The organism is Streptomyces sp. NPDC028308 (genome assembly GCF_055565855.1).
This window is the reverse complement of the sequence record NZ_JBVHTO010000001.1, coordinates 938,488-995,615: the sequence shown is the minus strand read 5'-3', so window position 1 is coordinate 995,615 and position 57,128 is coordinate 938,488. Positions and strand designations below refer to the sequence as shown.

At 73.2% G+C, this 57,128-nt stretch carries 49 protein-coding genes (2 of these 49 only partly in view); 27 read left to right on the top strand and 22 right to left on the bottom strand.

From position 1 onward, the window contains the following. Positions 1–18, bottom strand: the start of a protein-coding gene (gene ctaC, locus ACZ4VA_RS04205; protein ID WP_355794510.1) for an aa3-type cytochrome oxidase subunit II. It extends 942 nt beyond the left edge of the window; only the first 18 of its 960 coding nucleotides appear in the window; its start codon is at positions 16–18; its stop codon lies beyond the left edge, outside the window. Between the two features lie 276 nt (positions 19–294). Here ctaC and ACZ4VA_RS04200 point away from each other — a divergent pair, with 276 nt between their 5' ends. Further along, entirely contained in the window at positions 295–1,677 is a 1,383-nt protein-coding gene (locus ACZ4VA_RS04200; protein WP_452925410.1) for a cysteine desulfurase/sulfurtransferase TusA family protein, read from the top strand. A gap of 99 nt (positions 1,678–1,776) precedes the next feature. Here the strand turns inward: ACZ4VA_RS04200 and ACZ4VA_RS04195 are convergent, their stop codons facing one another. Continuing rightward, entirely contained in the window at positions 1,777–2,751 is a 975-nt protein-coding gene (locus tag ACZ4VA_RS04195; RefSeq protein ID WP_356167271.1) for a carbohydrate kinase family protein, read from the bottom strand. A 132-nt stretch (positions 2,752–2,883) separates the two neighbouring features. Between ACZ4VA_RS04195 and ACZ4VA_RS04190 the strand changes: the two genes are divergently transcribed. Further along, positions 2,884–3,093: a hypothetical protein gene (locus ACZ4VA_RS04190; protein ID WP_356167274.1), complete on the top strand. Its 210-nt coding sequence runs from the start codon at positions 2,884–2,886 to the stop codon at positions 3,091–3,093. A 165-nt stretch (positions 3,094–3,258) separates the two neighbouring features. Next, positions 3,259–4,782 carry a hypothetical protein gene (locus ACZ4VA_RS04185; protein ID WP_468079593.1) on the top strand — a complete coding sequence of 508 codons (1,524 nt, stop codon included), beginning with the start codon at positions 3,259–3,261 and terminating at the stop codon, positions 4,780–4,782. Positions 4,783–4,995: 213 nt separating this feature from the next. On the opposite strand, the gene ACZ4VA_RS04180 is transcribed toward ACZ4VA_RS04185, so the two are convergent. Continuing rightward, on the bottom strand, positions 4,996–5,352 hold the full coding sequence (locus ACZ4VA_RS04180; protein ID WP_161305473.1) for an iron-sulfur cluster assembly accessory protein: 357 nt from the start codon (positions 5,350–5,352) through the stop codon (positions 4,996–4,998). A gap of 311 nt (positions 5,353–5,663) precedes the next feature. Between ACZ4VA_RS04180 and nadA the strand changes: the two genes are divergently transcribed. Next, positions 5,664–6,848, top strand: a complete 1,185-nt coding sequence (gene nadA, locus ACZ4VA_RS04175) for a quinolinate synthase NadA (RefSeq protein WP_355784348.1) — start codon at positions 5,664–5,666, stop codon at positions 6,846–6,848. Positions 6,849–6,928: 80 nt separating this feature from the next. Here the strand turns inward: nadA and ACZ4VA_RS04170 are convergent, their stop codons facing one another. The 5 genes from ACZ4VA_RS04170 to ACZ4VA_RS04150 form a co-directional block, all read right to left on the bottom strand. Further along, positions 6,929–10,063 (bottom strand): efflux RND transporter permease subunit, encoded by a 3,135-nt coding sequence (locus ACZ4VA_RS04170; RefSeq protein WP_452924663.1) that lies wholly within the window; start codon positions 10,061–10,063, stop codon positions 6,929–6,931. Between the two features lie 156 nt (positions 10,064–10,219). Continuing rightward, the gene (locus ACZ4VA_RS04165) at positions 10,220–10,903 is read right to left on the bottom strand and encodes a response regulator transcription factor (RefSeq protein WP_355784342.1); all 684 of its coding nucleotides are present in this window, start codon (positions 10,901–10,903) and stop codon (positions 10,220–10,222) included. Further along, positions 10,900–12,120: a sensor histidine kinase gene (locus tag ACZ4VA_RS04160; protein WP_356167284.1), complete on the bottom strand. Its 1,221-nt coding sequence runs from the start codon at positions 12,118–12,120 to the stop codon at positions 10,900–10,902. The genes ACZ4VA_RS04165 and ACZ4VA_RS04160 overlap by 4 nt, the downstream gene beginning before the upstream one ends. 412 nt (positions 12,121–12,532) lie before the next feature. Next, positions 12,533–12,811, bottom strand: a complete 279-nt coding sequence (gene pspAA / locus ACZ4VA_RS04155; protein WP_355790154.1) for a PspA-associated protein PspAA — start codon at positions 12,809–12,811, stop codon at positions 12,533–12,535. A gap of 44 nt (positions 12,812–12,855) precedes the next feature. Beyond that, on the bottom strand, positions 12,856–13,647 hold the full coding sequence (locus tag ACZ4VA_RS04150; protein WP_355790152.1) for a PspA/IM30 family protein: 792 nt from the start codon (positions 13,645–13,647) through the stop codon (positions 12,856–12,858). Positions 13,648–13,923: 276 nt separating this feature from the next. Between ACZ4VA_RS04150 and ACZ4VA_RS04145 the strand changes: the two genes are divergently transcribed. From ACZ4VA_RS04145 to ACZ4VA_RS04135, 3 genes are all read left to right on the top strand, one after another. After that, positions 13,924–14,550: a DUF3043 domain-containing protein gene (locus ACZ4VA_RS04145; protein ID WP_355790150.1), complete on the top strand. Its 627-nt coding sequence runs from the start codon at positions 13,924–13,926 to the stop codon at positions 14,548–14,550. Between the two features lie 83 nt (positions 14,551–14,633). Beyond that, positions 14,634–15,335: a class I SAM-dependent methyltransferase gene (locus tag ACZ4VA_RS04140; RefSeq protein ID WP_355790147.1), complete on the top strand. Its 702-nt coding sequence runs from the start codon at positions 14,634–14,636 to the stop codon at positions 15,333–15,335. Positions 15,336–15,428: 93 nt separating this feature from the next. Then, on the top strand, positions 15,429–16,496 hold the full coding sequence (locus ACZ4VA_RS04135; RefSeq protein WP_355790144.1) for a S1C family serine protease: 1,068 nt from the start codon (positions 15,429–15,431) through the stop codon (positions 16,494–16,496). 101 nt (positions 16,497–16,597) lie between these two features. On the opposite strand, the gene ACZ4VA_RS04130 is transcribed toward ACZ4VA_RS04135, so the two are convergent. Beyond that, positions 16,598–16,810, bottom strand: coding sequence for a hypothetical protein (locus tag ACZ4VA_RS04130; protein WP_355790142.1), 213 nt, complete (start codon positions 16,808–16,810; stop codon positions 16,598–16,600). A 113-nt stretch (positions 16,811–16,923) separates the two neighbouring features. Here ACZ4VA_RS04130 and ACZ4VA_RS04125 point away from each other — a divergent pair, with 113 nt between their 5' ends. Beyond that, positions 16,924–18,123 carry a bifunctional adenosylcobinamide kinase/adenosylcobinamide-phosphate guanylyltransferase gene (locus ACZ4VA_RS04125; protein ID WP_468079587.1) on the top strand — a complete coding sequence of 400 codons (1,200 nt, stop codon included), beginning with the start codon at positions 16,924–16,926 and terminating at the stop codon, positions 18,121–18,123. Positions 18,124–18,130: 7 nt separating this feature from the next. Here ACZ4VA_RS04125 and ACZ4VA_RS04120 read toward each other — a convergent pair whose 3' ends face one another. After that, on the bottom strand, positions 18,131–19,195 hold the full coding sequence (locus ACZ4VA_RS04120) for a class I SAM-dependent methyltransferase (protein ID WP_355792455.1): 1,065 nt from the start codon (positions 19,193–19,195) through the stop codon (positions 18,131–18,133). Between the two features lie 116 nt (positions 19,196–19,311). Here ACZ4VA_RS04120 and cobT point away from each other — a divergent pair, with 116 nt between their 5' ends. Then, on the top strand, positions 19,312–20,397 hold the full coding sequence (cobT, locus tag ACZ4VA_RS04115; RefSeq protein WP_356167294.1) for a nicotinate-nucleotide--dimethylbenzimidazole phosphoribosyltransferase: 1,086 nt from the start codon (positions 19,312–19,314) through the stop codon (positions 20,395–20,397). Between the two features lie 434 nt (positions 20,398–20,831). Continuing rightward, positions 20,832–22,628: a phosphatidylglycerol lysyltransferase domain-containing protein gene (locus ACZ4VA_RS04110; protein ID WP_468079584.1), complete on the top strand. Its 1,797-nt coding sequence runs from the start codon at positions 20,832–20,834 to the stop codon at positions 22,626–22,628. Between the two features lie 24 nt (positions 22,629–22,652). On the opposite strand, the gene ACZ4VA_RS04105 is transcribed toward ACZ4VA_RS04110, so the two are convergent. Beyond that, positions 22,653–23,420: a hypothetical protein gene (locus ACZ4VA_RS04105; protein WP_356167300.1), complete on the bottom strand. Its 768-nt coding sequence runs from the start codon at positions 23,418–23,420 to the stop codon at positions 22,653–22,655. Between the two features lie 60 nt (positions 23,421–23,480). On the opposite strand from ACZ4VA_RS04105, the gene ACZ4VA_RS04100 reads away from it, so the two are divergent. Further along, a complete protein-coding gene (locus ACZ4VA_RS04100) occupies positions 23,481–24,263 on the top strand; it encodes an adenosylcobinamide-GDP ribazoletransferase (protein WP_468079582.1) in 783 nt (260 codons plus the stop codon). Positions 24,264–24,297: 34 nt separating this feature from the next. Here the strand turns inward: ACZ4VA_RS04100 and ACZ4VA_RS04095 are convergent, their stop codons facing one another. From ACZ4VA_RS04095 to ACZ4VA_RS04080, 4 genes are all read right to left on the bottom strand, one after another. Then, positions 24,298–24,963, bottom strand: coding sequence for a spherulation-specific family 4 protein (locus ACZ4VA_RS04095; protein WP_468079580.1), 666 nt, complete (start codon positions 24,961–24,963; stop codon positions 24,298–24,300). After that, complete coding sequence (locus ACZ4VA_RS04090; RefSeq protein WP_468079578.1) at positions 24,960–26,480, bottom strand: hypothetical protein; 1,521 nt, start codon at positions 26,478–26,480, stop codon at positions 24,960–24,962. The genes ACZ4VA_RS04095 and ACZ4VA_RS04090 overlap by 4 nt, the downstream gene beginning before the upstream one ends. Further along, on the bottom strand, positions 26,477–27,997 hold the full coding sequence (pelF, locus tag ACZ4VA_RS04085; protein WP_356167312.1) for a GT4 family glycosyltransferase PelF: 1,521 nt from the start codon (positions 27,995–27,997) through the stop codon (positions 26,477–26,479). Before pelF ends, ACZ4VA_RS04090 begins: the two co-directional genes overlap by 4 nt. 121 nt (positions 27,998–28,118) lie before the next feature. Further along, positions 28,119–30,158 carry a hypothetical protein gene (locus tag ACZ4VA_RS04080; protein WP_468079576.1) on the bottom strand — a complete coding sequence of 680 codons (2,040 nt, stop codon included), beginning with the start codon at positions 30,156–30,158 and terminating at the stop codon, positions 28,119–28,121. Between the two features lie 330 nt (positions 30,159–30,488). Between ACZ4VA_RS04080 and ACZ4VA_RS04075 the strand changes: the two genes are divergently transcribed. From ACZ4VA_RS04075 to ACZ4VA_RS04045, 7 genes are all read left to right on the top strand, one after another. Continuing rightward, positions 30,489–32,024 (top strand): leucyl aminopeptidase, encoded by a 1,536-nt coding sequence (locus ACZ4VA_RS04075; protein ID WP_356167318.1) that lies wholly within the window; start codon positions 30,489–30,491, stop codon positions 32,022–32,024. A gap of 295 nt (positions 32,025–32,319) precedes the next feature. Beyond that, a complete protein-coding gene (gene lpdA, locus ACZ4VA_RS04070; protein ID WP_355789508.1) occupies positions 32,320–33,708 on the top strand; it encodes a dihydrolipoyl dehydrogenase in 1,389 nt (462 codons plus the stop codon). Positions 33,709–33,796: 88 nt separating this feature from the next. Next, on the top strand, positions 33,797–35,635 hold the full coding sequence (gene sucB / locus ACZ4VA_RS04065) for a 2-oxoglutarate dehydrogenase, E2 component, dihydrolipoamide succinyltransferase (RefSeq protein WP_468079573.1): 1,839 nt from the start codon (positions 33,797–33,799) through the stop codon (positions 35,633–35,635). Between the two features lie 235 nt (positions 35,636–35,870). Then, a complete protein-coding gene (locus ACZ4VA_RS04060; RefSeq protein WP_356167323.1) occupies positions 35,871–36,494 on the top strand; it encodes a GntR family transcriptional regulator in 624 nt (207 codons plus the stop codon). A 268-nt stretch (positions 36,495–36,762) separates the two neighbouring features. Continuing rightward, positions 36,763–39,465, top strand: a complete 2,703-nt coding sequence (gene aceE / locus ACZ4VA_RS04055) for a pyruvate dehydrogenase (acetyl-transferring), homodimeric type (RefSeq protein WP_356167326.1) — start codon at positions 36,763–36,765, stop codon at positions 39,463–39,465. 83 nt (positions 39,466–39,548) lie between these two features. Next, the gene (locus tag ACZ4VA_RS04050) at positions 39,549–40,520 is read left to right on the top strand and encodes a helix-turn-helix transcriptional regulator (protein ID WP_356167329.1); all 972 of its coding nucleotides are present in this window, start codon (positions 39,549–39,551) and stop codon (positions 40,518–40,520) included. A 190-nt stretch (positions 40,521–40,710) separates the two neighbouring features. Beyond that, positions 40,711–41,229, top strand: coding sequence for a DUF4240 domain-containing protein (locus ACZ4VA_RS04045; protein WP_355790361.1), 519 nt, complete (start codon positions 40,711–40,713; stop codon positions 41,227–41,229). 82 nt (positions 41,230–41,311) lie between these two features. Here the strand turns inward: ACZ4VA_RS04045 and ACZ4VA_RS04040 are convergent, their stop codons facing one another. Both ACZ4VA_RS04040 and ACZ4VA_RS04035 read right to left on the bottom strand, forming a co-directional pair. Further along, entirely contained in the window at positions 41,312–41,791 is a 480-nt protein-coding gene (locus ACZ4VA_RS04040; RefSeq protein WP_468079570.1) for a hypothetical protein, read from the bottom strand. Positions 41,792–41,882: 91 nt separating this feature from the next. Beyond that, on the bottom strand, positions 41,883–42,614 hold the full coding sequence (locus ACZ4VA_RS04035) for a peptidoglycan recognition protein family protein (protein WP_355790356.1): 732 nt from the start codon (positions 42,612–42,614) through the stop codon (positions 41,883–41,885). A 721-nt stretch (positions 42,615–43,335) separates the two neighbouring features. On the opposite strand from ACZ4VA_RS04035, the gene ACZ4VA_RS04030 reads away from it, so the two are divergent. Next, entirely contained in the window at positions 43,336–44,520 is a 1,185-nt protein-coding gene (locus tag ACZ4VA_RS04030) for a MarP family serine protease (RefSeq protein WP_468079568.1), read from the top strand. A gap of 49 nt (positions 44,521–44,569) precedes the next feature. Here the strand turns inward: ACZ4VA_RS04030 and ACZ4VA_RS04025 are convergent, their stop codons facing one another. Next, entirely contained in the window at positions 44,570–45,058 is a 489-nt protein-coding gene (locus ACZ4VA_RS04025; protein ID WP_355793581.1) for a GNAT family N-acetyltransferase, read from the bottom strand. 71 nt (positions 45,059–45,129) lie between these two features. Between ACZ4VA_RS04025 and ACZ4VA_RS04020 the strand changes: the two genes are divergently transcribed. Continuing rightward, positions 45,130–46,044 carry a TIGR01777 family oxidoreductase gene (locus ACZ4VA_RS04020; RefSeq protein WP_355793583.1) on the top strand — a complete coding sequence of 305 codons (915 nt, stop codon included), beginning with the start codon at positions 45,130–45,132 and terminating at the stop codon, positions 46,042–46,044. A gap of 218 nt (positions 46,045–46,262) precedes the next feature. Continuing rightward, positions 46,263–47,666, top strand: coding sequence for an NAD(P)/FAD-dependent oxidoreductase (locus ACZ4VA_RS04015; protein WP_468079644.1), 1,404 nt, complete (start codon positions 46,263–46,265; stop codon positions 47,664–47,666). Between the two features lie 7 nt (positions 47,667–47,673). Here ACZ4VA_RS04015 and ACZ4VA_RS04010 read toward each other — a convergent pair whose 3' ends face one another. Beyond that, positions 47,674–49,113 (bottom strand): regulator, encoded by a 1,440-nt coding sequence (locus tag ACZ4VA_RS04010; RefSeq protein WP_356167343.1) that lies wholly within the window; start codon positions 49,111–49,113, stop codon positions 47,674–47,676. Between the two features lie 330 nt (positions 49,114–49,443). Here ACZ4VA_RS04010 and lipB point away from each other — a divergent pair, with 330 nt between their 5' ends. From lipB to ACZ4VA_RS03990, 4 genes are all read left to right on the top strand, one after another. Next, complete coding sequence (gene lipB, locus ACZ4VA_RS04005) at positions 49,444–50,241, top strand: lipoyl(octanoyl) transferase LipB (protein ID WP_468079564.1); 798 nt, start codon at positions 49,444–49,446, stop codon at positions 50,239–50,241. Between the two features lie 120 nt (positions 50,242–50,361). After that, the gene (gene lipA, locus ACZ4VA_RS04000; protein ID WP_355790733.1) at positions 50,362–51,327 is read left to right on the top strand and encodes a lipoyl synthase; all 966 of its coding nucleotides are present in this window, start codon (positions 50,362–50,364) and stop codon (positions 51,325–51,327) included. A 274-nt stretch (positions 51,328–51,601) separates the two neighbouring features. Further along, a complete protein-coding gene (locus ACZ4VA_RS03995) occupies positions 51,602–51,805 on the top strand; it encodes an SCO2195 family GlnR-regulated protein (RefSeq protein WP_121403422.1) in 204 nt (67 codons plus the stop codon). Positions 51,806–51,854: 49 nt separating this feature from the next. Continuing rightward, complete coding sequence (locus ACZ4VA_RS03990) at positions 51,855–52,553, top strand: DUF4191 domain-containing protein (protein WP_355790737.1); 699 nt, start codon at positions 51,855–51,857, stop codon at positions 52,551–52,553. 112 nt (positions 52,554–52,665) lie between these two features. Here ACZ4VA_RS03990 and ACZ4VA_RS03985 read toward each other — a convergent pair whose 3' ends face one another. Beyond that, positions 52,666–53,133 carry an RDD family protein gene (locus tag ACZ4VA_RS03985; protein ID WP_452924199.1) on the bottom strand — a complete coding sequence of 156 codons (468 nt, stop codon included), beginning with the start codon at positions 53,131–53,133 and terminating at the stop codon, positions 52,666–52,668. Between the two features lie 209 nt (positions 53,134–53,342). Here ACZ4VA_RS03985 and glnA point away from each other — a divergent pair, with 209 nt between their 5' ends. Next, positions 53,343–54,752, top strand: a complete 1,410-nt coding sequence (gene glnA / locus ACZ4VA_RS03980) for a type I glutamate--ammonia ligase (protein WP_356167351.1) — start codon at positions 53,343–53,345, stop codon at positions 54,750–54,752. 78 nt (positions 54,753–54,830) lie between these two features. Here glnA and ACZ4VA_RS03975 read toward each other — a convergent pair whose 3' ends face one another. Then, the gene (locus tag ACZ4VA_RS03975; RefSeq protein ID WP_356167354.1) at positions 54,831–55,142 is read right to left on the bottom strand and encodes a hypothetical protein; all 312 of its coding nucleotides are present in this window, start codon (positions 55,140–55,142) and stop codon (positions 54,831–54,833) included. A gap of 386 nt (positions 55,143–55,528) precedes the next feature. Next, positions 55,529–56,869 carry a DUF2252 domain-containing protein gene (locus ACZ4VA_RS03970; protein ID WP_356167357.1) on the bottom strand — a complete coding sequence of 447 codons (1,341 nt, stop codon included), beginning with the start codon at positions 56,867–56,869 and terminating at the stop codon, positions 55,529–55,531. 253 nt (positions 56,870–57,122) lie between these two features. On the opposite strand from ACZ4VA_RS03970, the gene ACZ4VA_RS03965 reads away from it, so the two are divergent. After that, a protein-coding gene (locus tag ACZ4VA_RS03965) for a winged helix DNA-binding domain-containing protein (protein ID WP_468079560.1) crosses the window boundary here: on the top strand, positions 57,123–57,128 show its 5' portion. It continues 1,188 nt past the right edge of the window; only the first 6 of its 1,194 coding nucleotides appear in the window; the start codon lies at positions 57,123–57,125; the stop codon falls past the right edge of the window.

Here is a 57,128-nt window from a genome sequence, read left to right as displayed (position 1 = left end):
GGAGCCGTTGGGACTCACGTAGCGCCTTCCCGAGAGTCTCGCCCGCGCGGTCGGCTGCGGCCTTCTCGCTGGTCGGTCGCCGCCCTGCGTCGGGCAGGGGTTTGGATGTTTATGCGGACCAAACCCTACTGGACGCTATTTGGGGTCGCGCGGGGAGGGTGCCCAACGCGCCGTCGGGCACCCCGAAGGGGTGTCGTTCGCCCCGAAGAGCACTCCGGGAAGCTCCGGAATGCCCCGCTCCGGCCGTTTCTGACGCTCTCTCCGGACGGGTCACGGAAGAGTTAGCGTGTGGGCGTGTCCTACTTCGACGCCGCGTCGTCCGCACCTCTGCACCCCGTCGCCCGCCAGGCCCTGCATGCCTCCCTCGACGAGGGGTGGGCCGACCCGGCCCGGCTGTACCGCGAGGGGCGGCGGGCCAGGTTGCTGCTCGACGCCGCCCGCGAGGCGACCGCGGAAGCGGTGGGCTGCCGCCCCGACGAGCTGTCCTTCACCTCGTCGGGGACGCGGGCCGTGCACACGGCGGTCGCGGGCGCCCTCGGGGGCCGACGGCGCGTCGGACGCCACCTGATCGTGTCAGCGGTCGAACACTCTTCGGTGCTCCATTCGGCCGAGCTCCACGAGTCGGGCGGCGGGACGGTGACCCGAGTCCCGGTACGGCGTTCCGGTGCCGTCTCCGCCGAGGCCTTCGCTGCCGGGCTGCGTCCCGACACCGCGCTCGCGTGTCTGCAGTCGGCCAACCACGAGGTGGGCACCGTGCAGCCGGTGGCCGAGGTCGCACAGGCGTGCGGGGAGTCGGGCGTACCGCTGCTGGTGGACGCGGCGCAGTCGCTGGGCTGGGGTCCCGTGGAGGGCGCCTGGTCCCTGCTCGCGGCGAGTGCCCACAAGTGGGGCGGGCCCGCGGGGGTCGGGGTGCTCGCCGTGCGCAAGGGTGTCCGGTTCGCGCCCCAAGGGCCGGTGGACGAGCGCGAGTCGGGCCGGGCGGCCGGGTTCGAGAACATCCCCGCGATCGTGGCCGCGGCGGCCTCGCTGCGCGCCGTACGGGCCGAGGCGGCCGCGGAGGCGGCCCGGCTGCGGGAACTGACGGAGCGGATCCGGGCCCGGGTCCCCGCGCTGGTCCCCGACGTGGAGGTGGTCGGCGACCCGGTCCACCGGCTGCCGGGCATCGTCACCTTCTCCTGTCTCTATGTCGACGGGGAGACTCTGCTGCACGAGCTGGACCGGGCGGACTTCTCGGTCTCGTCGGGCTCCTCGTGCACGAGCAGCACGCTGACCCCGAGCCACGTCCTGAAGGCGATGGGCGTGCTCAGCGAGGGCAACGTCCGGGTGTCGCTGCCGCCGGGCACCTCAGCGGAGGAGGTCGAGCGCTTCCTGTCGGTGCTGCCGGGCACGGTCTCCGCGGTCCGCGAGAAGCTGGGCGCCCCCGCCGGACCGACGAAGACGCCCGCCGCGTCGGACTCCGTCGTGGTGGACGCGCTGGGCCGGCGCTGCCCCATCCCCGTCATCGAACTGGCCAAGGTCATCGGCGACGTACCGGTCGGCGGCACCGTCCGGGTCCTCGCGGACGACGAGGCCGCCCGGCTCGACATCCCGGCGTGGTGCGAGATGCGCGGGCAGGAGTACGTCGGCGAGGAGCCCGCGGACCGGGGCTCGGCCTACGTGGTGCGCCGCCTGTCGTGACGCCCGGTCGCGCGGGGGTCGCCGGGTGACGGAACAGCAGGACATACGGGAGCCCCGCCGGATGACGGTGTCATCCGGCGGGGCTCCCGTCCGCGGCCGCTAGGCGAGGTGCGCCTGGACGTCGGCGGCGGCCTCGTGGCCGTACGCCTTGGTGAAGCGGTCCATGAAGTGGGCGCGGCGCAGCTGGTACTCCTGGGTGCCGACGGTCTCGATGACCAGGGTGGCGAGCATGCAGCCGACCTGGGCGGCGCGCTCCAGCGAGACGCCCCAGGCCAGGCCGGACAGGAAGCCCGCGCGGAACGCGTCGCCGACGCCCGTGGGGTCGGCCTTGCGCTCCTCCTCGGGGCAGCCGACCTCGATCGGGTCCTCGCCGGCGCGCTCGACGCGCACGCCGCGCGAGCCGAGCGTCGTCACGCGGTGGCCGACCTTGCCGAGGATCTCCTCGTCGCTCCAGCCGGTCTTGGACTCGATGAGGCCCTTCTCGTACTCGTTGGAGAAGAGGTACGTGGCGCCGTCCAGCAGTATCCGGATCTCGTCGCCGTTCATCCGGGCGATCTGCTGCGAGAAGTCGGCCGCGAACGGGATCCCGCGGGAGCGGCACTCCTCGGTGTGGCGCAGCATCCCCTCGGGGTCGTCCGCGCCGATCAGGACGAGGTCGAGACCGCCGACCCGGTCCGCCACCGACTTGAGCTCGATGAGGCGGGCCTCGCTCATCGCACCGGTGTAGAAGGAGCCGATCTGGTTGTGGTCGGCGTCGGTCGTGCAGACGAAGCGGGCGGTGTGCAGCACCTCGGAGATGCGCACGGACGCGGTGTCGACGCCGTGGCGCTCCAGCCAGGCGCGGTACTCGCCGAAGTCGGAGCCGGCGGCGCCGACCAGGACCGGTGACGTACCCAGCTGGCCCATTCCGAAGGCGATGTTCGCGCCCACTCCGCCCCGGCGCACGTCGAGGTTGTCGACCAGGAAGGAGAGGGAGACCGTGTGCAGCTGGTCCGCGACGAGCTGGTCGGCGAAACGGCCGGGGAAGGTCATGAGGTGGTCGGTGGCGATGGAGCCGGTGACTGCGATACGCACGGCGAGGACACGCTCCTGCGGGAGGGAGGGGCTGACAGTTCACGCTACCCGGTGGACCGGCCGCCCTGAAGCGGGCAAAACTACCCGATAGTAGATCTTTCTTCGTGCCGCGCCCGTGCATACGGTGCCCCTATGACGAACCTCAAGGTCCACGGTTCCGCCCCGCTCGACCTCGAAGGCGGTTTGGCGTCGCTGCGCGGCGACTGCGCCCGCATGGCCGGGGACTGGGCGGCACCCGACCAGGCCGCCCCCCTGCCCGTCTCCCCGTCCCTGATCCACGGCGTGACCGTCCCCTCCACCTCCGCCCGGCTGCTGGACGCGATGTCCGACTACGGCGACTGACGGCACCGGCCGGACCGGGCCCGGCGCCCGGGAGGGAACCGTGCGCTCCCCCGCTGCGTCTCATCGCCGTCCCCCGTCGAGGGGACGGGGTATACGACCCCTGAGCATCCGCCTTTGACAGGGCCGGGTCATCAGGGACAGCAGCGGATCCGAAGGAGCGATGCGGTGAGCACCGAGCGACCCGACAACGACGCGACCGAACCCACCGAGGACGCCTCCGGTACGGCCGGGACGCGCCGCCGGCACTCCCCGGTGGCCGTCGTCTCGGTCGCGGCCGCGGTGCTGCTGGTCGGCGGCGGCGGGGCGTACGTCGCCACGACCGCCTCCGACGGCGACGACCGCAGCACGGCCGGCGCGGGCGGCGACGGCACTCCCCCGCCGCTGGTCCTGGACGGCTACACGGAGGGCGGCGCCGGGGACAGCGAGGGCATCGCGCCCGGTGAGCCCGACCCGTACGGCGTGACCTACCGCGCGGACGGCGAGCTGCCCGGCGGCCCGGACTCCGCGCCCGTGTACCGGGCGAAGGGCCAGGTCACCGAGGGCGAGGTAGCCCGGCTGGCGAAGGCTCTCGGTCTCGTGGGCACACCGAGCCTCGCCGGGGAGACCTGGAAGGTGGGACAGGACAAGGACGGCTCGGGACCGGGCCTCCAGGTGAACAGGCGGGCGCCGGGGACCTGGACGTTCAGCCGGTACGCGCCCGGCACCGACGACTGCGGGAGCGCCGTCAAGTGCGGGAGCGCGCGGGGCGCCGGGAACGGGAACCCGGTGGGCGAGGCCGCCGCGAGGAAGGCCGCGGCGCCGGTGCTGAAGGCGGTCGGGCAGGACGACGCGAAGCTCGACGCGCGGCAGCTCATGGGCGCCGTCCGCGTCGTGAACGCCGAGCCGCTGGTCGACGACCTGCCGACGTACGGCTGGACGACCGGTATCCAGGTGGGCACGGACAGCCGGGTGGTGGGCGGCAGCGGCCAGCTGAAGGCGCCGGTGAAGGGCGACACGTATCCCGTGATCGGGGCGCGCCGGACGCTGGACCTGATGAACGGGTCGGCGCCGGAGGGCGGGCGCAAGGGCGTCGGGGGCTGCGCGAGCCCCGTACCGCTGAAGGACCGCGACGAGACTCCCTGCGAGCGGTCGGCGGCGACGCCCGAGCGGCAGTCGGTGACCGTCGAGAAGGCCGTCTTCGGGCTCGCCTCGCACTTCGTGGACGGCCGGCAGGCCCTGGTGCCGTCCTGGCTGTTCGAGGTGCGGACCGAGGGGGCGAAGGACGGGTTCACGGTGACGCATCCGGCCGTCGACCCGCGGTATCTGGCGTCGCCCGATCCGGCCGGGACCCCCACGGAGCAGCCGAGTCCGCGGCCGACCGGACCCGGAGACGAGCCGACCTCGCAGCCGGCCGAGCGGGACGTGCGGGTGCAGGGGTACACCGCGAAGGGCGAGGACCTGACCGTGAGCTTCACGGGCGGGGTCTGCGCCGACTACTCGGCCACCGCGAAGGAGACCTCGGGGACGGTGGAGGTCGCCGTGACCGAGAAGCCGCACCGGGGCAAGGCGTGCATCCTGATCGCGAAGGTCTTCCGGCAGACGGTCCACCTGGACGCGCCGCTCGACGGCCGCGAGGTCGTCGGGACGGACGGCAAGGAGGTCCGGGAGGGCAAGGTGACCACACCGGAGGGCAGCGCGAGCCCCCGGTGACGGCCGGCCGGTCCCGGTGACGCCCGGCGCGGGACGACGGCAGGACCGGGTGACGCGCCAGGGCCGGGTCGCGGCACCGGGAGGTCCCGGTCGTGGCCGGAGACCGGTCCGCGGACACACGAAGGCGGCGTCCCTGTCGGGGACGCCGCCTTCGTCATGTGTCCTGGCGTACGACCGGGCCGCACCACCGGCTGCGCCCAGCCGGGAGGCCGGCTAGCTGAAGGAGTCGCCGCAGGCGCAGGAGCCGGTCGCGTTCGGGTTGTCGATCGTGAAGCCCTGCTTCTCGATGGTGTCCACGAAGTCGATGGAGGCACCGCCCAGGTACGGGGCGCTCATGCGGTCGGTGACGACCTTGACGCCGCCGAAGTCCTTGACGACGTCGCCGTCGAGGGAGCGCTCGTCGAAGAAGAGCTGGTAGCGCAGGCCGGAGCAGCCGCCGGGCTGAACGGCGACGCGCAGCGCCAGGTCCTCACGGCCTTCCTGGTCGAGCAGGGCCTTGACCTTGGCCGCGGCGGCGTCGGACAGGATGATGCCGTCGCTCACGGTGGTGGTCTCGTCCGATACGGACATCTGCTTCTCTCCCGGGTTGTACGGAGACTGCTTGCCGACGGTTCCAACCGGCGGGGCCGCGGATTCATTCCGGGCCGATGCGTGTCTTTTCGCTTCTCTGCTCTTCATGCTCGCACATGCGCGGGGGACGCGGACAGCGCCTGTGGACAACGCCCGCCGGGATTCACGTCACATCGACGCTATGGGCATCGTCAACGTGACGTGAAGCGGTTATCATAGATAGCGTCATTTAGACGAGAAGGCTTGTCCCACATGTCCCGCCGGAACGGTCGAACGATCCGGCGAGCCGCAGAACAGAAAGGGTGCGTGTGGTGACCACCGCCCAGCCCCAGGAGCTCGACGTACAGCCGACGCCTCTCGCCCTGCTGCTGCTCGGCCGCGAGGCCGACCCGCGCAGCGAGCGCGGCGTCGAGTGCCCCGGCGACCTGCCCTCCCCGTCCGACCCGGACCTGGTGGAGCGCGCCCGCGCGGCCAAGGAGAAGCTCGGGGACAAGGTCTTCGTGCTCGGCCACCACTACCAGCGCGACGAGGTCATCCAGTTCGCCGACGTCACAGGTGACTCGTTCAAGCTGGCCCGGGACGCGGCCGCCCGCCCGGAGGCCGAGTACATCGTCTTCTGCGGTGTGCACTTCATGGCCGAGTCCGCGGACATCCTGACCTCCGACGACCAGAAGGTCGTCCTGCCCGACCTCGCCGCCGGCTGCTCGATGGCCGACATGGCGACGGCCGAGCAGGTCGCCGAGTGCTGGGACGTGCTGACCGAGGCCGGCGTCGCCGAGCAGGTCGTGCCCGTGTCGTACATGAACTCGTCGGCGGACATCAAGGCCTTCACCGGCAAGCACGGGGGCACGATCTGCACCTCGTCGAACGCCAAGAAGGCGCTGGAGTGGGCCTTCGAGCAGGGCGAGAAGGTGCTGTTCCTGCCCGACCAGCACCTCGGCCGCAACACCGCCGTCCGCGACATGGGGATGTCCCTGGAGGACTGCGTCCTCTACAACCCGCACAAGCCGAACGGCGGTCTGACCGCCGAGCAGCTGCGCGACGCCAAGATGATCCTGTGGCGCGGCCACTGCTCCGTCCACGGCCGCTTCTCGCTGGAGTCGGTGGAGGACGTACGGGCCCGGATCCCCGGCGTGAACGTCCTGGTCCACCCGGAGTGCAAGCACGAGGTCGTGGCCGCCGCGGACTACGTGGGCTCCACGGAGTACATCATCAAGGCGCTGGAGGCGGCCCCGGCCGGCTCGAAGTGGGCGATCGGTACGGAGCTGAACCTGGTCCGCCGCCTGGCGAACCGTTTCGCCCCCGAGGGCAAGGAGATCGTCTTCCTCGACAAGACGGTCTGCTTCTGCTCGACCATGAACCGCATCGACCTCCCGCACCTGGTCTGGACCCTGGAGTCCCTGGCCGAGGGCAACCTCGTCAACCGCATCGAGGTGGACAAGGAGACGGAGGCGTTCGCCAAGCTGGCGCTGGAGCGGATGCTGGCCCTGCCGTAGCCCTCGCACTGCGCGTACACGCCGAACGGGGCGCCCTTCCTTGTGGAGGGGCGCCCCGTTCGTGTGCGGTGACTGACGGGTCAGACCTGGGCGGGTTCCGGGTCCTCGGCGTCGGACCGCGCGGAGGACTGCGGCGGGACGCCGGCCTTGTCCGCGCGCTTCGCCGCCCTCTTCTTCGCCCGGCGCTCCTTGCGGAGCTCGATCATCGCGTAGAGCGTCGGGACGAGGAGCAGGGTGAGCAGGGTCGACGTGATCAGGCCGCCGATGACGACCACGGCCAGCGGCTGGGCGATGAAGCCGCCCTCGCCGGTCACGCCGAGCGCCATCGGGAGCAGGGCGAAGATCGTCGCCAGCGCCGTCATCAGGATCGGGCGCAGCCGGTGCCGGCCGCCTTCCAGCACGGCCTCGACGACGCCGTACCCCTGCCGCCGGTACTGGTTGATCAGGTCGATCAGCACGATCGCGTTGGTGACCACGATGCCGATGAGCATCAGCATGCCGATCATCGCCGGCACGCCCATCGGGGTGCCGGTGACGACCAGCAGGCCGATCGCGCCGGTCGCCGCGAACGGGATGGACACGAGCAGGATCAGCGGCTGGACCAGTGAACGGAACGTCGCGACCAGCAGCATGAAGACGATCGCGATCGCCGCGAGCATCGCGAGGCCGAGGGACGCGAACGCGTCGTCCTGGTCCTGCGAGACCCCGCCGATCTCCGCCGTCGCGCCGGCCGGCAGCTTCAGCTTGTCAAGCTTCGCCGTCAGGTCCGCGCTGACCGCGCCGGTGTTGTCCCCCGTCGGCTTCGCCGTGACGGTGGCCGCCCGCTGACCGTCGATCCGGGTCATCGAGACCGGGCCGTCGACCAGCTTCACGGTGGCGATGTCGCCGAGCTTCACGGCGCCGAGCCGCAGGCCCTTCAGCTCGGCGAGGGTGTCGGCGGGCTTCGCCGACCTGATGACGACGTCCCGCTCGGTGTCGTCCAGGATCGCCTTGCCGCTGGTGGTGCCCCGGACCGCCTGGGCGACGGCGGCACCGAGGGTGCTGTCGTCGAACCCGGCCGCGGCCGCCTTGGAGTTGGCCTTCACCGAGATCCGCGGCACGCTCTGCGACAGGTCGCTGGTGACGTCCGTGACGTGGTCCAGCTCCGCCACCTCGGCGCGGACCTGCTCGGCCGCCTCGCGCAGGACGTCGCCGTCGGCCGCCTTCACGACCACGCTGAGGTCCTGGTTGCCGAAGCCGTCACCGGCCGCGACGGTGGTCGTGCCGGTCCCGGAGAGCTTGCCGAGCCCCTTCTCGATGCGGTCCTGGACGTCCTCGTACGACGCGGAGTCCTTCAGCATGACCTGGTACGAGGCCTGGTTGGTGTCCGTGCCGCCGCCGAAGGCCGCGAGGAAGCCGGACGAGCCGATGGTGACCTGGTAGTCCTTGACGCCGTCGACACCGTCGAGCATCTTCTCGACCTTGCGCGCCGCGGCGTCGGTCGCCGCCAGGCTGGTGCCCGGCTTCAACTCCTGCTTGACGGTGAGGACTTCCTGGTCGCCCTGGTCGAAGAAGTTCGTCTTGAGCAGCGGCGCCATGCCGAACGTGCCGACGAGGACGACGACCGCGATCGCCACGCTCGTCAGCCGGCGACGGGTCGCGAAGCGCAGGACGGGGACGTAGAACCGCTGCAGACGGCTGCGTGCCTCCTTCTCCTCCGCCTCGCGGCGGGCCTCGTCGGCGTCCTCCGGGGTGCCCTTGGGGGCGCGCAGGAACCAGTACGACAGGACCGGCACCACCGTCAGCGAGACCAGCAGCGACGCCAGCAGGGCGGCCGTGACCGTAAGGCTGAACGAGCCGAACAGCTCGCCCACCATGCCGCCGGTGAGCCCGATCGGCAGGAAGACGGCGACCGTGGTGAGGGTGGAGGAGGTGACGGCGCCCGCGACCTCGCGCACCGCCTTGAGGATCGCCTCCTCGCGCTCCTCGCCGTAGCCGAGATGGCGCTTGATGTTCTCCAGGACCACGATCGAGTCGTCGACGACGCGGCCGATGGCGATGGTGAGCGCGCCCAGCGTCAGCATGTTGAGCGACAGGTCGCGGGTCCACAGGACGATCAGGGCCAGCACCACCGACAGCGGGATGGACACCGCGGTGACCAGCGTCGAGCGCACCGACGCCAGGAAGACCAGGATGACGAGGACCGCGAAGAGCAGACCGAGGGCGCCCTCGGTGGTCAGTCCCTTGATGGACTTGGAGACCGCCGGGCCCTGGTCGCTGACGACGGTGATCGTCGCCCCCGAGCCGAGGTCGCTCCGCAGGTCCGGCAGCTTGTCCTGGACGGCGTCGGAGATGGCGACCGCGCTGCCGTCGTGGTCCATGGTGACCATGACCGCGAGGCTGGGCCGGCCGTCCGTACGCGTGATGGAGTCGGCCTTCGCCTGCTCCTGCCGGACCGTCGCCACGTCGGCGAGGCGCACCGGCTTCCGCACGCCCTCGCCGGTGACCCTGAGTTCCTCGATCTGCTTCAGCGACGTGAAGCCGCCGCCGACCTGGACGGTGCGGTTGGCGCCGTCCTCGTCGAAGGAGCCCGCCGGGACGGTCGCGCCGCCCGCGCGGAGCGCCTGGCCGAGAGCCGCCGGGGTGAGCCCGGCCTTCGCGAGCTTCCGGTCGTCCGGGGTGACCGTGACCTGGAGGTCGCGGACGCCGTCGACGGTGACCTGGCCGACGCCGTCGATGTCCTTCAGCGCCGGGACGACGGTCCGGTCGAGCTGGTCGGAGAGGGCCTGCTGGTCCTTGCCGGAGGTGACGGCGAGGACCACCGTCGGCATGTCGTCCGTCGAACCGGCGACGACCTGCGGGTCCACGTCGTCCGGGAGCTGGACGCGGGCGCGGTTGACGGCCTGCTGGACGTCGGCGACGAGCTGCTTGGTGTCGTTGCCGTAGTCGAAGGACGCCATGATCACGGCGTTGCCCTCGCTCGCCGTGGAGGTGACACCGGTGATGCCGTCGACGGATTCGAGGTTGTCCTCGATGGGCTCGACGACCTGCTTCTCGACCACGTCCGGGGACGCACCCTGGTACGGCGCCAGGACGGACACCATGGGCAGTTCGATGGTGGGCAGCAACTGTTGCTTGAGCTGCGGGATCGCTATCGCCCCGAAGGCGATGGCGATGATCGACATCAGTCCGATCAGGGCCCGTTGCGCGAGGCTGAATCTGGACAGCCAGGACATGGGTGGCGGGTCTCTCTTCCGTGGTGTGAGCGGCAGGAGGGGCACATGTGAGCGCCCCACGTCACACCCTGAGCCATCGCCGGAAGCCGATCCGTAGCCCCCAGGTCCATTTCCTCGTCCGGCGCCTACTGCGGGCGCAGTACACCGCGGTGGAGCTCAGTCCACCCTCGGACGGACCAGCCCCGACTCGTACGCGATCACGACCAGCTGTGCCCGGTCGCGCGCGCCCAGCTTGGCCATGGCCCGGTTGACGTGCGTCTTCACGGTGAGCGGGCTGACCGTCAGCCGCTCGGCGATCTCGTCGTTGGAGTGCCCGCCGGCCACCTGCACCAGCACCTCGCGCTCCCGCACGGTGAGCGTGTCCAGCCGCTCGGAGCGGGCCGGGTCCCGCCCGTCGTCCGACGGGTCGCCCTGCGCGAGGAACTGCGCGATCAGTCCCTTGGTGGCGGCCGGCGACAGCAGCGCCTCGCCGCCCGCCGCGATCCGGATGGCGTTCAGCAGCTCCTCGGGCTCGGAGCCCTTGCCGAGGAACCCGGACGCGCCCGCCCGCAGCGACTGCACCACGTACTCGTCGACCTCGAACGTCGTCAGCATGACCACGCGGACGTGCGTGAGGCCGGGATCGGCGCTGATCAGCCGGGTGGCGGCCAGGCCGTCGGTGCCCGGCATGCGGATGTCCATGAGCACCACGTCCGCCCGCTCCTCGCGCGCCAGGCGCACCGCCTCCGCGCCGTCGGACGCCTCTCCCACGACCTCCATGTCCGGCTCGGAGTCGACCAGGACGCGGAAGGCGCTGCGCAGCAGTGCCTGGTCGTCGGCGAGCAGGACGCGGATGGTCATGCGGGGTCCCCCGTGACGGATGGGCGGTTCTTGACCGGAAGGATCGCATGGACCCGGAAACCGCCTCCGTAGCGGGGACCTGCGGTGCAGGTGCCGCCGAGCGCGGTGACCCGCTCGCGCATGCCGAGGAGGCCGTGTCCGCCGCCGTCCCGCGGCCCCTGGTCCTGGCCCGGTCCGTCGTCGAGCACGGTCACCTCGACGTTCGGCCCCACGCGTACGACGCTGACCTCGGCCTTCGCGTCGGTGCCCGCGTGCTTGCGGACGTTGGTGAGGGCCTCCTGGATGACCCGATACGCCGCGAGGTCCACGGCGGCGGGCAGGCTGGTGCCGTGGTCGGCCCGCGCGACCTCCACGGGCAGCCCGGCGTTGCGGAAGGTGTCGGCCAGTTCGTCGAGGCGGTTCAGGCCGGGGGCCGGTTCGGTCGGCGCCTCGGGATCGCCGCTCTGGCGCAGCAGCCCGACGGTGGCCCGCAGCTCGTTGAGCGCCGAGCGGCTGGCCTCGCGGACGTGCCCGAGCGCCTCCTTGGCCTGGTCGGGCCGCTTGTCCATGACGTGCGCGGCGACGCCCGCCTGCACGTTGACCAGGGCGATGTGGTGCGCGACGACGTCGTGCAGGTCGCGGGCGATGCGCAGCCGCTCCTCGGCGACGCGGCGGCGCGCCTCCTCCTCGCGGGTGCGTTCCGCGCGGTCGGCGCGTTCCCTGATCGCGTGCACGAAGGCCCGCCGGCTGCGTACGGCGTCGCCCGCGGCGGCGGCCATGCCGGTCCAGGCGAAGATGCCGAGGTTTTCCTGGGCGTACCAGGGCAGCGGGCCCGCGAGCATGGCGGACGCCGTCAGCACGGTCATGGTGAGCAGTCCGACGCGCCAGGTGGTGGGGCGGTCGGTGGCGGAGGCCACGGTGAAGAGGGCGACGACGGCGGACATCGCCACCGGGGCGCGCGGGTCGCCGGTCACGAGCTCCACGAGGGAGACGGCGACGGTCCCGGCGAGGACGGCCATGGGGGCGCGGCGCCGGAAGACCAGGGCCGCCGCGCCGAGCACCATCAGGGTCAGGCTCATGGCGTCGGGAGTGCGCGCGCCCCAGGTCGCGCCGTCCTCGCCGTGCGGGTCGACGAAGGAGCCCGCCACCATGCAGGCCAGGACGCCGGCGGCCAGGGCCGCGTCCAGGGCGAGGGGGTGGGCCCGGAGTCTGCACCGGGTGCGCTCGAGGGTGCTCACGCGCCAAAGGTACGGGGGGTGGCGCTCCGGGGGGCGCCCTCTCTCCTGCCCGAGGGGGCTCGTGCGGGTTCGTCCGGCGTGCGGGCACCGGGGGCGCCGTTCCCCGCGCCCCCGACCGGGCGCCACCGGGGGTCGTGGAATCCCCGGACCGCCGTCGTGGCTGCTCGCGCCGTTCCCCGCGCCCCCGACCGGGCGCCACCGGGGGTCGTGGAATCCCCGGGCCGCCGTCGTGGCTGCTCGCGCCGTTCCCCGCGCCCCTGACCGGGCGCCACCGGGGGTCGTGGAATCCCCGGGCCGCCGTCGTGGTTGCTCGCGCCCCTGACCGGGCACCACCGGGGTCGTGGAATCCCCGGACCGCCGTCGTGGCTGCTCGCGCCGTTCCCCGCGCCCCCGACGGGGCGCCGGGCTTGGCTCAGCCCGGGATCAGGCCGTCGTCGCTCAGGAGGTCCCGTACCTCCTCCAGGGAGGCGTCGGACGAGGGGAGGATCAGCTCGGACGGCTCCAGGGAGTCGTCGGGCAGGGGCGTCCCCAGGCGGCGGACCGCGTCCAGGAGGGCGGCCAGCGTGCGCCGGAAACCCTCCTGGTCGCCGCGCTCCATCTCGGCGAGCAGCTCGTCGTCGAGCCTGTTCAGTTCGGTGAGGTGGCCGTCGGCCAGCGTCACCTGCCCCTCCCCCATGATCCGTACGATCATGTCGCCCTCCTCAGGCGTGGGACCCGGCGGATTCCGGTGCGTGCCTACTGCTTGTCGAAGCGCGGAGTGTCCTGCGGCTGCTGCTGGGACCGGGACTGGCCGGAGCCGCCCTCGATCGCCTGCTGCGGCGAGCCGCCCGCCAGCTCCGCCTTCATGCGCTGCAGTTCCAGCTCTACATCCGTACCACCGGAGAGCCGGTCCAGCTCGCTCTGGATGTCGTCCTTGGCGAGCCCGGACTGGTCGTCGAGTGCTCCGGAGGCGAGCAGTTCGTCGATCGCGCCGGCCCGCGCCTGGAGCTGGGCGGTCTTGTCCTCGGCGCGCTGGATGGCCATGCCCACGTCGCCCATCTCCTCGGAGATGCCCGAGAAGGCCTCCCCGATCCGGGTCTGCGCCTGGGCCGCGGTGTACGTGGCCTTGATGGTCTCCTTCTTCGTGCGGAAGGCGTCCACCTTGGCCTGCAGCCGCTGGGCCGCGAGGGTGAGCTTCTCCTCCTCGCCCTGGAGGGTCTGGTGCTGCGTCTCCAGGTCGGTCACCTGCTGCTGGAGCGCGGCCCGGCGCGAGAGTGCCTCGCGGGCCAGGTCCTCGCGGCCCAGGGCGAGCGCCTTGCGGCCCTGGTCCTCCAGCTTGGAGGACTGCGACTGGAGCTGGTTGAGCTGGAGCTCCAGGCGCTTGCGCGAGGTCGCCACGTCGGCGACGCCCCGGCGGACCTTCTGGAGCAGCTCCAGCTGCTTCTGGTACGAGTAATCGAGGGTCTCGCGCGGGTCCTCGGCCCGGTCAAGGGCCTTGTTCGCCTTCGCGCGGAAGATCATCCCCATACGCTTCATGACACCGCTCATGGGCTTCGCGCGCCCCCTTCTGACGGACTACGGCTCCAGCACCTGCGACAGAACCCACAGTACGGGCCCTGCATCCATTACCGCACTGTTCGGGGACGGATGCGCTCATCCCCAAGGACGACTGCGTACGACCCCGCTCCGGCGTAGGGAGTAGGTGTCTCTCGGGGTCCCCCGGAGGTCCCGGCGGAACTCCCGGGTCGAACGACACGCAACGTCCCCCTTGTCCCAGTACAGACGTCCGGTGTTGCCGGATCGTTCCCCGGTCGGCCGCGGTCCATGCCCCGGCACCCCGTACCCTTGGGTTTTGTGTTCCGTAGCCGTGCCAAGGAAGAGAAGGCCCCCGCCGTCAAGGCGCAGGTGACCGACTCCAAGCAGCCCCGCGACCCGCAGGCCCCCAAGGGTCGCCCCACGCCCAAGCGCAGTGAGGCACAGACCCAGCGCCGCAGCGTCGCCAACACTCCGACGTCGCGGAAGGAGGCGGCCAAGCGGCAGCGCGACGAGCGCCGGACCCAGCTGGAGAAGCAGCGTCAGGCGCTGGCGAGCGGCGACGAGCGTTTCCTGCCCGCGCGCGACAAGGGCCCGGTGCGCAAGTTCGCGCGTGACTTCGTCGACTCGCGGTTCTGCGTCGCCGAGTTCTTCCTGCCGATGGCCGTGGTCATCCTCGTGCTGAGCATGGTGCGGGTGGGATCGCTGCAGAACATCGCGCTGCTGCTGTGGCTCGTGGTGATCGCGATGATCGTGGTCGACTCGATCGGCATCGCGATCCGCCTCAAGAAGCAGCTCAACACGCGCTTCCCGGACGCGCCCAAGAAGGGCGCGGTCCCGTACGCGCTGATGCGCACCCTGCAGATGCGCCGGCTCCGGCTGCCGAAGCCGCAGGTCAAGCGCGGAGAGCGGCCCTGAGCGCGACGTCTTTCTCCGGGGGCGCGGCGGACGCCTGGCTGAGCAGGCTGGGCGGGCTGCGTGATGTCGTACGGCAGGAGCTGGTGGCCCGGCAGCTCGACGAGCAGATAGCCGGGCGGTTCCCGGTCGGGCAGCGGCTGCGGATCCTCGACGTCGGCATGGGCCAGGGCACGCAGGCGCTGCGGCTGGCCAGGGCCGGGCACCAGGTGACCGGCCTGGAGCAGGACGCGAGGATGCTGGGCGTCGCCCGGGAGGCGCTGGCCGCCGAGCCCGAGGGCATCCAGAGCCGCGTCCGGCTGATCGAGGGCGACGGCCGGGAGACCGGGGTCCACTTCCTGCCCGGCAGTTTCGACGTGGTGCTGTGCCACGGCGTGCTGATGTACGTCGAGGAGCCCGACGCCCTGCTCGCGGGCATGGCGCGGATGCTGGCCCCCGGCGGGCTGCTCTCTCTCCTCGTGCGGAACGCGGACGCGCTGGCCATGCGGCCGGGGCTGGCCGGTGACTGGACGGGTGCCCTCGGGGCGTTCGACACCGTCGCCTACCGCAACCGGCTCGGTCTCGACGTCCGCGCCGACCGGCTCGCCACCCTGACGGCGACCCTGTTGGGCATCGGGGCACCGCTGCACGCCTGGTACGGGGTGCGGGTCTTCACGGACACGGCGGCGGACGGGGCCGAGGTCCCCTCCGACGTGGACGCCCTGCTGGCTGTCGAGGAACGCGCCGGACGCACCGACCCCTACCGCCAGGTGGCGGCGCTGCTGCATCTGTGCGGAGTGCGCGGCTGAGCGGCCGTCCGGGCGGGGGAAACGCGGCTGTGACACCGCCTGTTCGGGTGTGCAGCGCGGGCTGAACCACCTCCCGAAAGGGACACTTCGGGCATGGATGCCTTCCGTGCCCGCACTCGTGCGCGCCTGTCCGCCGCCGTCGTCTGCTCCGCCGCCCTGCTCGCCGGCTGCTCCGCGGCGGCGCCCTCGGTCACGGAGCGCCGCGCGACGACGGAGCGGGCCGCCGCGCCCAGGGCCGCCGGTGACCTTCAGGACGACTACCAGCGGGTCATCAGGGACGTCCTGCCGTCGGTGGTGCAGATCCAGGCGCGCAACGACCTCGGCTCGGGGGTCGTGTACGACGACCAGGGGCACGTGGTGACCAACGCGCACGTGGTCGGGAACGAGAAGACGTTCCAGGTGACGACGGCCAACAGCGAGGACGTGCTGACCGCCCGGCTCGTCTACGCCTACCCGCAGCAGGACCTCGCCGTCATCAAGCTGGACAAGGTGCCGGACGGGGTGAAGGCGGCGACGATGGGCGACTCGTCGAAGGTCGCCGTGGGGCAGATCGTGCTCGCGATGGGCTCGCCGCTCGGCCTGTCCTCCAGCGTGACGCAGGGCATCGTGTCGGCGACCGGACGCACCGTCAGCGAGGGCGGCCCGGGCGGCGGGACCGGCGCGACGATCCCGAACATGGTGCAGACGTCGGCCGCGATCAATCCGGGCAACAGCGGGGGCGCGCTGGTGGACCTGGACGGCAAGGTCGTCGGCATCCCGACGCTGGCCGCGGCGGATCCCAACATGGGCGGCGGCGCGGCTCCCGGCATCGGGTTCGCCATCCCGGCGTCGATGGTGAGGACGGTCGCCGACCAGATCATCGAGGACGGCCGGGTCACCGATTCGGGACGGGCCGCGCTCGGCATCACGGGCCGCACGGTCGTGGACGACGGCTACCGGGCCGCGGGAGTCGCCGTGGTCGAGGTCCAGAGGCGCGGCGCGGCCGACCGGGCCGGCATCGAACCGGGCGACATCATCACGCGGTTCGGCAGGACGGACATCGGGACGATCACCTCGCTGACCGAGGCGCTGGCCGCCGAGAAGCCGGGCGACCGGGTCCCGGTGACCTACACGCGCAGCGGCGACGAGAAGACCGTCGACGTGACGCTGGGCGAGCAGTGAGCCGGCGGGACGGCCCCGGGCGGGCGGTGGTCCCGCTGACCCGCGCGGGACGGGCGGTGGGCGGTGCTGCCGAGAGCCGGGCCCCCGGCAGCACCGGGGAGCTACGCCTCCTCGGCGTGCAGGCTCATCGGCCCGTAGATCTCCGTGCTGTCCTCGAACAGCCGCACCTGGTCGGCACCTCCGTCCGCAAGGTCCTTCCAGTGCTCACCGATCCAGGACTCGGCGTCCCCCTGCGTGGTGAACTCCTCGGGCACGACCGCGGGCGGGACCTCCGCCCCGTCGGCCTTCTCGAACCGCCACGTCCATGCCGCCATGTACGCCTCCAAGGTATGAGCACACTGCACAGCGGGGGCCGGACAAGATCCAGCCCCTGCCCGAAGCCTAGCCGGACGCGCAAGACCTGCACCGACAGGCGAAAATCAGCTCCGTGGAACTGACTCTGCTCGGCACCGGTGCCCCCGCGGGCCTCCCCCGCCCCGACTGTCCCTGCGCCGCCTGCGCCACCGCGCTCGGCCCCGACGCGCGGGCGGCGACCGCGCTGCTGGTGGACGGGACCCTGCTCCTCGACCTCACCCCCGGTGCCGCGTTCGCCGCCGCCCGCGCCGGCCGCTCGCTGGGCGGCGTACGGCAGGTGCTGCTCTCGCATCCGCACAACGGGCCCGCGGTCGAGGTCCCGGCGGGGCTGCCGCAGCCCGGACGGGTGCCGGACGGGCGGGAGTTGGCGCTGCTGACCGGGCACCGGGTGCGGGCGGTGCCGCTGGACGCGCCCGGCACCGGGTACGCGGTGACGGGGCCCGACGGGCAGCGGCTGCTGTATCTGCCGCCGGGGGCCGCGCCGGCCGGGCTCGACGCGAACGGCGGGCCGTACGACATGGTCGTCGCCGACGTGACCGGGCGGCCGGACGCGCTGGCGAGGCTGCGGGCCGTGGGCGCCGTCGGGCCGACGAGCGACGTCGTCGCCGCGCACCTGGACCACGACGTGCCGCCGGGGGCCGAACTGCGCCGCCGGCTCGCCGCGGCCGGGGCGCGGGCGGTGCCGGACGGCACGACGCTGACCGTCGGCGTGTACGAGGACGTACCGGACGTGCCGCGGCGCACCCTCGTGGTGGGCGGCGCCCGTTCCGGCAAGTCGGTCGAGGCGGAGCGCCGGCTGGAGGCGTTCCCCGACGTGGTGTACGTGGCGACGGGCGGCACGCGCGCCGGGGACGGCGAGTGGGCCTCGCGGGTGCACGCGCACCGCGAGCGCCGCCCGGGGTCCTGGCGCACGGTCGAGACCTGCGACCTCGTGCCCCTGCTCGACCAGGACGGTCCCCCGCTGCTCGTCGACTGCCTGTCCCTGTGGCTGACGGACGCCATGGACGCGGTGGGCGCCTGGGACGACGCGGAGTGGGCGGGCGGCGGCGAACGGGCCCTGCGGCAGCGGACCGGCGAACTGACCGACGCCGTACGCCGCACGCGCCGGACCGTCGTCGCCGTCTCGAACGAGGTCGGGTCCGGCATCGTGCCGGCGACCGCCTCCGGCCGCCGCTACCGCGACGAGCTGGGGCGGCTGAACGCCGCCTTCGCGGCGGAGTGCGAGCACGTGCTGCTGGTGGTGGCGGGGCAGGCGCTGCCGCTGCGGCCCTGACGCCGGTTCACGCCCCGCGGCGGGCGATGATCCGGTACGCGTTCGAGAAGCGGGTGCGGCTGAACAGCGGGGCGAGGGCGTGGTCCAGGGCGGAGGCCGCGGCGAGCAGGGGGACGGTGGCCTTCATGAGGACCGCGCGGACGGCGCGCTGGAGTTCGGTGGGGGGCTTGGCCCGCCAGGGGGCGTCGACGTCGGGCAGCACACGGGCGAGCGCCAGCGCGAGGGCGCCCGTGAGGTCGTACGGGATGTGGGGTTCGCGGCGGTCGGTGGCGACGATCTCGCAGCCCAGGGACTCCAGTTCGGCCAGCAGGTTCGGCAGCGGCAGCAGGTGCAGGTGCTGCGGCTGGCCCGAGTTGACCCACCAGCGGCCCAGCAGGCTGCCGAACACACAGGCGGGGTCCGGGACTTCGACGAGGAGGTGGCCGCCGGGGCGCAGCGCGGCCAGCGCCGCGCGCAGTTCCCCGCGCGGGTCGGGGGTGTGCTCCAGGTGGTGGAACATGCTGACGACGTCGTAGCGGCCCCGCACCCGTGCGGCGATTCCCGGGTCGGTGAGACGGCCCAGGTGGGCCTCGTCGACGCGGCCTGCCGCATACGCCTTCTCGATCGCCACGCCGGCGTCGATGCCGTCGAAGGCGGTGTAGGGGTGCACCTGCCGGGCCGTCTCCGCGAAGTGGCCGTGCCCGGTGCCGACGTCCAGCCAGCTCTCCGGTTCCCCGAAGCGGAGCATCGCGCGGGCGGCGGCGCGGTGGCGTCTGCGGCTGCCGCGGGCGGCGAGGATCCGTTCCGCGAAGCCGTCGTGGCCCTCGTGGAAGTCGAGGTGGTAGAAGGCCAGTCCCTCCGCGGTGAGGCGGGGGTTCTGGAAGGCGTGGGCGCAGTCCCGGCACTCGTCGACGACGAAGGTGCCCGGCTGGTGCCGGCGCAGGTTGGGCGTCCGCAGCCGGGTGCGCAGCCGGGTCGAACCGCACCAGGGGCAGTCCTCCCGGCGCGGTTCGTGGAAGCGGTCGGTGCCCTGGGCGAGTTCGCTGAGGTATGCGGCTCGGCGCAGGGCGCTCGTCCGCGGGGTGGGGGTCATGAGCGGCTCCTGGACCCGGGAGGCAATTCGATGCAAACCGGAACGTATGGGATCCCGATCATGGGTGCAATGACGTGGCTCCGCCGTGTTCGATCGCGGCCGGTACTGTTCGGCGAATGAGCTCGCTTAATCTCGACGACTTCACCGATCTGATCGAGCGCCCCGACGGTGGTGTACGCCGTGACGCCGAGGCGCGCAGGGAGCGTCAGGCCGTGCCGCCCGGGTCGCTCGGCCGCCTCGACGAACTCGGCGAGTGGCTCGCGGCGGCGCAGTCGGCGGTGCCGGTGCGGCCCGTCGAGCGGCCTCGCGCGGTGCTGTTCGCGGGTGACCACGGGATCGCGGCGCTCGGCGTGTCGGCCCGGCCCGCGGGCACCGCCGACCGGCTCGTGCGCTCCCTCCTGGAGGGCGCAGGACCCGCCGCGATCCTGGCCCGGCGGCTCGGCGTGCCGGTGCGGGTGGTCGACATGTCCCTCGACTGCGACCCGGACGGGCTGCCGGACGAGGTCGTACGGCACCGGGTGCGGCGCGGGTCGGGGCGGATCGACGTCGAGGACGCGCTGACCCCCGAGGAGGCCGAGGCCGCGTTCCTGGCGGGCGTCGCCGTCGCCGACGAGGAGGCCGACTCCGGTACGGATCTCGTCGTCCTCGGCGATCTGAGCGTCGGCGGGACGACCGCGGCGGCGGTGCTCGTCGCCGCGCTGTGCGGGACCGACGCGTCCGTGGTCACCGGGCGGGGCGGGCAGCCCATCGACGACCTCGCGTGGATGCGCAAGTGCGCGGCGGTGCGGGACGCGTTGCGGCGGGCCCGGCCCGTGCTCGGGGACCAGCTCCAGCTGCTGGCCACGGTGGGCGGGGCCGACCTCGCCGCCATGACCGGGTTCCTGCTCCAGTGCGCGGTGCGCAAGACGCCCGTCATTCTCGACGGGGTGGTCTCCGCCGCGTGCGCCCTGGTCGGGCAGCGGGTCGCCTTCCGGGCGCCGGACTGGTGGCTGGCCGGACAGAGCAGCGGGGAGCCTGCGCAGGCGAAGGCTCTCGACCGGATGGCGCTAGAACCCCTGCTTGATCACGGGGTCACCGTGGGTGAGGGGGCGGGGGCGTTGCTGGCGTTGCCGTTGGTGCAGGCTGCTGCGGCCTTGGCTGCGGAGTTGCCCGAGGTGGGGCTCGGGTCCTCTCCTGAGGGTGGGGTGGGGGCGGGGGCGTAGGCGCCGGGTGCGGCGTCTCTCGCCCCCTGACGAGGGCTCACCTGGGGTTTGGTGCGACCTGACTTGGGCTGGGCGCGGCATTCCTCGCCCCTTGCGGGGCTGGACGTTGAGTTTCCTGTGCCGGTTCGTGGGGGCTGGGCGCGCCGTTCCTCGCGCCCCTGGCGGGGCCATCCGTTGCGATTTTCCGTGCGGGTGTGTGGGGGCTGGGCGCGCCGTTCCTCGCGCCCCTGACCGGGTCCCGTTGGGTTTTGTCTGCGGGTGTTTGGGGCTGGGCGCGCCGTTCCTCGCGCCCCTGGCGGGGCGACCCACAGCGTTTCTCGTGGGTGTGTGGGGGCCGGGGGCGTTGGTCCTCTTGGCCCCTGAGCGGGTGCGGTCCGGGGGGTTTGTGGGTGGCGGCGGGGTGTGGGGGGTGTGGGGACCTATCATCCCGGCTCATGGGAGATGTCCGAATTGCCACGGGTCGGGAGCGGGCTCCGGCCCGTCAGGGCGAGCGGGACCCCCGGCCCGCCGGCGTCCCGCGCCGGGCCGCCGCCTTCGCCGTCTGGTATCTGCGGGGTGTCGCGTTCGTCAACTTCCTGAGTGCCGGGTGGGTCTCCCTGGGGCAGGACGTGCGGCGGCACAACACGGAGAACTACTTCACGCCGTATCTGCTGACGGCGGGATTCGCCTCCGGTGTCTTCACGATGTTCCTCGCCCTCACCATGCGGCGCAGGAAGCGGGCCGCCTGGATCCTGAACCTGGTGCTCAGCGGCTCGTTCCTGCTGCTGTTCTCGTTCGCCATGACCTTCCCGGAGGTCCGGCGGTACCCGCAGAACTGGGTCTCGCTCGGCCTGACCGCGGCGTTCGTGGCATCGCTCGTCGTCGGCCGGCGCGAGTTCTACGCCAAGGGCGACCGGTCGAACCCGAGGCTGGCGGCGGCCGTGGGGGCCGGCGGGCTGCTGGTCACCTCGCTGCTCGCCGCGCTCCTGGTCACGGCCACCAACCAGGCGCCGGACGCCCGGATCTCGACGTTCACCGACCGCTGGCGCTACGGCACCCTGCGGCTCGTGTCCGTCGCCGCCGACGACGCCCGTTTCCCCGGGATCGAGACCCCCAACTGGGTCAACGTCGCCGTCAACGGGTTCAGCACGCTGCTGGTCCTCGCCGTCCTGTACGCGGCCTTCCGCTCCCGCCGCGCCGTCGACCCGCTCACCGAGGACGACGAGAAGCGGCTGCGCGCCCTGCTGGACCGGCACGGCGAGCGCGACTCGCTGGGCTACTTCGCCCTGCGCCGCGAGAAGAGCGTGGTGTGGTCGCCGACCGGCAAGGCGGCGGTGGCGTACCGCGTCGTGGGCGGGGTGTCGCTGGCGAGCGGTGACCCGGTCGGCGACCCCGAGGCGTGGCCCGGCGCCATCGAGCCGTGGCTGGCCGAGGCGCGGGCGCACGGCTGGATCCCGGCGGTGATGGGCGCGAGCGAGGAGGCCGGGACGATCTACGCGCGGCACGGCCTGGACGCGCTGGAGCTGGGGGACGAAGCACTCGTGGAGATCGCCGAGTTCACGCTGGAGGGACGTGCCATGCGCACCGTCCGGCAGGCCTTCAACCGGATCAGGCGGGCCGGGTACACGGTCCGCATCCGGCGGCACGAGGACATCCCCGCCGATGAGCTGGCGTATCTGCTGCGGCGGGCGGACGACTGGCGGGACGGCGCCACCGAGCGGGGCTTCTCGATGGCGCTCGGGCGGCTCGGCGACCCCGAGGACGGGCGCTGCGTGATGCTCGAATGCACCGACCGGGACGGCGAGTTGAGGGCCCTGCTGTCCTTCGTGCCGTGGGGGCCGCACGGGCTGTCGCTGGACCTGATGCGCCGGGACCGGGACTCCGACAACGGGCTGATGGAGTTCATGGTGATCGAACTCCTGCGCAGGGCCCGGGAGATCGGGATCGCCCAGGTCTCCCTCAACTTCGCAATGTTCCGGTCCGTCTTCGAGCGGGGCGCCCGCCTCGGCGCGGGACCGGTGCTGCGGCTGTGGCGCTCGCTGCTCAGCTTCTTCTCCCGCTGGTGGCAGATCGAGTCGCTGTACCGCGCCAACGCCAAGTACCGGCCGATCTGGGAGCCCCGTTTCCTGCTCTTCGAGAAGAGCGCGGACCTGCTGCGGATCGGGGTCGCGGCGGCGCGCGCCGAGGGGTTCCTGGAGGCGCCGGGGCTGCCGAAGTGGCTGCACCGCAAGCATCTGCAGACGCACCGCTGAGCACGGTGGCCCGTCGGCGGCCGGTCAGTCGCCGCCCGGCAGGGAGCGGACCGGCTCGGGGTCGGGCTTGCCGCCGATCAGGTCCTGGAGCCGGCGCCGGGGCTTCGCCCAGCGCCGGTCGTGGTGGTAGGCGCGCAGGCTGGAGCGGGCGCGGGCGCGGGGCCGCCGGCGGTAGAAGCGCCGGGCCCACGGGGAGCCGGGGCGGGCCAGGCGGATCGCGCCGACCAGGGCCACCACGGGGACGATCACCCCGAAGATCGCCGTGCGGGCCTTGCCCTTGCTGAGGGCGAGCAGCGCGAAGAGGAAGTTCACCGCGACGCTGATGATGACGCCGCCGCGGTCCTGGAGCTCCCGGTTGGTGAGGTCGTTGACGCCGAACGGCAGGAACCCGCTGAGCACGAGGCCGACCAGGGCGGCGGTGACCACCACGACCTCGACGCTCTTGCGTCCGGCCTCGGTCCAGTAGACGTCGTCCAGGTGCAGGATCAGCGCGAACTCGTCGAGGACGAGGCCCGCCCCCATGCCGAAGACCACGGCGAACGCGCCCGCGCCGAAGCCGTGCCGGCCACTGGCCACCGCGCCGAAGCCGCCGATCACGGTCAGCACGACACCGGGGACGACGTGGTGGATGTGCAGGTCGCCCGCCTTGACGTTGCCGAACGGCCCCTTGCCCGCCCTGATCATCCGGACGACGACACGGGTGATCACGAAGGTCAGCACGAAGGAGGCGAGCGCCAGCAGCAGGGGCAGCTTGCCCGGCTCGACGATGTTGCGATACACCCAATGACCCATATGCGAACTTTATCCATGGCCGCCGTCCTCGCTCCTCCGGTCGGCGGATAACCTGCGCCGGTGCCCAGGACCCCCCTTCCCGACAGCCTCCGCTTCGCCTTCGGCACCCTGACGGTGCTGCCCGTCCGGGTGACCCGCTGGGACCGCGACGCCGCGCGCGGCGGGATGCTGTGCGCGCCCGCGGCCGGGCTGGTGGTCGGGCTGGGCGCCGCCGCGGCCGGCGTGCTGCTGCTGGCGCTGGGCGCGGGTCCCCTGACGGCCGCCGTGGCCTCCGCCGCCGTACCGGCCGCGCTCACCCGGGGACTGCACCTCGACGGGCTCGCCGACACGGCGGACGGGCTGGGCAGCGGGAAGCCCGCCGAGGACGCGCTGCGGATCATGAAGCAGTCGGACATCGGCCCGTTCGGGGTGATCACCCTGCTGTTCGTGCTGCTCGGCCAGGTGGCCGCCCTCGCGCAGGCGTACGGCGACTCGTGGGGGCGCGGGGCGTGCGCGGCCGTCGTCTCGGCACTCGCCGCCCGGCTCGCCCTGACGCTGGCCGCCCGCGCCGGGGTGCCGCCGGCCCGCCCCGAGGGGCTGGGCGCGGCGGTCGCGGGCGTGGTCCCGGTGCGCGGGGCGCTGCTCGTGGCGGCGCTCGTCCTGGGCGTGGCGGCGGCCACGGGGGCGCTCTTCGGGACGTACGGGCCCGTGCGCGGCCCGCTCGCGGTCCTCGCCGCCTGTGCCGCCGCCGAACTGCTGCTGCGTCACTGCGTCCGCCGGTTCGGAGGCGTCACCGGCGACGTCTTCGGCGGGCTGGCGGAGACGGCGGCGACGACCGCGCTGGTCGTGCTGTCGCTGGGCTGAGAGCGGGGCCTGTCGGGGGGCGGACGCCTGGACCTCAGTCGGCCGCCTCCAGCCCGTGGGGCAGCGTCCCCCACGGATGGTCTCCGGCGCCGGGCACCGCGCAGTGCAGGTCGGCGCCGCGGGCCCGGGCCAGCGCGTCGAACCCGGCGCCGGGCGGCACCCCGTGGACCAGGTGGCACAGCTTCGCCCCGGCGCCGTCCCACGGTGCCGGGCGCAGCGCGCGGTACGTCTGCCAGGTGCCCTCGAAGGTGACGAGGACGTCCGCGACACGGGCGTACGAGGGATGCGGGAGCGTGCCGTGGTTGAGGACAAGGGTGCGGCAGCCGGCGCCCCAGGCGGCCGCCGCGAGGCCCCGGTAGTACCCGAGCTCCCCCGGACCGGAGGCGGCCTGGTCGAGGAAGGCGCCGTCGACGCCGTACCAGTCGCGGTGCCGGTCCAGGTCGGCGACGACGTCGGCGTGCGGGCGGCGCCCGTAGTCCGTGTCGGCGTACCCCAGCACCCGCACGTCCGCGGCGCGCAGCCCGGCGGCGACCTCGGCGAAACCGGGGTCGGGGCGCTCGCCGGGTCCGCTGGCCGGGTTGAGGACGACGCTGTGCAGGCGAGGCGCCGCGGCGATGAGCGCCCGCCACTCCGCGGGCCGGACGGCAGGGTGCTCGTAGTAGGGCACGAGAAGCGTGCCCCGCGGGTCGGAGGCGGTCATCGGTGCGCCGTCGCCCTCCCGAGCAGCCCGCAGACCAGGCCGGTCAGCACGGTCGCCGCGACGCCGTGCACTAGGAGCGCCGCGCGGTCCGGTCCGACGGCCCCGGTGGCCAGGGCGGCGGTCTGGGCGAGGGCCGCGGCGCAGCAGACCGCGGCGGCGCTCACCACGGCACCGAAGGACTGCAGCAGCAGCCCGGTCCACAGCACCACGCCGAGCAGCAGGAGCCCGGCGAGGCGGGTGCCGCCGGTGCCGGGCGCGTGCGGCCACAGCGCGGAGGCGGCGACGCCGAGCACGAGCAGCGCCGCGAGGTAGCCGCTGAGGCAGCGGACCAGCGTGAGGGCGGTGGTCCGGCGGAAGTCCCTCGCCGTGCCGCTGGAGCGCAGCCCGGCGAGGCCGCCGCTGCGGAACCGGAAGAGCAGCCACTCGGCCGGGCCCATGCTGAGCGTCAGGGCCACCGCGGCGGGCGCGGCGGCCGCGGTGTGCGCGCCGGCCAGGACGTCGCCGAGCCCGGCGTACAGGACGAGGACGCCGGTGCCGAGTCCGAAGAGGGCGTACGGCAGCGATCCGGCGAGCGGAGGCGCGGGGGTACGCACGCCGGGCGCACCCGCGTCGCCGTACGCCCCGAACGGCAGCAGCGCCGCGAGCCCGGCGGCCCACCCGCCCCCGCCGGGCCGGTGCACGGCGGGGGCCACCTCGCGAAGGGCGAGCAGGGCGACCGCCGCCAGCGAGACCAGGAGCAGCACCGCCCGGACCGCGCCGGGGACGGGGTGGGCGAGGTCCACCAGGGCGCCGGCGGCCATCGGCAGCAGGGCGGCGGTCAGGGCCCGTTCCCGGCCCATCACCAGGAGCACGGTGGCCGCGCCCAGGTAGCAGGACTGGCCGGCGGCGAATACGACGGCGCCCGCGTCGGCGGAGTCCGCCGCGGCCAGGGCGACCAGGGAGCCGAGCACCGCCCCGGCGGGCGCGCCGGCGAGCAGCGAGCGCCGGGCGGCGGCGCGGTCGCCGAGGCCCAGCCAGAGGTAGGCCCGGTGGGCGAGCCCCTGGTTCCAGGTCCAGCCGCACAGCGCTCCGGCGAGGAGCGGCACGGTGCCGGCCGGGAGGCCGAGGCGGTCGTGGGGCCCGGCGAGGAGCGGCGCGCCGAGGACGTAGCCGAGACCCGGCAGCGCGAACACGACTCCGCGCAGGAGGCAGCCGAGCAGACCCTCCTGCCATGGGTCGTGGACCGGGCCGGCCGGTTCGGGATGGCTGCGCTCGACGCGCTCGAAGAGCTCCTCGGCGAGCGCGAAGGAGTTGCGGCAGCCGTAGCGCTCACGGATCTGGTCGTCCGACATTCCGTCGGACTCCAGGAGGGCGGCTATCTCGTCCGGGTGGACGGCGGCCGCCACGAACTCGCCCAGGCGCTCGGCGAGTTCGTCGACGGGGTCGGGGTGCGGCCGGCCGGGCGAGCGGCGCTGGCGCGGCACGTGCGGGAGGACGTCCTCGTAGGTCCCGGGCGGCATGCGGAGGGAACCGCTCACCAGTCGGCTCCGTCCGTGGCGACGGCCTGGTACCAGGGGTCGCGCAGTTCGAGGGTCCAGTCGGCGACGGTCTCGACGGTCGGCTCGTAGACCTCGGGCAGGCCCGCGAGTTCCTGGTAGATCGTGCGGAAGGCGTCGACGGAGCGGCGCAGGGTGAAGCGGTCGATGACCCGCTGGCGCGACAACCGGCCCAGTTCCAGGCGTCGTTCGTCGTCGCGGAGCAGGGTCAGCGCGGCGGCGGCCATCTTCTCCGGCTCGCGCGGCGGCACCACGAGCCCGGTGTCGCCGACGGCCTCGCGCACCCCGCCGACGTCGGTGGAGACCGTCGTACGGCCGCAGGACATGGCCTCGATGATCGAGAAGGGGAAGCCCTCGGAGATGGAGGAGAGCATCACCACGTGACCGGCCGCGTAGGCTCGCCACACCTCGGTGATACGGCCCTCGAAGGTCAGGCCGTCCCTGACGCCGAGTTCGGCGGCGAGCTTCTCCAGCCGGGTCAGGTACGCCTCCCCGCCGGGCGGCACCGGTCCGAACAGCCGCAGCCGGGTCTCGGGGAGCTCGGCGCGCACCATGCCGTAGGCGCGCAGCAGCGTCTCCAGGTCCTTGATCGGGTCGACGCGGCCGCACCAGGTGAGGGTCGGCACCTCGGGCTCGGGTCCCGCGTGCGGGAAGGCGTGCGGGTCGACGCCGTTGTAGACGGTGCGGATCCGGTCGGCGTCGGCGCCGCCCCGTTCCTCCCAGCGCCGGTTGTACTGGTTGCAGGGCGTGATCAGGTCGGCGGCGCGGTAGCCGAAGGAGTTGAGCGCGCGGTAGAAGCCGAGCATGAACGCCTTGACGGGCCAGCGCTGTTCGGCGCTGCGGTAGCCGAGGTAGCGCTCGCGCAGGTAGATGCCGTGCTCGGTGAGCAGGAACGGAACCCCGTCGAGGTGGCGGGCGGCCAGTGCGGGCAGAGTGGCCAGACCGCTGCTGACGGCGTGGGCCACGGATTCCTCGGGGACGCGTACGCCGAGCGGGCGCAGCGCGTGTTCCAGGAGGTCGGTGGCGGTCAGCGCGTCGTGCACGGTGGGCCGGGCCGTGGCGGTGGGCAGGTGCGGCATCGTCCATATCCACATCAGCGAGCGCAGCGCGCTCTCGGAGCGCAGGGCCGCCGAGAGCCGTCCGTCGCGGGCGAGGACGGCCAGTTCGCACAGCGCCTGGCCGAAGTCGCCCTGGGCGTCGGGGTCGAGGAAGGAGAGCAGGAGGCGCTCGTAGGTGTCGGTGAAGCGGCGGAGGGCCCCTCCCCGGGGTGCCCGGCCGCGTCCCGGGCGCGGGCCCCAGGTCGGTACCGTCGTGTGGCGGCTGATGTTGGGCGGCAGTTCCCAGGTCACGGGCTCGCGGCCGCTGCCGGTGAGCGAGACGACGTGGAAGTCGACCTCGGGCATGCCCTTGACGAGCTGGTCGCACCAGGTGCTGACGCCGCCGTGGACGTGCGGATAGGTGCCTTCGGTGAGCATGGTGACATGACGGCCTGTGCGCATCGTGCGCGTTCCCCCCTGTGGTGTGGTGCCTTCGGGGGCACCCCGGGCCCCCGGTCATGCGGCGGGCGTGCGTCCCGGCCGGTCGGACCGGGGCGCACGCCGCGCCGTCGTGCTGCTGGGCCTAGGGCAGCGTCAGCCTGAGGGCGGTCTGCAGCGCCTCGGGCGTGGTCCAGGCCGAGCGCCTGCCCGCGTACGGCGTCCCGAACACGCTGGTGCCGAGGAGCAGTTGCTTCCTGGTGCCCTCGGGCGCGGTCACCGGGATCTGGGTCCCGGACGGGGCGCTCACGGTGACGGTCTTGCCGACGCGGTACGCGGTGACCTTGCCGTTCGCGACGGCGGTCCGCCAGTCGGCGCGGCGCTTGAGCTCGGCGCCGATCGCGCTCTGCCGGGGGTTCTCCAGCGGGGTGTTGTCGGCGTACAGCGCCCGGTAACCGGCGAGCACCTTGTCCAGGACCGGGTACAGCAGCCGGTCCTCGGCCAGGTTGGACTGGTGCACGTAGTGCGGTCGCGGGTCGTTGCCGATGGCGTGCCCGAGGGCGGTGCGCGCCTCCTGCGGGACGATGTACGACGCGTAGCCGGTGGCCGTGTCGAGGGGCTCCGGCATGCAGGTGGACGTGGGGTTGTCCTCGCAGACGCCGCTGCCGCCGTCTGCCTTCGACGTGTAGATCCAGTTGTACTCGTCGGCCATCTCGGCGCCGGTGCCCACGTTGTAGTACACGTTCATCGGGTGGCGGGGCACGGTCAGCGCGCCGCCCACCGGGCGCTGCTCGGGCTCGCGGGAGTTGTCCGAGCCCGTCCACTTGACGCCGTTGTCGGAGAGCGCGCCGGCCAGGTTCGGGTTGTCGGCGGGCTGCTGCGGCAGCGTCTTGAGGCCCGAGTGCTCGCCGGTCACCAGCTCGGTGCGGTCCAGCGGCAGGCCCTTGGCGACGCCCCAGGAGTGGTTGTCGCGGATCTGCGCCGAGATGTCGGAGCGGCTCATGTACCGGGTCGAGCCGTCCGCGTTCCGGGCGCACGTCCACGGCACCGTGGTGGTGTCCTGCACGCAGCCGAGGAAGGCGTGGGTGTAGGTGTGGTTGATCCAGCGGTACTTGGCCTTGTCCGCGAGCAGCTTGTCGGTGAGGGCGTCCGTGCCGCCGTTCTCGCTCTTCCACTCCTCGCCGGAGCCGGCGTTGTAGACCATGTCGAGCGTGAAGCCGCTGGACTGCTGCCACTGGGCGGCGTAGGCGGCGTCGGCCGCCGTCATCCGGACCGGGGTGGTGGTCTCCTGTCCGTCGCCGCCGACGCAGTCGAGGTCGCCCGGGGTGCAGTTGCGCTCGGTGTCCCAGCGGGCGTCGGGCGCGAAGACGTCGTCGACGTGCACCGCGAAGGAGTTGCGGCTGCGGCCGAGGTGGATGCCCTGGGTCAGCCATTCGACGATGCCGCGGGCGAGGACGCGGAACTGCTGTTGGTACTGGTTGTAGGCGAAGGTCACCACGAGTTCGCGGCGGCCGTCGTGGGCGTACTCGCCGACGAGGCTGGCGCGTCCAGTGCCCTCCGGCACGGCCGCGTCGACGTAGCTGGTGAAGCCGGCCCGGGGCTTCGCCAGGAAGCCGTAACTCTCGGGTGTACTCGGGGAGTTGTCCTCGAAGGTGAGCGGGCCGTCCAGGTAGCCGAACGGGCCCGACCGGCCCGCCGTGGTGACGGCCGCCTCCCGGCCGTCGAGGCTCCCGCTGTAGCCGCCGTCGCTGGTGTATTCGAGGCCGACCTCCGGGTGGGCCCAGGTGTAGGCGTCGACCTGCGGGATGCCGTACGTCTTCTCGTACGCCTCCAGGGCGGTCTGCTCGGCCGAACCGGCTCCGAACGGCGCCTCGTTGGGGAGCACCACCCCCTGGTACCGGGCGCGCGGCGCGCCGCCGGCCGTGTCGCTCAGGAAGGCCGCGTCGATCGTCGGGCGGCCCGGGTCGTTCAGGTCCACCGTGGTGTACGGGACGCCGGTGCTCTTCAGCTCGGCGGCGATGGCCTGGACGGGGCTGTCGCCGTTGTCCACGAGCAGGACCTTCAGGTCGATGCGCGGCTCGGCCGCCGCCGAGGCTCCGGGCGCCGCCCCCAGGCCCGTCGCCAGCAGACCGGCGGCCGCCAGGGCCGCCGTCGTGTTTCTCCATCTGGGCGCACTTCGCGCCATGTTCGTCCTCCCCCAGAAAAAGATCCTCATGTGCTCGCTCCGAGGAGGATCCGTGGAAATGATGCAAAGCGGCGGGTCGGCCACTCGCCGGAACCCGACGAGTGTGTCCCAGGTCACCAGCATCGGGGGCGGCAAGCGGCCACGACGCCACCGAGGAGTGAACGCCCGCAGAAATGAGCGAACGCCCGGCCCGCGCGTAGGCTCGACCCCGGTACCACCGGGCCCGGTCCGAGCGGCCGCCCCCCACCGATCTAGGGTCTGTTGCACAGGCCCGGTCGACCCACCCCCGCTCGACCGTCCACATTTCAACGGAAGCGAGATTTCACCACCGTGACTGCTCTCACTCTCAGCACCTCCGCGGCGTCCGGCCTCCGCGCCGACGCCATCGTGGTCGGTGTCGCGAAGGGCGCCCAGGGCCCGGTCGTCGCCCCGGGCGCCGAGGCCGTGGACAAGGCGTACGACGGCAGGCTCGCCGACGTCCTGCAGACCCTCGGCGCCTCGGGTGCCGAGGGCGAGGTGACGAAGCTGCCCGCGCCGTCCGGCTTCAAGGCCCCCGTGGTGGTCGCGGTCGGCCTGGGCGCCCTGCCGGAGAAGGACGAGGCCCACACCGCCGAGTCCCTGCGCCGCGCCGCCGGTGCCGCCGCCCGCGCGCTGGCCGGCAGCAAGAAGGCCGCCTTCGCGCTGCCGCTGGCCGACCCGGCCGACGCCGGCGCCGTCGGCGAGGGCGCGCTCCTCGGCGCGTACTCCTTCGACGCCTACAAGGAGAACGGCTCCGCCAAGGGCGGCAAGGCCGCGGGCAACGGCAAGGCGCCGCTGGCCGAGATCGTGCTGCTCGGCGCCAAGCCCCGTGACAAGGCGTACAAGGCCGCCGTCGAGCGCGCCGTCGCCGTCACGGAGGAGCTCAACCGCGCCCGCGACCTGATCAACACCCCGCCGAACGACCTGACCCCGGAGGCCTTCGCGGCCGTCGCGCAGGCCGCGGCCAAGGAGCACGGCATCAAGGTGCAGGTGCTCGACGAGAAGGCCCTGGCCAAGGGCGGCTACGGCGGCATCCTCGGCGTCGGCGCCGGTTCCGCCGCCGCTCCCCGCCTGGTCAAGCTCTCGTACACCAGCTCCAAGGCGAAGAAGCACCTCGCCCTGGTCGGCAAGGGCATCACGTACGACTCGGGCGGCATCTCCCTGAAGCCGGCCGGCCACAACGAGACGATGAAGTGCGACATGAGCGGTGCCGCGGCGGTCTTCGCCGCCGTCGTCGCCGCCGCGCGCCTCGGCCTGGAGGTGAACGTCACTGGCTGGCTGGCGCTCGCCGAGAACATGCCCTCGGGCTCCGCGACCCGTCCCGGCGACGTGCTGCGCATGTACAGCGGCAAGACCGTCGAGGTCCTCAACACGGACGCCGAGGGCCGCCTGGTCCTCGCCGACGCCCTGTGGAAGGCCTCTGAGGAGAAGCCCGACGCGATCGTCGACGTGGCGACCCTGACCGGCGCCATGGTGCTGGCCCTCGGCAACCGCACGTTCGGCGTGATGGCCAACGACGACGCGTTCCGCACCGCGATCGTGGAGGCCGCGGAGGAGGTCGGCGAGGACTCCTGGCCGATGCCGCTCCCCGCCCACCTGCGCAAGGGCATGGACTCCCCCACCGCCGACATCGCCAACATGGGCGAGCGCATGGGCGGCGGCCTGGTGGCCGGCCTGTTCCTCCAGGAGTTCGTGGGCGAGGGCATCACCTGGGCGCACCTGGACATCGCCGGCCCCGCCTTCAACGAGCAGGGCCCCTTCGGCTACACCCCCAAGGGCGGCACCGGCTCCGCGGTCCGCACGCTGGTCCGCCTCGCCGAGCTGACGGCGGCGGGCGACCTGGGCTGAGGCCCGTACGACCGCGCCCCGGGCCGTGCGGCCCGGGGCGTGGTCGTCCGTCCGGGCGTAGGGTGATCGCGCCCTCGACGAAATCCGCACATTCGTGCGCAGTCCCACCCCCCGCACGTGATGGAACAGACGTCCCACACCCCGGCCCGGCGTCCCGCCTCCGTCCGACAAGTGCGAAGATGGGTTCTCGGCAGGACAGGGCCCCCACCACAGGGCCGACCAAGAGCGGCCGGACACCAGCCGCCGCCCGGTCACTGGAGACCGGCGTACGGCGCACATGCATGGAGGACGTGACGTGGCGAACGACGCCAGCACCGTTTTCGACCTAGTGATCCTCGGCGGCGGTAGCGGCGGTTACGCCGCGGCCCTGCGCGGGGCGCAGCTGGGCCTGGACGTCGCCCTGATCGAGAAGGGCAAGGTCGGCGGCACCTGCCTGCACAACGGATGCATCCCCACCAAGGCTCTGCTGCACGCCGGTGAGATCGCCGACCAGGCCCGCGAGAGCGAGCAGTTCGGTGTGAAGGCCACCTTCGAGGGCATCGACATGGCGGCCGTCCACAAGTACAAGGACGACGTGATCTCGGGCCTCTACAAGGGTCTGCAGGGTCTCGTCGCCTCCCGCAAGGTGACGTACATCGAGGGCGAGGGGCGTCTTTCCTCCCCCACCTCCGTCGACGTCAACGGCCAGCGCGTCCAGGGCCGCCACGTGCTGCTCGCGACCGGCTCCGTGCCGAAGTCGCTGCCGGGCCTGGAGATCGACGGCAACCGCATCATCTCCTCGGACCACGCGCTGGTGCTGGACCGCGTCCCGCAGTCGGCGATCGTGCTGGGCGGCGGCGTCATCGGCGTCGAGTTCGCCTCGGCGTGGAAGTCCTTCGGCGCCGACGTGACGGTCATCGAGGGCCTCAAGCACCTCGTCCCGGTCGAGGACGAGAACTCCTCCAAGCTTCTCGAGCGCGCGTTCCGCAAGCGCGGCATCAAGTTCAACCTGGGCACCTTCTTCTCGAAGGCCGAGTACACCCAGAACGGCGTCAAGGTCACCCTGGCCGACGGCAAGGAGTTCGAGGCCGAGATCCTCCTCGTCGCCGTCGGACGCGGCCCGGTCTCGCAGGGCCTCGGCTACGAGGAGCAGGGCGTCGCGATGGACCGCGGCTACGTCCTGGTCGACGAGTACATGCGCACGAACGTGCCGACCATCTCCGCCGTCGGCGACCTGGTCCCGACGCTCCAGCTCGCGCACGTCGGCTTCGCCGAGGGCATCCTGGTGGCGGAGCGTCTGGCCGGTCTGAAGACCGTTCCGATCGACTACGACGGCGTGCCGCGGGTGACGTACTGCCACCCCGAGGTCGCCTCCGTGGGCATCACCGAGGCCAAGGCCAAGGAGATCTACGGTGCGGACAAGGTCGTCGCCCTGAAGTACAACCTCGCCGGCAACGGCAAGAGCAAGATCCTCAAGACCGCGGGCGAGATCAAGCTCGTCCAGGTCAAGGACGGTGCCGTGGTCGGCGTCCACATGGTCGGCGACCGTATGGGCGAGCAGGTCGGCGAAGCCCAGCTGATCTACAACTGGGAAGCGCTGCCCGCCGAGGTCGCCCAGCTGATCCACGCCCACCCGACGCAGAGCGAGGCGCTCGGCGAGGCCCACCTGGCCCTCGCGGGCAAGCCGCTGCACTCCCACGACTGATCAGCCGACCCAGGCCGATCCGTCACTGCGTCGCACCCGGGCGCGACGACCACAGACTTCCGCACATTCGTAAGGAGCAACAGAAACCATGCCGGTTTCCGTAACCCTTCCGGCGCTCGGCGAGAGCGTCACCGAGGGCACCGTCACCCGCTGGCTGAAGGCCGAGGGCGAGCGCGTCGAGGCCGACGAGCCGCTGCTGGAGGTGTCGACCGACAAGGTCGACACCGAGATCCCCTCGCCCGCCGCCGGTGTGCTCGCCTCCATCAAGGTCGCCGAGGACGAGACGGTCGAGGTCGGCGCCGAGCTGGCCGTCATCGACGACGGCACGGGCGCGCCCGCCGCCGCCGCTCCGGCCGCCGAGCCCGAGCCCGAGGCCGCCCCCGAGCCCGAGGCCGCCCCCGAGCCGGCCCCGCAGGCCACCCCGTCCACCGAGCAGGCCGCCCCGGCGCCCGCCCCGACCGCCGAGGCCGCCACCGGCGGTGCCGGCGCCGAGGGCACCGACGTGGTCCTGCCCGCGCTGGGCGAGTCGGTCACCGAGGGCACCGTCACCCGCTGGCTGAAGGAGGTCGGCGAGGAGGTCTCCGAGGACGAGCCCCTCCTCGAGGTCTCCACCGACAAGGTCGACACCGAGATCCCCTCGCCCGCCTCCGGCGTGCTCCTGGAGATCGTGGTCGGCGAGGACGAGACCGCCGAGGTCGGCGCCAAGCTCGCCGTCATCGGCGCGCCCGGCGCCACCCCGGCCGCGGCCCCCGCCGAGGCCCCCGCGGCCCCGGCCGCCGAGCCCACCCCGGCCCCGGCGCCCGCCGCCGCGGCTCCGGCTCCGGCTCCGGCCCAGCCCGCCCCCGCCGCGCCCGCGCCGGCCCCGGCCGCCCCGCAGGCGCCGTCGGCCCCCGCGCCGCAGCAGCAGACCACCCCCGCGCCCGACCCGGCGCCGGCGGCTCCCGCCCCGGCCCCGGCTCCCGTCACCCCGGCCCCGGCACCCGCCGCGACCTCCGGTGACGAGGGCGCGTACGTGACCCCGCTGGTGCGCAAGCTCGCCGCCGAGAACAGCGTCGACCTGTCCTCCGTCAAGGGCACCGGCGTCGGCGGCCGCATCCGCAAGCAGGACGTCATCGCCGCCGCCGAGGCCGCGAAGGCCGCCGCCCCGGCTCCGGCCGCGGCCGCCGCCCCCGCCGGCCGGAAGGCTCCCGCGCTGGAGGCCTCCCCGCTGCGCGGCCAGACCGTGAAGATGCCCCGCATCCGCAAGGTCATCGGCGACAACATGGTCAAGGCCCTGCACGAGCAGGCCCAGCTGTCCTCGGTCGTCGAGGTCGACGTCACCCGCCTGATGCGCCTGCGCAACCAGGCCAAGGACTCCTTCGCCGCCCGCGAGGGCGTCAAGCTGTCCCCGATGCCGTTCTTCGTCAAGGCCGCGGCCCAGGCGCTGAAGGCCCACCCGGCCGTCAACGCCCGGATCAACGTGGACGAGGGCACCATCACCTACTTCGACACCGAGAGCATCGGTATCGCGGTGGACTCCGAGAAGGGCCTGATGACCCCGGTCATCAAGCACGCGGGCGACCTCAACATCGCCGGTATCGCCAAGGCCACCGCCGAGCTGGCGGGCAAGGTCCGGGCGAACAAGATCACCCCGGACGAGCTGTCCGGCGCGACCTTCACCATCAGCAACACCGGCTCGCGCGGCGCGCTCTTCGACACGATCATCGTGCCGCCGAACCAGGTCGCCATCCTGGGCATCGGCGCCACCGTCAAGCGCCCGGCCGTCATCGAGACCGCCGAGGGCACCGTCATCGGCATCCGCGACATGACGTACCTGACGCTCTCCTACGACCACCGTCTGGTGGACGGCGCCGACGCCGCCCGCTACCTGACCGCGGTCAAGGCCATCCTGGAGGCGGGCGAGTTCGAGGTCGAGCTCGGCCTGTAGTCCGCATCCGCTTGTACGGCGCCCCCGTCCGGAGCTCTCCGGGCGGGGGCGCCGTGTGCTGCCGCCCCGTGGTCCCGGGACCGCGCCCAACGCGCGGGGCGGACCGCCGGTCACCGCGTGTAAGTCTCGTCTCACCTGCGCGAAAGCGCCCCCGTGCGCCTCTCCCCCGCAGCGGCACGGCCTTATTGTCTAGACGTCAACGCCCTCGGGGCCCGCGCGTTCCAAAGGAGCTCTCATGACCGCGCCCGTCGTCCACTCGCTGCGCGAACAGATCCGCGAGCACATCGTGGAGGGGATCGTGAGCGGTCGCTGGAAGCCGGGCGAGCGGATCGTCGAGCGGCGGATCGCCACCGAGCTGGAGGTCAGCCAGACGCCGGTCCGCGAGGCGCTGCGCGAGCTGGAGTCGCTGCGGCTGATCGAGTCGGCGCCGAACAAGGGCGTACGGGTGCGCAACCTGACCGCCGCCGACCTGGAGGAGAGCTACCCGGTGCGGGCGGGTCTGGAGGCCATCGCGGCGGAGCTGGCGGCCGCGCGGCTGGCGGAGGACTGCTCGGCCCTGGAGCCGCACGTCGCGGCCCTGTACGAGGCCGACCGCAACGCCGACGGGACCGGCCAGGTGCGGCACACCGTGGGGTTCCACCGTGAGCTGGTGCGCGCCGCGGGCAACTCCGTGCTGCTGCACACCTGGGAGGGCCTCGGCATCGAGGTGTTCACGGCGCTGTCGATCCGCTGGCTCGGCACCGTCCAGCAGTCCTACGCCGAGGAGCACGAGGCCCTCGTGGACGCCTTCCGCCGCCGTGACCCGCTGATCGCGGACCTCGTCAAGGCGCACGTACTGGGCTGCGCGCCGCGCCCGTGACGGATGTGCGTCCCCTCGCTCAGACGTGCTCCGACCTGCGGGAACCTTCGATTTCAAGGCACCCGGTGCCTGCGCTGAAGGCACCGGGTGCCGACTTTGTCGATTCGAAGAGGTTTTCTCCCGCAACCCTTTGATCGATCATCGATCAGGGAGTTACAGTCACCGACGGGCTTCCACCGAGGCCCCACGCCCTGTCCTGCCAAAGACCTAGGGCACCCCCGAACCCTTGCCGATGAGGGAACCCCCTTCGACTGAGGAAGGCGGCGTAATGACCGACCCCACCGCAATCCAGCCGAGCGAGCTCGACCAGCTCCCGGACCGCGACCCCGAGGAGACCGCCGAATGGCAGGCCTCCCTGGACGCCGTCACCCAGGCGGCCGGGCCGCACCGTGCCGCGTACCTGATGCGCCGCACCCTGGAGCGCGCCGAGGGCAACGGCCTCGCGCTGCCCAAGCTCCTCGAGACCGACTACGTCAACACCATCCCCACCTCCGCCGAGCCCACCGTGGACGGCGACGAGGAGATGGAGCGCCGCATCACCGCGTGGAACCGCTGGAACGCGGCCGCCATGGTGACGCGCGGCGCGAAGCACGGCGTCGGCGGCCACATCGCGACCTTCGCCTCCGCCGCCTGGCTCTACGAGACCGGCTTCAACCACTTCTTCAAGGGCAAGGAGGGTGACGGGTCCGGCGACCAGCTCTACATCCAGGGCCACGCCTCCCCCGGCATCTACGCCCGCGCCTTCCTCGACGGGCGGCTGACCGAGCACCACCTCGACCGCTTCCGCCAGGAGTCCGCCGGCGACGGCCTGCCGTCGTACCCGCACCCGCGGCGCCTGCCCTGGCTGTGGGAGTTCCCCACCGTCTCCATGGGTCTCGGCCCGCTCTCCGCGATCTACCAGGCGCGCTTCAACCGCTACCTGACCAACCGCGGCATCAAGGACGTCTCGCAGTCCCACGTCTGGGCGTTCCTCGGCGACGGCGAGATGGACGAGCCCGAGTCGACGGCGGCACTCGCACTCGCCAGCCGCGAGGGCCTGGACAACCTGACCTTCGTCATCAACTGCAACCTGCAGCGCCTCGACGGCCCGGTCCGCGCCAACTTCAAGATCGTGCAGGAGCTGGAGGCCCAGTTCCGCGGCGCCGGCTGGAACGTCGTGAAGTCGCTGTGGGGCAACGCCTGGGACGAGCTGTTCCGGCTCGACACCACGGGCGCCCTCGTACGCCGCCTGCGCCAGGTACCCGACGCGCAGGTGCAGACGTACCAGACGCGCGACGCCGCCTACATCCGCCAGGACTTCTTCGGCGCCGACCCGGCGCTCGTCGAGATGGCCAAGCTGCTGTCCGACGACAAGATCCTGGAGTGCTTCCACCTCTCGCGCGGCGGTCACGAGGCGCGCAAGGTCTACGCCGCGTACCGGGCGGCCCTGTCCCACAAGGGCGCGCCGACCGTGATCCTGGCCCAGACGGTCAAGGGCCACACGCTCGGTCCCGGGTTCGCGTCGAAGAACGCCAACCACCAGATGAAGAAGCTGTCCACGGACGAGTTCAAGCAGATGCGCGACCTGCTGGAGCTGCCCATCTCCGACAGCCGGTTCGTCGACGGTGTGGTGCCCTACGGCCACCCCGGCGCCGACTCCCCCGAGGTCCGCTACCTCCAGGAGCGCCGCGCGGCGCTCGGCGGTCCGGCCCCGGCCCGCCGCACGCACGCGCTCGCGCCGCTGCCGGCCCCCGCCGACAAGGCGTTCACGTCCTTCGACAAGGGCTCCGGCTCGCAGAACGTGGCGACGACCATGGCGTTCGTCCGCCTGATCAAGGACCTCGTGCGCGACAAGGAGACCGGGAAGCGCTGGGTGCCGATCGTGCCCGACGAGGCTCGCACCTTCGGCATGGAGTCCCTCTTCCCCTCGCTCGGCATCTACTCGCCGAAGGGGCAGACGTACGAGCCGGTCGACCGCGACCAGCTGATGTACTACAAGGAGGCGACGAACGGCCAGATCCTCAACGAGGGGATCACCGAGGCCGGCTCCATGGCGGACTTCATCGCCGCGTCGACCGCGTACTCCACGCACGGCGAAGCGATGATCCCCTTCTACATCTTCTACTCGATGTTCGGCTGGCAGCGCACGGCCGACCAGATGTGGCAGCTCGGCGACCAGCTCGGCCGGGGCTTCCTGGTCGGCGCCACGGCCGGCCGCACCACGCTCACCGGTGAGGGCCTCCAGCACGCGGACGGCCACTCCCCGGTCATCGCGGCGACCAACCCGGCGGCGCTGACGTACGACCCGGCGTTCGCGTACGAGGTCGCGGTGATCGTCAAGGACGGTCTGCGCCGGATGTACGGCGAGGCGGCCCCGGGCGAGGACCAGAACGTCTTCTACTACCTGACGGTCTACAACGAGCCGCTGCCGCAGCCCGCGAAGCCGTCGGGCCTCGGCATCGACGAGGGCATCGTCAAGGGGCTCTACCGCTTCAACACCGCCGAGTCGGCCGGCCTCGCGCCCGCCGCCAACGCGGTGCGCATCCAGCTCCTCGGTTCCGGTACGGCGATCCACTGGGCTCTGAAGGCCCAGAAGCTGCTCGCCGAGGAGTGGGGCGTGGCCGCCGACGTGTGGTCCGCGACCTCCTGGACCGAGCTGCGGCGCGACGCGCTGGAGGCCGACGCGGCCCTGCTGCGCGGCGAGGAGCGGGTGCCCTACGTCCGCCAGGCGCTGAACGGCGCCGAGGGCCCGGTGCTGGCCGTCAGCGACTACATGCGCCAGGTCCCGGACCAGATCGCGCAGTGGGTCGAGCAGGACTGGTCCTCCCTCGGCGCCGACGGCTTCGGTCTGTCCGACACCCGTGAGGCGGCCCGCCGCCACTTCGGTGTCGACGCCGAGTCGATCGTCGTCGCCGCCCTGGCCCAGCTCGCCCGCCGCGGCGAGGTCAAGGCCTCGGCGGTCAAGGAGGCCCGGGAGCGCTACGGGCTGTAGGGCCGAGGGGCTCGATTCGCGGTGGAGGGGTACGGCGGTCGCCGTGCCCCTTCGCTGTCGGCGGGGCCCGGCATCATGAACGCATGCGCGCTGCCCGCCTGATCAAGATGGTGCTGCTGCTCCAGTCCCGGCCGTCGATGACCGCCGCGGAGCTGGCGCGGGAGCTGGAGGTGTCCGAGCGGACCGTCACGCGCGACGCGCAGGCGCTGTCCGAGGCCGGTGTCCCGGTGTACGCGGACCGGGGGCGGGCCGGCGGCTACCGCCTGATCGGCGGGTACCGGACCCGGCTGACGGGGCTGGCGCGCAGCGAGGCGGAGGCGCTCTTCCTGTCCGGGGTGCCGGGGGCGCTCCGGGAGATGGGCCTCGACGACGTCGCCTCGGCGGCGCGCCTCAAGGTGTCCGCGGCGCTGCTGCCCTCGCTGCGGGACGCCTCGCGGACGGCGGGGCAGCGTTTCCATCTGGACGCGCCCGCCTGGTTCAGCGAGCCCGAGACCCCGGAGCTGCTGCCCGCCGTCGCGGACGCGGTGTGGGACGACCGGCGGATCGCCGCGCGCTACCGGCGCGGCGAGGACGAGGTCGAGCGGGCCCTGGAGCCGTACGGGCTCGTGCTGAAGGCGGGTGTCTGGTACCTGTGCGCGCGGGAGCCGGCGTCGGGGTCCTTCCGGGTCTACCGGATCGACCGGTTCACGGCGGCCGAGCCGGGCGAGGAGCGCTTCGTCCGGGACGAGGGCTTCGACCTGCCCGGCTTCTGGGCGGAGCGGGCCGCGCAGTTCGCGCGGTCCATCCTGCGGGCGGAGGTCGTCGTACGGCTGTCGGCGACCGGGGCGCGGCGGCTGCCGTACGTGGTCGATGCGGAGGCGGCGAGACGGGCGCTGGGAGTGGCCGGCGAGCCCGACGGCCAGGGGTGGGTGACCGTCGCCCTCGCGGTGGAGTCCGAGGAGGTCGCGCACGCGCAGCTCCTGACGCTGGGGCCGGAAGCCGAGGTGCTGGCGCCCGCCTCCCTGCGGGAGCGGTTCTCGGCGGACGCGGTGCGGCTGGCGGCGCTCTACCGCTGACCGGCCGCCGCTCGGCGCCGGGTGCCGCCTCCGAGCCGGGTCCCGCTCTTCGTGCCCGCCGGTGCCGGGCGGGCCCGCCGGGTCTCAAAGGCCCAGGTACCCGGCGGTCTTACCGCGGGCATGTGCGCGCATAACAATCTGCGGCACTCCGCGTGCGTCCCTCCCGTCCAGGCCCGATGCTTGACCCGTGATGGACGAGACGGAGTTCTGGGAGCTGGTGGACGCGACCCGCGAGGCCGCCGAGGGCGACCCCGAGGAGCAGGCGGACCTGCTCGTCGAGCGGCTGCTGCGGCTGGACCCCGAGTCGGTCCTCGATTTCGCCCGGCACTTCGAGTCCCGCTACAACCGCGCCTACCGCTGGGACCTGTGGGGCGCCGCCTGGATGCTGCTCGACGGGGCGAGCGACGACGCCTTCGACTTCTTCCGGTGCTGGCTGATCGGCCAGGGCCGCGAGGTCTTCGAGGGCGCGGTGCACGACCCGGACTCGCTCGCCGACCTCCTCGGGGACTTCGACGAGGAGGTGGACGGCGACGGCGAGGAGCTGGGGTACGCGGCGGACGAGGCGTACGAGCAGCTCACCGGGGTCGTCGCCCCCGACCTGGGGATTCCGCCCGCGCCCGCCGAGCCGGAGGGCACGCCGGTCGACTTCGAGAACGAGAGCCTGCTCGCCGAGCGGTACCCCCGCCTGTGGGAGCGGTTCAAGGACTGACACCGGGGGCGCCGGAACCGGGCCGGTCCCCGCGTGCGTGCGCGGGGCGCCCGGACGACCCGCCCGGTCGGGACGCAGCGCCTCACACGCTCCGGGGAGCCGCCTCGGAGCGGTCCGGGGCGTTCTGCGGGAGCGCTGCGTCCGGGCGGTCGGAGGCGTGCAGCCGGGGCGCCGCGTTCGCGCGGTCGGGGGCGTGCGGGCGGGGCGCCGACTCGGCGCGCTCAAGGGCTTGCAGCGGGGCCCCCGCCTCGGCGCGGTCCGGGGCGTGCAACAGGGGCGCGGCGTTCGCGCGGTCCGGGACGTGCGGGCGGGGCGCCGACTCGGCGCGCTCAAGGGCTTGCAGCGGGGCCGCGACCTCGGCGCGGTCCGGGGCTTGCAGCGGGGGTGCCGCGTTCGCGCGGTCCGGGGCGTGCAGCGGGGGCGCCGCGTTCGCGCGGTCCAGGGCGGAGGCCGTGGCCGTCGCCGGGCCCACCACGACCGTCACCGCCGCGCACACGACCGTCCAAGGGCCGCGCAGGGCCCCGGTCCAGCGTCCCGTCCCGTACGCACGCCCGCTGTTCATCGTCCCGCCTCCGTTCCGCCTCGCCGTGCCCGCAGCGTAGGAAGCGCGGCTCTGCGTCCGCCCTGGGCCGCCTGTGCGGCCGGTGTGGACCTCACCGGCCCTGGAGGCGGGCGGCCAGCTCCCGAATGGCCGGGAGCCGTGCGGTCAGCGCCGCCCCCGGGCAGCTGGTCATGAACCCCGCGTTGTGGCCGGCCAGCGCGGGCAGGGAGGCGGTGGCACCGGCCTCGAAGCGGCTGAGGTCGTTGCTGGACACGAGCCGCACCCTGGTGCGCGGGTCGACGTTCCCGAGGCCGAGCTTCCAGGCGGCGACGGCGGCGATCGCGTCGGTCATCGCCTTCGGCACCGGCGTGCCCGCGGTGAAGGTGCCGATGGCGGCGATGCCGACGGTGCGGTGGTTGAAGCCCTGGGTGTGGGCGCCGGTGACGGGCCGGTCGACGCCGCCCGCGCGGCCCTCGTAGATCGTGCCGCAGCGGTCGACCAGGAAGTTGTAGCCGATGTCGTCCCACTGCCGGGCCCCTGTCTGGCCGGCGTACAGGTAGCGGATGATGCGGGGCGTGTCGGCGCAGTCGTACCCGTTCGGCGAGTCGGTGTGGTGCACGAAGACGGCGGCGATGCGGTCGTCGTAGCGCGGGGGTGGCTGGTGGGGCGCGCGGGGGTCGAACCAGCGCGAGCGCGGCACGATGGGCGGGCGCGGGGCCTTGTGCTCCACGGCGGCCCGGCCCGCGACGGGCCGGTCGGCCTCGTCTCCCCCGCCGCCGAGTCCCACGGTGCCGAGCACCAGCGCCAGGACGACGGCGATCCCCGGCAGGAAGAGCAGCGCCACCCGTGCGGGCGCCGGAAGCCGGGACAGGTCGAAGGGACGCCCGGCGGACCACGGACGGCGCTCACCGCCCGCAGGAGCCCCAGCAGCCTCCTCGGGGCGCGACGGGCTCTCCCCGGGGGACGGGGGTGACTCAGACCCGGACCCGGCCTGGCCGGTCCCCGGGGGCGGGGGCGATGGCGACCCGGTCCGGCCGGTCCCCGGGGGCGGGGGCGGCCCGGGCGAGCGCTCGGCCTGGCCGGCTCCAGGGATCGGTGGCGGCCCGGGCGAGGTTCCCGCTTGACCGGCTCCAGGAGGCGGTGGCGGCGCGGACGTGGGCTCGGCCGGGGCGGGGCGTGTCGGGGACGGGTCCGGCCGCGGCGGGCGCGGCGGGGCCGTGGGCGGGGTTTCGGCGCGGGGAAGGCCGAGGCGGCGTACCGCGGCCCGCAGGCGCGCCGCCCGTGGCTGCCGCGTCCCGTCGGCCCGCGCGTGACGCGCGGTCCGTCGGAGCGCGCCGCCGGGTATTCGTGTCCCCCGCGCTCTGGGGAAGACACGCATGTCCCCACCCTCACCCGGGTCCGGTCCATCCGCGATGTGTGCTGTGCCACCCGGTGGAACCATCGTCCCGGTCCGGGACGTTTTTACAGGTCCACGCACGTGTGCCGGTTCCCGCGCCGCACGCGCGCGTGCCTGATCACAGGGCCCGCCCCGTGCGTACTACTGGGCCCGAGAGGAAGGCGGCTCCGTGGACCTGCTCGACTTGCTGCTGTCGCTGGTGATCCTGGCCTACGCGGCGTCCGGCTACCGGCGTGGCCTGGTCGCCGGCTGCGTCTCGCTGGCCGGTTTCGTGGGCGGTGCCGTCATCGGCGTGTGGCTGCTGCCGTGGGTCATGGACCTGGTCACGCCGGGGACCCCGGCGGCCACGGTGACCGCCGTCCTGACGGTGCTGATGCCCGCCGTGGTGGGCCACGAGCTGGCGGGACGGCTGGCGCTGAAGCTGCGCCGCGAGCTGCGGGGCGGCCCGCTGCGGGTGGCGGACGGCGTCGGCGGAGCCGCCGCGAACACCGTGGCGGTGCTGCTGGTGGCGTGGGTCGCCGCGAGCGTCCTGGGCGCCTCGTCGTCCACCGTGGTCACCCAGTCGATACGCGACTCCGCGCTGCTGGGCGCCGTGCAGGACGCGATGCCGGACGCCACCCCGACCTGGTTCTCGCGGGCCACCTCGGCCCTGACGGAGGCCGGTTTCCCGCAGGTCTTCAACCCCTTCGAGAACGAGCCGGCGGCCGGTGTGCCCGAGCCCTCCGGCGACAGCGTCACGGCGGCCGCGACGGACGCGGCCCGCCGCAGCACCGTGAAGGTCGAGGGCGCCTCCGGCAGCCAGGGCCGCGAGGGCAGCGGCTTCGTGTACGCCGCGCGGCACGTGATCACCAACGCCCATGTGGTGGCCGGCATCGACCGGCCCACCGTCCGGGTCGGCGGCGTGGGACGCGCGTACGAGGCGAGGGTGGTGCTGTTCGACCCCGAGAAGGACGTCGCCGTCCTGTACGTGCCGGATCTCGACGCGCCCGTGCTGCGCTTCGACGACGCCGCGGAGCGGGGCGACTCGGCGGTCGTCGCGGGCTATCCGCAGGACGGCGGTCTCGACCTCCAGGCGGCGACCGTCGCGAACCGTATCGACGCGACCGGTCAGAACATCTACAACACGGACACGGTGACCCGCGAGATCTACTCGATCCGCTCCACGGTCCGCCCCGGCAACTCGGGCGGCCCCCTGCTGACCACGGACGGGAAGGTCTTCGGTGTCGTCTTCGCCCGCTCGATCTCGGACAGCCGGACCGGCTACGTCCTGACGGTGGACGAGATCGCAGGCGACGCCGGACGCGCGGCGCGGGCGACGGCGCCGGTGGACACGGGCGACCTGGTCACCTCCTGACCGTCCGCTCCATGCCGGCCTGGCGAACTCCCCTTCGTGTAAGCGGAGTTCAGAGCCGGCGCCCCATCATGACGTCGTCCACGTACCCGCCTTCGAGAAGGAACTCCTCCGGCAGGACGCCCTCGACCGCGAACCCCTCGGACTCGTACAGCCTGCGCGCCGGGGTGTTGTGGCCGAGGACGCGCAGCGTGATGCGCCGCGCCCCCTGGCGCCGGGCCTCGTCCTGCGCGGCCCGCAGCAGCGCCCGCCCGACGCCGGCTCCGCGCGCCTCCTCGGCGACGACGAGCCCCTGGATCTGCCGGACGTGGGAATTGCAGGCGAGCGGGGTCGGGAACCCCAGCCGGATGTAGCCGACGACCTGTCCGCCGAGTTCGGCGACGAGGTGGTCGCGCGGGCCGAACCGCTCGCTGTAGAACGGCTCGTACGGCGGCTGGGGGCGGGGCTGGACGGCGTGCACCGGGGACCAGGTGACGCGGTCGAGCCGGCCGAGCGTCTCCTCGTCGTCGAGGGTGGCGTGGCGTATGTGCGGAACGGGCATGTCGATCACTGTACGACGGGGGTCCGGCGGCGCGGCCGGTGTTTTCCGGAGGCACCCGGCAGGATGGATCCATGAACTCACCGCTTGCTCCCGGCTCCCGCATCGCGATCTCCGGTGCGTCCGGCCTGATCGGCTCGGCACTGGCGCGCTCCCTGTCCGCGGACGGCCACGAGGTGGTCCGGATCGTGCGCCGGGCGCCCCGTTCCAAGGACGAGGTGCGGTGGGACCCCGCGGCCCAGCGGGTCGACGCGGCCGGGCTCGCCGGCTGCGCCGCCGTGGTGAACCTCGCGGGCGCCGGGATCGCCTCACGGCGCTGGACGGAGGACTACCGGCGGCAGATCCGCGACAGCCGGGTGCTCGGGACGGCCGCGCTCGCGGAGGCGGTTGCCTCGCTGGACACCCCGCCGCGCGTCTTCCTCAACGGCAGCGCGATCGGCTTCTACGGCGACACGGGCGACCGCGCGGTGGACGAGACCGCGCCGCCCGGGGACGGTTTCCTGCCGTCGGTGTGCGTGGAGTGGGAGGAGGCGGCGGGCGCCGCGCGGGAGGCGGGCGTCCGCACCGTGTTCGCCCGCACCGGGCTGGTGGTGGCGCGCGAGGGCGGGGCCTGGGCGAAGCTGTTCCCGCTCTTCAAGGCCGGCCTCGGGGGACGGATGGGCGACGGGCGCCAGTACTGGAGCTACATCTCGCTGCACGACGAGGTGGCCGCGCTGCGCCATCTCCTCGACACGGAGTCGCTGTCCGGACCGGTCAACCTCACGGCGCCCGAGCCGCTCACCAACGCCGAGGTGACGGAGGCGATGGGGCGGGTGCTGCGGCGGCCCACGCTCTTCGCGGTGCCGGCGCCGGTGCTGCGGACCGCGCTCGGCGGGATGTCGGGGGACGTCCTGGGCAGCCAGCGCGTCCTGCCGTCCCGGCTGCTGGACTCCGGGTTCGCGTTCGCCTTCCCGTCGATCGACGCGGCCCTGCGCTCCGCGCTGCGCTGACGGGCGTCGCCCCGCGGCCCCCGTGCCGCCACCGGCTCCTGACCCCGAGTCATACGCCCCGGGGTCTGGTTCCCCGTGCTCCCCCGTGCCACCGTGCGAGGGCCGTGTACGCCTTGCCTGGCGGGACGGCGGATCTAATCTCGACCGGAACTCGGGTATTCCGGGCCCCTGTCGGGGGCATGACGTCCCCACAGCCGCGCGACCTCCAGGAGGAGCACGTGCTAGAGCCGGCACGCGAAGCGCACATCTCGCAGGACGTGGACGTCGTGATCGTGGGGGCCGGGGCCGCGGGACTCGCGGCGGCCCACCACCTCACCAGGGCGGGCCTCACCACGGCGGTCCTGGAAGCCGCCCCGCATGTGGGCGGCCGCATGGCGACGGACAAGGTGGACGGCTTCCGCCTGGACCGGCTGGGCCGGCTGCTGTCCACCTCGTATCCCGAACTGCGCCGCACCCCAGGCCTGGACGCCCTGGCCCTGCGGTCGTTCTCACCGGGCGTCCTGCTCCACAGCGAGGGCCGGCACCACCGGGCGTACGCTCCCCTCAACCCCCGGAGCGCGAGGGGCGCACTCACCGTCGTACGCGCCCTGGCGAGCGCCCCCCGGCTCCCCCGACCCGCGGGCGCGGCCGTCCGTCCGGGCGGCCCGCCGGGCACCTCGGCGCGCCCCGTGGGACCGCTGGGCCGGCCCGTCGACCAGGCCCGGCTCGGGGCCGCCCTGGCGCGGCTGGCCGCCACCCCGCCGGAGACCCTGCTGAGCCGCCCCGAACTCCCGGCCGGGCGCGCCCTGTCGGCCCGGGGCTTCCCACCCCGCACCGTCGACGGGTTCCTGCGGCCCCTGCTCGCCGCCCTGTTGTGCGATCCCGCGCTCACCACCTCCAGCCGCTGCGCGGACCTCGCGCTGCACGCGTTCGCAACCGGGCGGCTGTGCGTACCCGAGGGCGGCGCCGACGCCCTGCCCGAACTCCTCGCCGCCACGCTCCCGCCCGGTACCGTCCGCACCGGCGTGCACGTCACCGCGGTCTCCACGACGTCCGTGACCACCCGGGACCACGGCGAACTGCGCTGCCGCTCCCTGCTGCTGGCCACCGGGGCGCGCGCCGCGGCCGGACTCCTGCCGGGGCTGCGGGTCCCCGCCTTCCACCCCGTCACCGTCGTCCACCACACGGCCGACGAGCCCCCGCTCGGCGAACCGGCGCTGCTCCTGGACGCCGACCGGAGCGGCCCGGTCGCCCACACCGCGGTGATCAGCCAGGTCGACCCGACCCGGGCACCGGCCGGCCGCGCCCTCATCACCTCGACGGTGCTGGGCACCCCGCCGTCCGCCGCCGACCTGGACACCGCGGTCCGCGCCCAACTGGCCCGCCTCTACGGCACGTCGACCCGCCGGTGGGAGCTCCTCGGCGTCCACCACGACCCCGAGGCGGTCCCCGCGATGCCCCCGCCGCACGACCTGCGCCGTCCGGTGCGCCTGCTGGCCGGCCTGTACGTGTGCGGCGACCACCGCGGCACCAGCACCGTCCAGGGCGCGCTGCGCTCGGGCCGCCGGGCCGCCCGGGCGCTGCTCACCGACCTGGGCGTGCGGCCGGCTCCCCTGGAGAAGCCGTTGCGGACGGCGGCCTGAGCGCGGCTCATCCCAGGGCGGACACCCGGTCCCGGTACCCCCGGACGGGAGCGGCGTCCCGGTACGGTTCGAGCCGGCGTTCGAAGTCGCGTACGTACTCGACCGCCCGCACCGACCGCATCTCCGCCGCCTGTCCGGCCGCCTCAGCCCCCAGTTGGCAGGCCTGGTCGAGTTCGCCGAGCGCGAGGCGGGCGGTGGCCAGCACGACGCGGCAGAACAGCCGGCTGCGGGCGTACACGGGCGCCCTCAGTTGCAGGGAGCGCTCGGCGTGCTGGGCCGCGGCCCGGTACTGCTGGAGGTCGCGGTGGCAGTGCCCGAACTCGTCGGCGAGCTGCGCCTCGTCGAAGAAGCGCGCCCAGTGCGGGACCTCGTCGGCGGGCCGGGCCGCCTCCAGGGCCCGCTCGGCGCGCACCAGGGAGGCGGTGCAGGCCCGCACCTCGCCCAGGACGCCGTGCGCGCGCGCCTCGACGGAGTGCAGCATGGCCTGCATGACGGGCGGGGCGGAGGAGCCGACGCCCTGCTGCGCCACCCGCGCGAGCTGGACGGCCTCGCGTCCGTGGCCGAGGTAGACCGCCTGCCGGCTCATCGTCACCAGCACGTACGACCCGTATGCCCGGTCGCCGGCCGCCTGGGCGAGACGCAGCGCCTGCACGAAGTACCGCTGGGCGAGCCCGTGCGCGGCGATGTCGTACGAGGTCCAGCCGGCGAGGCGGGTGAGGTCGGCGGCGGCCGCGAAGAGGCGGCGGCCGGTCTGCTCGCCGTAGCTGCCGCGCAGCATCGGCTCGGCCTCGTGCTCCAGGTAGCGCACGAGGGCCTGGCGGGCGTGGCCGCCGCCGTACGCGTGATCGAGCGACCGGAACAACTCGCCGACCGAGCGCAGGGCCGCGATGTCGCCGCCGGTGACCCGCTGGCCGGGTCCGCGCTCGGCGGTCCCGCGCTGGCGCGGCACCGCGGGGCGGCCCTGCACGGGCACGCGGAGGGCGGCCGGTTCGCCGCGGCCGACCCGGTCGTCGGCACGTCCGATGAGCCAGTCCCGGCTGGGGACGACCAGTCCGGCCGGGGTGAAGGCGATCTTGCGCAGTTCGGCGTGGCTGCCGGAGTCCTTGCGCCACAGGCCGCTGACGATGTCGACGGCCTCCTCGGGGCTCGCGGCGAATTCGAGGCCCGCGTAGACGGGCGCGCACGCGTCGAGTCCGAGGTCCTGGGCGGTGAGCCGCCGGCCGAGGCGGCGGGTGAAGACCTCGGCGATGAGGGCGGGTGTGGTGCCCCGGGGCTGCTGCCCGCGCAGCCATCGGGTCACGGACGTCTTGTCGTATCTGAGGTCGAGGCCGTGTTCGAGGCCTAGCTGGTCCACGCGACGGGCGAGACCTGCGTTGGAGAACCCCGCTTCTGCGATGAGCGCGGCGAGCTGTCGGTTGGGGGTGCGCTGCGCGGGTCGTTCCGTCATGGTGCGGTGCGGTCTCCTGCCTTCCGGGCACGTCAAGTGCCCGGATTGCCTGTGAGCAGCCCTTATGGCCTCGTGAACGGCGTGAATGTAGCGGTCTGTAAGCACGCCATCGCACACTTCGACGTTCATTCATCCGATCGTGTGAGGATTGGCCCCGGGGCTGACGACCGCCGGCCGGACGTACAGTGGCGTAGGCGTGCTTCGTGCCTTACGGGCCTCGCCCCGCGTGTCACGCGGGCGCGTCCCCGGGGCGCGGCCCGGGGGTCCGGTGCCCGTTGGCCCGCGCGCCGCCAGTTCGTGCCCGTGGGAGCTTCTAGGGAGGCGCTTGCCGTGAGTGAGTTGCGGTTCGTCCGGATGGGATTCGGTGCGGAGGCCGTCGAGTACCAGGAGGCCTGGGACGAGCAGCGTCGCGTGCACGCCGCCCGGTTCCTGGACGAGATCCCCGACACCTGCCTGCTGCTGGAGCACCCGCCCGTCTACACGGCGGGCCGGCGCACGGCCGACAGCGAGCGCCCCCTCGACGGGACCCCGGTCGTCGACGTGGACCGCGGCGGCAAGATCACCTGGCACGGTCCGGGCCAGCTCGTGGGCTACCCGATCCAGAAGCTGCCGCGCCCGGTGGACGTCGTGGCGCACCTGCGCCGGCTGGAGGAGGCGATGATCCGGGTCTGCGCCGAGTTCGGCGTGGAGACCAGCCGGGTCGAGGGCCGGGCCGGCGTCTGGGTCCTCGGCGACCCGGTGGAGCAGCGGCCTGCCCCGGGCGGCCTGTCGCTCGACTTCGACCCGCGGCTGACGGACGACGAGTTCGACCCCCGCCTGGACGGCCCGGAGTACGCGCCCTCCAACGCGGGCCAGCGGCGCGAGGACCGCAAGATCTGCGCCGTGGGCATCCGGGTCGCCAAGGGCGTCACCATGCACGGCTTCGCCCTGAACGTGAACCCGGACACCTCGTCCTTCGACAAGATCATCCCGTGCGGCATCCGGGACGCGGGCGTCACCTCCCTCGCGTACGAGCTGGGGCGCGACCTCACCATCGCCGACGTCCTGCCGGTGGCCGAGAAGCACCTGCGGGACGTCCTGGAGAACGCGGAGCTCAAGCCGCGCGAGGTGGAGCGGGCCTCGGCCTGATCCGTCGCCCCGGGCCCGGGAATGCACCCCCGGACCCGAAGGTTGCCCATACGCAGGGCCGAAAACAGCACGGGCGTACCCTGGTGTACGCCGACGAATCGAAGTTGTAGGGAGCCGGACGTGTCCGCAGTCGCACCCGACGGACGCAAGATGCTGCGCCTGGAGGTCCGGAACAGCCAGACCCCCATCGAGCGCAAGCCCGAGTGGATCAAGACCCGGGCGAAAATGGGTCCCGAGTACAACGCGCTGCAGAAGCTCGTGAAGAGCGAGGGCCTGCACACGGTCTGCCAGGAGGCGGGCTGTCCCAACATCTACGAGTGCTGGGAGGACCGCGAGGCCACGTTCCTCATCGGCGGTGACCAGTGCACCCGGCGCTGCGACTTCTGCCAGATCGACACCGGCAAGCCCGAGGCGCTGGACCGCGACGAGCCCCGCCGGGTCGGCGAGTCCGTCGTCACGATGGACCTGAACTACGCGACGATCACCGGCGTCGCCCGCGACGACCTGGAGGACGGCGGCGCCTGGCTGTACGCCGAGACGGTCCGCCAGATCCACGCGCAGACCGCCGGCCGCGAGTCGGGCCGCACCAAGGTCGAGCTGCTCGCCCCCGACTTCAACGCGGAGCCCGACCAGCTGGCCGAGGTCTTCTCCTCGCGCCCCGAGGTCTTCGCGCACAACGTCGAGACGGTCCCCCGCATCTTCAAGCGCATCCGCCCCGGCTTCCGCTACGAGCGCTCGCTGAAGGTCATCACCGAGGCCCGCGACTACGGCCTGGTCACCAAGTCGAACCTCATCCTCGGCATGGGCGAGACGCGCGAGGAGGTCAGCGAGGCGCTCCGGCAGCTGCACGAGGCCGGCTGCGAGCTGATCACCATCACGCAGTACCTGCGGCCCTCCGTGCGCCACCACCCCGTGGAGCGCTGGGTCAAGCCGCACGAGTTCGTCGAGCTGAAGGACGAGGCCGAGCAGATCGGCTTCTCCGGCGTCATGTCGGGACCGCTCGTCCGCTCCTCGTACCGCGCCGGCCGGCTGTACCAGATGGCCGTCGAGAAGCGCGGCGCCTACATCGCCTCGCAGGCGGTCTGACACACGTACGACCGGGGCGGTGGCACGGGGTGCCAGCCAAGTGTGTGAATCCGCGCACAAGCGGCCGACGCCCGGAAATGGCCAGTTCGACGCGGTTCTGACCGTCCTCGCAGATGAGGGCGTCCGTCAGGGCCGCGTCGGCGTTCAGCCCCTCCGCTTCCAGGCTTCACGGGCGTTTGACCGGTCGGTCACGCCCTGGTAACACCATTCAGTGACCCTGGTTCCACGCACCGTATCGCCTTCGCAAGAGCCGTCCCGAGGGGGGACCTCCATCATGCAGGCCGCGCCCGTACGCGCCACCGCCATTCCTTCGTTCACCGATGCACTGCGTGCCGTCGAGTCGCTGCTCATGAGCAGCGGACAGCGCACGGCCCGCCGCAACGCCTGGACCTCCGTGCTGGAGGACCGCCGCCGTGCCAAGGACCGGGTCGAGGCTCAGCGCGTCCTCGAGGAGGCCGTCGGGCCCCGCCTGTCGTAGCGGCGGCACCGCCGTCGTCGGCGCTTCCCGGGCCACGTAGACTCGTGGCATGGCGAGGAAGGAAACCGCAGCGGACGCTGCGAACCCCGGGCGACTCAAGCAGATCGCCCTGACCTACAAGATGACCCGCAAGGCCGACTCCAAGATCGGTCTTGTACTCGCGGCTGTCGGAATCGGCACCCTCGGTGTCTTTCTCGCGATCGGCTTCTTGATCGGCCACCCGGTCTATCTCGGCATTCTCGGCCTCCTGCTCGCCTTCCTCGCGTCGGCGATCGTCTTCGGACGCCGGGCCGAGCGTGCCGCCTTCGGGCAGATGGAAGGACAGCCGGGCGCAGCGGCGGCCGTGCTGGACAACATCGGCAGGGGCTGGACGACGACCCCGGCGGTGGCGATGAACCGCAGCCAGGACGTGGTGCACCGGGCCGTCGGCAAGGCCGGCATCGTGCTGGTGGCCGAGGGCAACCCGAACCGGGTGAAGAGCCTGCTGGCCGCCGAGAAGCGGAAGATGGCGCGGATCGTCTCGGACGTCCCCGTGCACGACGTGCTCGTGGGCACCGGCGAGGGCCAGGTGGAGCTGAAGAGGCTCCGCACGACCATGCTGAAGCTGCCGCGCGTGCTCACCGGCCCGCAGGTCACGACGACCAACGACCGGCTGCGCGCGATGGGCGACCTGATGAGCAACATGCCGCTGCCGAAGGGGCCGATGCCCAAGGGCATGCGGATGCCCCGCGGCGGCAAGACCCGCTGACACCCCTCCCACGTACGCAAGAGGGCGCCCGGATCACTCCGGGCGCCCTCTTCTCGTCGCGGGGGCTGCCGGGGCCCGCCCGCGCCGTCGGCCGGCGCGGGTCCCGGCATCGTCAGACGCGGACCTCGACCGTGCGGGCCAGGCGGTCGTGCAGACCCCGGCCGTCGCGGTCCCAGATCAGGGCCGGCACGGCCACGCACAGCAGCGCCGTCCGCAGCAGGGCGCGCAGCGGGTTCAGCCGGCCGCCGCCCTCGGGGACGACGCGCAGTCCGAACAGGCGCTTGCCCGGCGTGAAGCCGACCGTGCCGACGGTCAGGACGCCCAGGACGAAGAAGACGAGCAGCGCCCAGTTCCCCGTGGCCTGGTCGTAGCCCTCGGTGAGCAGCCCGTATGCGATCAACAGGCACAGGCCCCAGTCCACCGCCAGGGCGCCCAGACGGCGGCCCGGGCGGGCGATCGAACCCGGCCCGTCCTGCGGCAGACCGAGCTGCTCCCCCCGGTATCCGAAGTCGGCACCGGCTTCTTCCATGGCCTCGCGGGGGCCGGACAGCCACGATCCGATTGCTTGCCTGTTGTCCACCCGTCCACGGTACTGCGCCCGGGTATGTGCCCCACCGGCCGGGGTAGTCGTAGGCTGCTGTCGAACCCGGCCGGTTAACTTGCGCGAAACAAATGGGTCACGCTTGAGAAATCCCCCGTCCCTATGGTCGGGTCCAGCGTGTGCCACCGCACTGGCCGCACGAACGAACTACCACCCCGGTCCTAGTGGGCGGGAGTAGGAGGAGCTGGATGTTCCAGAACGCCGACGAGGCCAAGAAGTTCATCGCGGACGAGGACGTCAAGTTCGTCGACGTCCGCTTCTGCGACCTTCCGGGTGTGATGCAGCACTTCACGATCCCGGCCCAGGCCTTCGACCCGGCCGAGGAGCTGGCCTTCGACGGCTCCTCGATCCGCGGCTTCCAGGCCATCCACGAGTCCGACATGGCGCTCCGCGCCGACCTGTCCACCGCGCGCGTCGACCCCTTCCGCCGCGACAAGACGGTCAACATCAACTTCTTCATCCACGACCCGATCACGGGCGAGCAGTACTCCCGTGACCCGCGCAACGTGGCCAAGAAGGCCGAGGCCTACCTCGCCTCGACCGGCATCGCCGACACCGCGTACTTCGGCCCCGAGGCCGAGTTCTACGTCTTCGACAGCGTGCGCTTCAAGACCGCCGAGAACGAGTCCTTCTACCACATCGATTCCGAGGCGGGCGCCTGGAACACCGGCGCCATCGAGGACAACCGCGGTTACAAGGTCCGCTACAAGGGCGGCTACTTCCCGGCCCCGCCGGTCGACCACTTCGCCGACCTGCGCGCCGAGATCTCCCTGGAGCTGGAGGCCTCGGGCCTCCAGGTCGAGCGCCAGCACCACGAGGTCGGCACCGCCGGCCAGGCGGAGATCAACTACAAGTTCAACACGCTGCTCGCCGCGGCCGACGACCTCCAGCTCTTCAAGTACATCGTGAAGAACGTCGCCTGGCGCAATGGCAAGACCGCGACCTTCATGCCGAAGCCGATCTTCGGTGACAACGGCTCGGGCATGCACGTCCACCAGTCGCTGTGGGCCAACGGCGACCCGCTGTTCTACGACGAGGCCGGCTACGCGGGCCTCTCGGACACCGCCCGCTTCTACATCGGCGGCATCCTCAAGCACGCCCCGTCGCTGCTCGCCTTCACCAACCCGACGGTGAACTCGTACCACCGTCTGGTCCCGGGCTTCGAGGCGCCGGTCAACATGGTCTACTCGCAGCGCAACCGCTCCGCGGCGATGCGTATCCCGATCACCGGCTCGAACCCGAAGGCCAAGCGCGTCGAGTTCCGTGCCCCGGACTCCTCCGGCAACCCGTACCTCGCCTTCTCGGCGCTGCTGCTCGCCGGTCTCGACGGCATCAAGAACAAGATCGAGCCGGCCGAGCCGATCGACAAGGACCTCTACGAGCTGGCTCCCGAGGAGCACGCGAACGTGGCGCAGGTCCCGACCTCGCTCCCGGCCGTCCTCGACGCCCTCGAGCGCGACCACGAGTTCCTCCTCCAGGGCGACGTCTTCACGTCGGACCTGATCGAGACGTGGATCGACTACAAGCGCACGAACGAGATCGCGCCGCTCCAGCTGCGCCCGCACCCGCACGAGTTCGAGCTGTACTTCGACGTGTAAACCGTCACGGCTCCCGGCCCGAGCCCCGTCGCCGCCCTCACGGGTCGGCGGCGGGGCTCAGTCGTACGGCGGGCCGTCTCAGCGGCCCTTCTGACGCTCCTGGCGGCGCGCCTCCAGCGGGCGCTCGCGGCGGTAGCGGCGCTCCCAGCGGGCCTGCCGGTCACGGCGGGCCCGGTAGGCGCGGTAGCTGGAGTCCGGGCGGGCGGCGGACCCTCCCGAGGCACCGGGAGCGGCCGGCGCGCCGGTCGAGGACGCGGTGGGCGCGCCAGTGGCTGCGCGTCCGTAGCGGACGTGGAGGAAGAGCACGGCGACCGCGGCCAGCCAGAGGCCGTGGTGGGAGAAGCCTAGGACGACCAGGACCGCGGTCGCCGAAAGGATCAAGGTGCCCATGACGGGACTCCTTGGGGGCGTGGGTAACGGGATCTCGACAAGTGCTCCGACGCGGGCGCTGGGGTGGGCGGCCGGCGTCGGTGCGTAGAGACTAGTCCCGGGACCGCCGGCTGATGCCTGTCCGGCGGGAAGCGGTGCGCGACGGCTCCGGAACGCATCCCCAGCGTAGGGAGCCGGTCTCTCCGCGTGCATCCCTATTTCCGGCGGGCCCGTCGGTCCGGCTTCGGTCCGGCCCCAGCTCCGGTCCGCCGTCCACCGCGTCGCGGGCCACCTCGGCCGGCGCCCGGGCCCCGCTCATCTCACGGTGGCGGGCCGGCGCGAACCCCGCGGCGTCGGAGGCGGGTGCCGCGCCCGGCACGCGCGGGCAGGAGGCGGGGGCCGGCGGGTCAGACGCCGGGGGCCGCTCTGACCACGCCCGCGGCCACGGCGGCGCACAGCGTCCCGTGGTCCAGGGCGTTCTGGTCGGCGTAGTGGAGGGCGAAGTCCGCCACGGCGCGTTCGAAGGCGTCGGCGCCGCCGAGGTAGCCGGCTATGGCGACGCGGTCGCCGGAGCGGGCGTGGGCACGGGCGAGGGCCGCGCCGCACAGACGGGCGTAGTCGTGGAGCTCGTCCGGGCTCATGCCGGCGACGTCCGGGGAGCCCTTCATGTCGCGTAGCCGCCGCCAGTAGTACGGCCGTCCCTGGGGTCCCGTCATCCAGCCGAGGAAGATGTCGCCGGTGGCCTGCAGCAGCCGCTGGCCGGCGACGACGCGGTGGCCGGGATGGTCGTAGGGGCCGGTGGGCAGGTGCTCCTCCAGCACGGACCGGCCGGCCTCCTTGAGCTGCAGGAGCAGCGGGTCGTCCTCGTCCCGGCCGGCGAGCAGCACGACGAAGCAGCGGACGCCCACGCTGCCGACGCCGACGACCTTGCGGGCGGCGTCCATGAAGCGGTAGCGGTCCAGGAGCAGCCGGCGTTCCTCGGAGAGCGTGGAGCGGTAGTCGCTGAAGATCTTCCGCAGGGCGCCCATGTCGGACGGTCCCGCAGTCTCCAGCAGGGGCGGGTCCTGGACGATACGGAGCCGGCCCTCGGCGGTCTCGGTGAGCCGGCCGAGCGCCTGGAGGCTGGTGCGGCGGCGGGCCCGGGAGAGGGTGGACTCCAGGCGTTTGCGGTGGTGGGCGGAGCGGACCAGCGGGAGCAGCCGGTCGGCGTCGATGCGCTCGTACCAGACGGACAGCTCGCCCCGACGGGCCAGCCCGCGCATGGCGTGGCGGTACTCGGCGGCCGAGGCGCGCGCCGCGCGGCGGGCCCGTGCCTCGCTGTGCCCGTTCTCGCGGGCGGCCACGGCGATGCTGGCGGCCAGCCGTTTGACGTCCCATTCGAAGGGCCCGGGGAACGTCTCGTCGAAGTCGTTGAGGTCGAAGAGCAGGGCGTGTTCCGGGGAGGCGAAGAGACCGAAGTTGAGCAGGTGGGCGTCGCCGCAGAGCTGCACGGTGAGTCCCGTGTGGGGGCGGGCCGCGAGGTCGGCGGCCATCACGGCGGCCCCGCCGCGCAGGAACGCGAAGGGCGAGGCGGTCATCCTGCCGTATCTGACCGGGAGGAGTTCCTGGAGCCGGTCCCTGCCCTGGCGTTCCAGTACGGCGACGGGGTCGGGGCGGTCGAGGGCGGCGAGCCATTCGCCGTGCGCGGAGCGGGGGAGGATCTTGCGGACCGCTCTGCCCTTCTGGGCGCGGTCGGCCGGCGTGGTCATGAGCGGGGGTGCGCGGCCGCGGCGGCCGTCGCGACGAGCCTTCGTCCACCCTGACTGCCCATCGCCGTCCCGCCTTTCCCCGCGCCTGCGGTCCCTGCTCTCCCCGGTCGCCCCAGTGAAGTCCGCCGGGCGGTGGGCACGCATGCCGGGTACGGCATTCGGGTGACGTGCCCCGGGGGCGGCCGGGTGTTCGGGAGGATGAGGGGAAGTGCCGGGATTCCGGCGCACGGGCGGCCGGAGAGGTGGAGGCGACGTGGGA

Coding starts and splice junctions, on each gene's coding strand:
- ACZ4VA_RS04165 (WP_355784342.1), bottom strand. CDS start 10,903: ATGACCATCCGCGTCCTGCTCGCCGACGACCAGGCACTGCTGCGCAGC.
- sucB (WP_468079573.1), top strand. CDS start 33,797: ATGCCGGTTTCCGTAACCCTTCCGGCGCTCGGCGAGAGCGTCACCGAG.
- ACZ4VA_RS04040 (WP_468079570.1), bottom strand. CDS start 41,791: ATGAACAGCGGGCGTGCGTACGGGACGGGACGCTGGACCGGGGCCCTG.
- glnA (WP_356167351.1), top strand. CDS start 53,343: ATGTTCCAGAACGCCGACGAGGCCAAGAAGTTCATCGCGGACGAGGAC.
- ACZ4VA_RS04080 (WP_468079576.1), bottom strand. CDS start 30,158: ATGGCGCGAAGTGCGCCCAGATGGAGAAACACGACGGCGGCCCTGGCG.
- ACZ4VA_RS04135 (WP_355790144.1), top strand. CDS start 15,429: ATGGATGCCTTCCGTGCCCGCACTCGTGCGCGCCTGTCCGCCGCCGTC.
- ACZ4VA_RS03975 (WP_356167354.1), bottom strand. CDS start 55,142: ATGGGCACCTTGATCCTTTCGGCGACCGCGGTCCTGGTCGTCCTAGGC.
- ACZ4VA_RS04145 (WP_355790150.1), top strand. CDS start 13,924: ATGCCCCGGCACCCCGTACCCTTGGGTTTTGTGTTCCGTAGCCGTGCC.
- ACZ4VA_RS04105 (WP_356167300.1), bottom strand. CDS start 23,420: ATGGGTCATTGGGTGTATCGCAACATCGTCGAGCCGGGCAAGCTGCCC.
- ACZ4VA_RS04190 (WP_356167274.1), top strand. CDS start 2,884: ATGACGAACCTCAAGGTCCACGGTTCCGCCCCGCTCGACCTCGAAGGC.
- ACZ4VA_RS03970 (WP_356167357.1), bottom strand. CDS start 56,869: ATGACCACGCCGGCCGACCGCGCCCAGAAGGGCAGAGCGGTCCGCAAG.
- cobT (WP_356167294.1), top strand. CDS start 19,312: ATGAGCTCGCTTAATCTCGACGACTTCACCGATCTGATCGAGCGCCCC.
- ACZ4VA_RS03990 (WP_355790737.1), top strand. CDS start 51,855: ATGGCGAGGAAGGAAACCGCAGCGGACGCTGCGAACCCCGGGCGACTC.
- ACZ4VA_RS04150 (WP_355790152.1), bottom strand. CDS start 13,647: ATGAGCGGTGTCATGAAGCGTATGGGGATGATCTTCCGCGCGAAGGCG.
- ACZ4VA_RS04060 (WP_356167323.1), top strand. CDS start 35,871: ATGACCGCGCCCGTCGTCCACTCGCTGCGCGAACAGATCCGCGAGCAC.
- ACZ4VA_RS04120 (WP_355792455.1), bottom strand. CDS start 19,195: ATGACCCCCACCCCGCGGACGAGCGCCCTGCGCCGAGCCGCATACCTC.
- ACZ4VA_RS04020 (WP_355793583.1), top strand. CDS start 45,130: ATGAACTCACCGCTTGCTCCCGGCTCCCGCATCGCGATCTCCGGTGCG.
- ACZ4VA_RS04170 (WP_452924663.1), bottom strand. CDS start 10,063: ATGTCCTGGCTGTCCAGATTCAGCCTCGCGCAACGGGCCCTGATCGGA.
- ACZ4VA_RS04045 (WP_355790361.1), top strand. CDS start 40,711: ATGGACGAGACGGAGTTCTGGGAGCTGGTGGACGCGACCCGCGAGGCC.
- ACZ4VA_RS04095 (WP_468079580.1), bottom strand. CDS start 24,963: ATGACCGCCTCCGACCCGCGGGGCACGCTTCTCGTGCCCTACTACGAG.
- pspAA (WP_355790154.1), bottom strand. CDS start 12,811: ATGATCGTACGGATCATGGGGGAGGGGCAGGTGACGCTGGCCGACGGC.
- aceE (WP_356167326.1), top strand. CDS start 36,763: ATGACCGACCCCACCGCAATCCAGCCGAGCGAGCTCGACCAGCTCCCG.
- pelF (WP_356167312.1), bottom strand. CDS start 27,997: ATGCGCACAGGCCGTCATGTCACCATGCTCACCGAAGGCACCTATCCG.
- ACZ4VA_RS04025 (WP_355793581.1), bottom strand. CDS start 45,058: ATGCCCGTTCCGCACATACGCCACGCCACCCTCGACGACGAGGAGACG.
- ACZ4VA_RS04050 (WP_356167329.1), top strand. CDS start 39,549: ATGCGCGCTGCCCGCCTGATCAAGATGGTGCTGCTGCTCCAGTCCCGG.
- ACZ4VA_RS04130 (WP_355790142.1), bottom strand. CDS start 16,810: ATGGCGGCATGGACGTGGCGGTTCGAGAAGGCCGACGGGGCGGAGGTC.
- ACZ4VA_RS04010 (WP_356167343.1), bottom strand. CDS start 49,113: ATGACGGAACGACCCGCGCAGCGCACCCCCAACCGACAGCTCGCCGCG.
- ACZ4VA_RS04110 (WP_468079584.1), top strand. CDS start 20,832: ATGGGAGATGTCCGAATTGCCACGGGTCGGGAGCGGGCTCCGGCCCGT.
- ACZ4VA_RS04180 (WP_161305473.1), bottom strand. CDS start 5,352: ATGTCCGTATCGGACGAGACCACCACCGTGAGCGACGGCATCATCCTG.
- ACZ4VA_RS03995 (WP_121403422.1), top strand. CDS start 51,602: ATGCAGGCCGCGCCCGTACGCGCCACCGCCATTCCTTCGTTCACCGAT.